At 69.9% G+C, this 54159-nt stretch carries 50 protein-coding genes, 1 tRNA gene and 2 pseudogenes; 25 read left to right on the plus strand and 28 right to left on the minus strand.

Going from position 1 to position 54159, the window contains the following annotated elements:
* Positions 1 to 250: 250 nt before the first annotated feature.
* A complete protein-coding gene (locus ACFWP7_RS16340; RefSeq protein WP_384381922.1) occupies positions 251 to 1006 on the minus strand; it encodes a GPP34 family phosphoprotein in 756 nt (251 codons plus the stop codon).
* Between the two features lie 195 nt (positions 1007 to 1201).
* Positions 1202 to 1441 (minus strand): hypothetical protein, encoded by a 240-nt coding sequence (locus ACFWP7_RS16345; RefSeq protein WP_384381924.1) that lies wholly within the window; start codon positions 1439 to 1441, stop codon positions 1202 to 1204.
* Between the two features lie 310 nt (positions 1442 to 1751).
* Between ACFWP7_RS16345 and ACFWP7_RS16350 the strand changes: the two genes are divergently transcribed.
* Together ACFWP7_RS16350 and ACFWP7_RS16355 are read left to right on the plus strand one after the other, a co-directional pair.
* Positions 1752 to 4397, plus strand: coding sequence for a serine hydrolase (locus tag ACFWP7_RS16350; RefSeq protein ID WP_384381926.1), 2646 nt, complete (start codon positions 1752 to 1754; stop codon positions 4395 to 4397).
* 242 nt (positions 4398 to 4639) lie between these two features.
* Positions 4640 to 6676: an MFS transporter gene (locus ACFWP7_RS16355; RefSeq protein ID WP_384381928.1), complete on the plus strand. Its 2037-nt coding sequence runs from the start codon at positions 4640 to 4642 to the stop codon at positions 6674 to 6676.
* A 64-nt stretch (positions 6677 to 6740) separates the two neighbouring features.
* Here ACFWP7_RS16355 and ACFWP7_RS16360 read toward each other — a convergent pair whose 3' ends face one another.
* The 9 genes from ACFWP7_RS16360 to ACFWP7_RS16400 form a co-directional block, all read right to left on the minus strand.
* On the minus strand, positions 6741 to 7340 hold the full coding sequence (locus ACFWP7_RS16360; protein WP_384381930.1) for a TetR-like C-terminal domain-containing protein: 600 nt from the start codon (positions 7338 to 7340) through the stop codon (positions 6741 to 6743).
* 122 nt (positions 7341 to 7462) lie between these two features.
* Positions 7463 to 7891 carry an SRPBCC family protein gene (locus ACFWP7_RS16365; RefSeq protein ID WP_384381932.1) on the minus strand — a complete coding sequence of 143 codons (429 nt, stop codon included), beginning with the start codon at positions 7889 to 7891 and terminating at the stop codon, positions 7463 to 7465.
* Positions 7892 to 7983: 92 nt separating this feature from the next.
* The gene (locus tag ACFWP7_RS16370; protein ID WP_384381934.1) at positions 7984 to 9576 is read right to left on the minus strand and encodes a bifunctional 3-(3-hydroxy-phenyl)propionate/3-hydroxycinnamic acid hydroxylase; all 1593 of its coding nucleotides are present in this window, start codon (positions 9574 to 9576) and stop codon (positions 7984 to 7986) included.
* A 3-nt stretch (positions 9577 to 9579) separates the two neighbouring features.
* Positions 9580 to 10830 carry a VOC family protein gene (locus ACFWP7_RS16375; RefSeq protein ID WP_384381936.1) on the minus strand — a complete coding sequence of 417 codons (1251 nt, stop codon included), beginning with the start codon at positions 10828 to 10830 and terminating at the stop codon, positions 9580 to 9582.
* Entirely contained in the window at positions 10827 to 11744 is a 918-nt protein-coding gene (locus ACFWP7_RS16380; protein ID WP_384381938.1) for a fumarylacetoacetate hydrolase family protein, read from the minus strand. Before ACFWP7_RS16380 ends, ACFWP7_RS16375 begins: the two co-directional genes overlap by 4 nt.
* A 26-nt stretch (positions 11745 to 11770) precedes the next feature.
* Positions 11771 to 12376 carry a carboxymuconolactone decarboxylase family protein gene (locus tag ACFWP7_RS16385; protein WP_384381940.1) on the minus strand — a complete coding sequence of 202 codons (606 nt, stop codon included), beginning with the start codon at positions 12374 to 12376 and terminating at the stop codon, positions 11771 to 11773.
* Positions 12377 to 12407: 31 nt separating this feature from the next.
* Positions 12408 to 13202: a DUF2993 domain-containing protein gene (locus ACFWP7_RS16390; RefSeq protein ID WP_384381942.1), complete on the minus strand. Its 795-nt coding sequence runs from the start codon at positions 13200 to 13202 to the stop codon at positions 12408 to 12410.
* A gap of 92 nt (positions 13203 to 13294) precedes the next feature.
* Positions 13295 to 14794 carry an MFS transporter gene (locus ACFWP7_RS16395; protein WP_384381943.1) on the minus strand — a complete coding sequence of 500 codons (1500 nt, stop codon included), beginning with the start codon at positions 14792 to 14794 and terminating at the stop codon, positions 13295 to 13297.
* 115 nt (positions 14795 to 14909) lie between these two features.
* Positions 14910 to 15521, minus strand: coding sequence for a TetR-like C-terminal domain-containing protein (locus tag ACFWP7_RS16400; RefSeq protein WP_384381945.1), 612 nt, complete (start codon positions 15519 to 15521; stop codon positions 14910 to 14912).
* Between the two features lie 590 nt (positions 15522 to 16111).
* On the opposite strand from ACFWP7_RS16400, the gene ACFWP7_RS16405 reads away from it, so the two are divergent.
* Together ACFWP7_RS16405 and ACFWP7_RS16410 are read left to right on the plus strand one after the other, a co-directional pair.
* Positions 16112 to 16312 (plus strand): hypothetical protein, encoded by a 201-nt coding sequence (locus tag ACFWP7_RS16405; RefSeq protein WP_384381947.1) that lies wholly within the window; start codon positions 16112 to 16114, stop codon positions 16310 to 16312.
* Between the two features lie 116 nt (positions 16313 to 16428).
* Positions 16429 to 16797, plus strand: coding sequence for a hypothetical protein (locus ACFWP7_RS16410; RefSeq protein ID WP_384381949.1), 369 nt, complete (start codon positions 16429 to 16431; stop codon positions 16795 to 16797).
* 124 nt (positions 16798 to 16921) lie between these two features.
* Here ACFWP7_RS16410 and ACFWP7_RS16415 read toward each other — a convergent pair whose 3' ends face one another.
* From ACFWP7_RS16415 to ACFWP7_RS16435, 5 genes are all read right to left on the minus strand, one after another.
* Positions 16922 to 17812, minus strand: a complete 891-nt coding sequence (locus ACFWP7_RS16415) for a MerR family transcriptional regulator (protein WP_384381951.1) — start codon at positions 17810 to 17812, stop codon at positions 16922 to 16924.
* Positions 17813 to 17904: 92 nt separating this feature from the next.
* A complete protein-coding gene (locus ACFWP7_RS16420) occupies positions 17905 to 18192 on the minus strand; it encodes a DUF6355 family natural product biosynthesis protein (protein WP_384381953.1) in 288 nt (95 codons plus the stop codon).
* A 230-nt stretch (positions 18193 to 18422) separates the two neighbouring features.
* Entirely contained in the window at positions 18423 to 18920 is a 498-nt protein-coding gene (locus tag ACFWP7_RS16425) for a glutathione peroxidase (protein ID WP_384381955.1), read from the minus strand.
* Positions 18921 to 18929: 9 nt separating this feature from the next.
* Complete coding sequence (locus ACFWP7_RS16430; protein WP_384381957.1) at positions 18930 to 19868, minus strand: LLM class F420-dependent oxidoreductase; 939 nt, start codon at positions 19866 to 19868, stop codon at positions 18930 to 18932.
* A gap of 7 nt (positions 19869 to 19875) precedes the next feature.
* On the minus strand, positions 19876 to 20646 hold the full coding sequence (locus tag ACFWP7_RS16435) for an ABC transporter ATP-binding protein (RefSeq protein ID WP_384381959.1): 771 nt from the start codon (positions 20644 to 20646) through the stop codon (positions 19876 to 19878).
* Positions 20647 to 20825: 179 nt separating this feature from the next.
* On the opposite strand from ACFWP7_RS16435, the gene ACFWP7_RS16440 reads away from it, so the two are divergent.
* Both ACFWP7_RS16440 and ACFWP7_RS16445 read left to right on the plus strand, forming a co-directional pair.
* Complete coding sequence (locus ACFWP7_RS16440) at positions 20826 to 21878, plus strand: ABC transporter substrate-binding protein (protein ID WP_384381961.1); 1053 nt, start codon at positions 20826 to 20828, stop codon at positions 21876 to 21878.
* Positions 21879 to 21951: 73 nt separating this feature from the next.
* A complete protein-coding gene (locus ACFWP7_RS16445; RefSeq protein WP_384381963.1) occupies positions 21952 to 22755 on the plus strand; it encodes an ABC transporter permease in 804 nt (267 codons plus the stop codon).
* A gap of 2 nt (positions 22756 to 22757) precedes the next feature.
* Here ACFWP7_RS16445 and ACFWP7_RS16450 read toward each other — a convergent pair whose 3' ends face one another.
* Positions 22758 to 23750: an ArsR family transcriptional regulator gene (locus ACFWP7_RS16450; RefSeq protein WP_384382027.1), complete on the minus strand. Its 993-nt coding sequence runs from the start codon at positions 23748 to 23750 to the stop codon at positions 22758 to 22760.
* Between the two features lie 77 nt (positions 23751 to 23827).
* On the opposite strand from ACFWP7_RS16450, the gene ACFWP7_RS16455 reads away from it, so the two are divergent.
* Positions 23828 to 25069, plus strand: coding sequence for an MFS transporter (locus ACFWP7_RS16455; RefSeq protein WP_384381965.1), 1242 nt, complete (start codon positions 23828 to 23830; stop codon positions 25067 to 25069).
* Here the strand turns inward: ACFWP7_RS16455 and ACFWP7_RS16460 are convergent.
* Together ACFWP7_RS16460 and ACFWP7_RS16465 are read right to left on the minus strand one after the other, a co-directional pair.
* Positions 24962 to 25204: a DUF397 domain-containing protein gene (locus ACFWP7_RS16460; protein WP_384381967.1), complete on the minus strand. Its 243-nt coding sequence runs from the start codon at positions 25202 to 25204 to the stop codon at positions 24962 to 24964. The genes ACFWP7_RS16455 and ACFWP7_RS16460 overlap by 108 nt on opposite strands.
* Complete coding sequence (locus ACFWP7_RS16465; RefSeq protein WP_384382029.1) at positions 25201 to 25986, minus strand: Scr1 family TA system antitoxin-like transcriptional regulator; 786 nt, start codon at positions 25984 to 25986, stop codon at positions 25201 to 25203. The genes ACFWP7_RS16460 and ACFWP7_RS16465 overlap by 4 nt, the downstream gene beginning before the upstream one ends.
* A gap of 299 nt (positions 25987 to 26285) precedes the next feature.
* On the opposite strand from ACFWP7_RS16465, the gene ACFWP7_RS16470 reads away from it, so the two are divergent.
* The 4 genes from ACFWP7_RS16470 to ACFWP7_RS16485 all read left to right on the plus strand — a co-directional run bounded on the left by ACFWP7_RS16470 (position 26286) and on the right by ACFWP7_RS16485 (position 30770).
* Positions 26286 to 27281 (plus strand): trypsin-like serine peptidase, encoded by a 996-nt coding sequence (locus ACFWP7_RS16470; protein WP_384381969.1) that lies wholly within the window; start codon positions 26286 to 26288, stop codon positions 27279 to 27281.
* A gap of 219 nt (positions 27282 to 27500) precedes the next feature.
* Entirely contained in the window at positions 27501 to 28049 is a 549-nt protein-coding gene (locus tag ACFWP7_RS16475; RefSeq protein WP_384381971.1) for a cysteine hydrolase family protein, read from the plus strand.
* Between the two features lie 229 nt (positions 28050 to 28278).
* On the plus strand, positions 28279 to 29409 hold the full coding sequence (locus ACFWP7_RS16480; protein WP_384381973.1) for a GNAT family N-acetyltransferase: 1131 nt from the start codon (positions 28279 to 28281) through the stop codon (positions 29407 to 29409).
* Positions 29410 to 29573: 164 nt separating this feature from the next.
* Complete coding sequence (locus ACFWP7_RS16485) at positions 29574 to 30770, plus strand: DegT/DnrJ/EryC1/StrS family aminotransferase (protein WP_384381975.1); 1197 nt, start codon at positions 29574 to 29576, stop codon at positions 30768 to 30770.
* On the opposite strand, the gene ACFWP7_RS16490 is transcribed toward ACFWP7_RS16485, so the two are convergent.
* Together ACFWP7_RS16490 and ACFWP7_RS16495 are read right to left on the minus strand one after the other, a co-directional pair.
* Positions 30757 to 31785 carry a hypothetical protein gene (locus ACFWP7_RS16490; RefSeq protein WP_384381977.1) on the minus strand — a complete coding sequence of 343 codons (1029 nt, stop codon included), beginning with the start codon at positions 31783 to 31785 and terminating at the stop codon, positions 30757 to 30759. The genes ACFWP7_RS16485 and ACFWP7_RS16490 overlap by 14 nt on opposite strands.
* A gap of 235 nt (positions 31786 to 32020) precedes the next feature.
* A pseudogene (locus ACFWP7_RS16495) lies at positions 32021 to 32368 on the minus strand (sensor histidine kinase); the annotation flags it as partial.
* Between ACFWP7_RS16495 and ACFWP7_RS16500 the strand changes: the two are divergent.
* A pseudogene (locus ACFWP7_RS16500) lies at positions 32262 to 32962 on the plus strand (L,D-transpeptidase family protein). The pseudogenes ACFWP7_RS16495 and ACFWP7_RS16500 sit on opposite strands and share 107 nt — an antisense overlap.
* Here the strand turns inward: ACFWP7_RS16500 and ACFWP7_RS16505 are convergent.
* Complete coding sequence (locus ACFWP7_RS16505) at positions 32963 to 33523, minus strand: SRPBCC family protein (RefSeq protein ID WP_384381979.1); 561 nt, start codon at positions 33521 to 33523, stop codon at positions 32963 to 32965.
* Positions 33524 to 33625: 102 nt separating this feature from the next.
* Here ACFWP7_RS16505 and ACFWP7_RS16510 point away from each other — a divergent pair, with 102 nt between their 5' ends.
* The 3 genes from ACFWP7_RS16510 (at position 33626) to ACFWP7_RS16520 (ending at position 36546) form a co-directional block, all read left to right on the plus strand.
* Complete coding sequence (locus ACFWP7_RS16510; protein WP_384381981.1) at positions 33626 to 34528, plus strand: helix-turn-helix domain-containing protein; 903 nt, start codon at positions 33626 to 33628, stop codon at positions 34526 to 34528.
* Between the two features lie 153 nt (positions 34529 to 34681).
* Positions 34682 to 35665, plus strand: coding sequence for a hypothetical protein (locus tag ACFWP7_RS16515; protein ID WP_384381983.1), 984 nt, complete (start codon positions 34682 to 34684; stop codon positions 35663 to 35665).
* Positions 35666 to 35937: 272 nt separating this feature from the next.
* Positions 35938 to 36546 carry a DJ-1/PfpI family protein gene (locus ACFWP7_RS16520; protein WP_384381985.1) on the plus strand — a complete coding sequence of 203 codons (609 nt, stop codon included), beginning with the start codon at positions 35938 to 35940 and terminating at the stop codon, positions 36544 to 36546.
* 110 nt (positions 36547 to 36656) lie between these two features.
* Here ACFWP7_RS16520 and ACFWP7_RS16525 read toward each other — a convergent pair.
* The 3 genes from ACFWP7_RS16525 to ACFWP7_RS16535 form a co-directional block, all read right to left on the minus strand.
* Positions 36657 to 36729: transfer RNA gene (locus tag ACFWP7_RS16525), tRNA-Arg, on the minus strand.
* Between the two features lie 183 nt (positions 36730 to 36912).
* A complete protein-coding gene (locus ACFWP7_RS16530; protein WP_384382031.1) occupies positions 36913 to 38577 on the minus strand; it encodes an IclR family transcriptional regulator C-terminal domain-containing protein in 1665 nt (554 codons plus the stop codon).
* A gap of 229 nt (positions 38578 to 38806) precedes the next feature.
* A complete protein-coding gene (locus ACFWP7_RS16535) occupies positions 38807 to 40081 on the minus strand; it encodes a M6 family metalloprotease domain-containing protein (RefSeq protein ID WP_384381987.1) in 1275 nt (424 codons plus the stop codon).
* A 273-nt stretch (positions 40082 to 40354) separates the two neighbouring features.
* Here ACFWP7_RS16535 and ACFWP7_RS16540 point away from each other — a divergent pair, with 273 nt between their 5' ends.
* Together ACFWP7_RS16540 and ACFWP7_RS16545 are read left to right on the plus strand one after the other, a co-directional pair.
* A complete protein-coding gene (locus tag ACFWP7_RS16540) occupies positions 40355 to 40999 on the plus strand; it encodes a TetR/AcrR family transcriptional regulator (protein ID WP_384381989.1) in 645 nt (214 codons plus the stop codon).
* Positions 41000 to 41301: 302 nt separating this feature from the next.
* Positions 41302 to 42849, plus strand: a complete 1548-nt coding sequence (locus ACFWP7_RS16545) for an MFS transporter (RefSeq protein WP_384381991.1) — start codon at positions 41302 to 41304, stop codon at positions 42847 to 42849.
* 182 nt (positions 42850 to 43031) lie between these two features.
* Here ACFWP7_RS16545 and ACFWP7_RS16550 read toward each other — a convergent pair whose 3' ends face one another.
* Entirely contained in the window at positions 43032 to 43535 is a 504-nt protein-coding gene (locus ACFWP7_RS16550; protein WP_384381993.1) for a MarR family winged helix-turn-helix transcriptional regulator, read from the minus strand.
* 255 nt (positions 43536 to 43790) lie between these two features.
* Here ACFWP7_RS16550 and ACFWP7_RS16555 point away from each other — a divergent pair, with 255 nt between their 5' ends.
* A complete protein-coding gene (locus ACFWP7_RS16555) occupies positions 43791 to 44558 on the plus strand; it encodes a dioxygenase (RefSeq protein WP_384382033.1) in 768 nt (255 codons plus the stop codon).
* A 31-nt stretch (positions 44559 to 44589) separates the two neighbouring features.
* On the opposite strand, the gene ACFWP7_RS16560 is transcribed toward ACFWP7_RS16555, so the two are convergent.
* Positions 44590 to 45108 carry a GNAT family N-acetyltransferase gene (locus ACFWP7_RS16560; RefSeq protein ID WP_384381995.1) on the minus strand — a complete coding sequence of 173 codons (519 nt, stop codon included), beginning with the start codon at positions 45106 to 45108 and terminating at the stop codon, positions 44590 to 44592.
* Positions 45109 to 45280: 172 nt separating this feature from the next.
* Between ACFWP7_RS16560 and ACFWP7_RS16565 the strand changes: the two genes are divergently transcribed.
* The 6 genes from ACFWP7_RS16565 to ACFWP7_RS16590 all read left to right on the plus strand — a co-directional run bounded on the left by ACFWP7_RS16565 (position 45281) and on the right by ACFWP7_RS16590 (position 51221).
* Positions 45281 to 46279 carry an RNA polymerase sigma factor RpoD/SigA gene (locus ACFWP7_RS16565; protein WP_384381997.1) on the plus strand — a complete coding sequence of 333 codons (999 nt, stop codon included), beginning with the start codon at positions 45281 to 45283 and terminating at the stop codon, positions 46277 to 46279.
* A gap of 780 nt (positions 46280 to 47059) precedes the next feature.
* Entirely contained in the window at positions 47060 to 47689 is a 630-nt protein-coding gene (locus tag ACFWP7_RS16570) for a TetR family transcriptional regulator (RefSeq protein WP_384382035.1), read from the plus strand.
* Between the two features lie 211 nt (positions 47690 to 47900).
* The gene (locus ACFWP7_RS16575) at positions 47901 to 48416 is read left to right on the plus strand and encodes a toxin-antitoxin system HicB family antitoxin (protein ID WP_384381999.1); all 516 of its coding nucleotides are present in this window, start codon (positions 47901 to 47903) and stop codon (positions 48414 to 48416) included.
* Between the two features lie 99 nt (positions 48417 to 48515).
* Positions 48516 to 49358 (plus strand): DUF4097 domain-containing protein, encoded by an 843-nt coding sequence (locus tag ACFWP7_RS16580; protein WP_384382001.1) that lies wholly within the window; start codon positions 48516 to 48518, stop codon positions 49356 to 49358.
* Between the two features lie 55 nt (positions 49359 to 49413).
* On the plus strand, positions 49414 to 50433 hold the full coding sequence (locus ACFWP7_RS16585; RefSeq protein ID WP_384382003.1) for an ATP-binding cassette domain-containing protein: 1020 nt from the start codon (positions 49414 to 49416) through the stop codon (positions 50431 to 50433).
* Positions 50430 to 51221, plus strand: a complete 792-nt coding sequence (locus ACFWP7_RS16590) for an ABC transporter permease (RefSeq protein WP_384382005.1) — start codon at positions 50430 to 50432, stop codon at positions 51219 to 51221. Before ACFWP7_RS16585 ends, ACFWP7_RS16590 begins: the two co-directional genes overlap by 4 nt.
* Before the next feature lie 80 nt (positions 51222 to 51301).
* Here ACFWP7_RS16590 and ACFWP7_RS16595 read toward each other — a convergent pair whose 3' ends face one another.
* Positions 51302 to 52297, minus strand: a complete 996-nt coding sequence (locus ACFWP7_RS16595) for a helix-turn-helix transcriptional regulator (protein WP_384382007.1) — start codon at positions 52295 to 52297, stop codon at positions 51302 to 51304.
* Between the two features lie 154 nt (positions 52298 to 52451).
* Between ACFWP7_RS16595 and ACFWP7_RS16600 the strand changes: the two genes are divergently transcribed.
* Positions 52452 to 53987, plus strand: coding sequence for an MFS transporter (locus ACFWP7_RS16600; protein WP_384382009.1), 1536 nt, complete (start codon positions 52452 to 52454; stop codon positions 53985 to 53987).
* Positions 53988 to 54159 lie beyond the last annotated feature (172 nt).

Genomic DNA, 54159 nt, shown 5'->3' on the forward strand with positions numbered 1-54159 from the left:
GCGTCCGTGCGTGAACGAGCGCGTCCGTGCGTGAACGAGCGCGTCCGTGCGTGAACGAGCGCGTCCGTGCGTGAAAACGCGGCCGCGCGGGGCGGTGGGACCGTGTCGTCGTCCGGACGTACGGTCCCATCACCCCGCGCGATCCAGCGGCTCCCGGACCGGTTCCTGGGGACTGCGGTGCGGCGCTGGTAGTGCGGTCGTACGGGTTCTGCGGTCCTGCGGTTCTGCGGTTGTGCCGTGGTACTGCGGCTCAGTGGGCCACGGCGCGCGCCATGGAACTGTGGCGCGGTTGCATCGGAACACCGCGGGCGGGTTCGACTGCGGACCTGACTCCGGCGCTGGCCGGACGGCCTGCCGGTGCCGGGCTCCGGCGTGGCTGTGCGGCCACACCGTTCTGGACGTCCATGACCGCGTGTGCCACGAGGCCGCCCATGGGGTCGTGCCTGATCAGATCCCGTAGCCGGGAGCGGGACGAGCGTCCCTCATTACCCGGATACAGGTGCTTGCCGAGGCCGACCGCGTGGGCCAGTGCGGCGAGCGCCGCGGTCCGTGGGTCCGGCGGAACGCCGGTGCGGATCGCGCTGTCCAGCCGGGCCTTGATCTCCCGGCTGATCGCCGTGTCCGTCGCTTGGTAGCGAGTCGTCGGCAGCACCCCGCACATCTGGCCGGCCACGGCATGAACCATGCCGCACCTCTCCAGATGCGAGAGATAGGTCTGGCGCAGCCCCAGGCGGGGTCCGCCAATCCAGTTCACTGCGCGTACGGGTGCTCCGCGTCGGCGAAGCAGTTCCAACGCACAGTCCAGTGTTGGATCTCCAGTCGGCCGTGGTACTACCACGGCGATACGATCCCCGTCCGGGGCTATCCGTCCGGCCAACGCCAGCTCCACTAGCTGTGCTCCGGCCAGACCGAGGTCGAGCGACTGCGGCTGTGCGGTGGTACCCGTGGTCGGGTCCAGCGCCAGCAGTAGAAGCTCTTCCGGAATTGATCTGCGGCTCTTGCCCATCCATGCCTCCCCGCGTGGATGAATGACAGGGTGACCCCTCTCACATTCATCTGTCGAGAGGGCGTGACCGGTTTGTAGTGGAACCGGTAGGTATGTCGTTCTCGTCTACCGCGGGGGACATCCCCCCACACAGGACACTGGTACATGGTTCGGACAACGGTGTCCGGGCGGCGGGTCAAGGGTTTTCACGAGTTTTCACGGGTTTTCACGGTTCGGATGGGCGCACTGCGGGTGTGCGCCGCAGGAGGAGGCATCGGTGGCGGGCGAGTCCCCCGACAGGTCGAAGCAGCACGAGTCGTCGGCGACGGCGTCGTCGGGAGAACCGACGTCGGGGACGGCAGCCGCGGTTCCGGGGCCGACGCGGGGGGCGGGGCCGGTCTCGGCTTCGGCCCCGGCCGACCCGCGCATGGCGGTGGCCCGCGAGAGGGCGGCCACGGTGCGGGTCGATCAGGCCACGGCGGTGTTCTCGACGCGGGCGCTGACGGACGGGGCGGATGGGGTGGCCCTCGCCGGCGGCGGGTCGGCCGGGCCCGGTGCGGGCTCCGACGGTTCGTCGGGTTCGCGCCGGGCCGGTGAGGTCGGGCCCGGGCCGGAGGGGGCCGAGGGCGGTGTCCCCGGGGACGGGCGTCTTCGGGCGGCCGTTGCCGCCTGGGTGGCAACCGCCGATGAGGACGCGGAGCCGTCTGAGCGGTCTGAGGCGTCTGAGGCTTCTGGGCCGTCTTCGGAGGATGCGGGTGCGGGTGCGGTGAGCGCCGTGTCCGGCAAGGTGTCCCTGCAGGGTGCGGACACTGCCGACGCGGAGCCGGAGGGCGGGGGCGATGGCGCCCCGGCCGGTGGTGGCTCCTCCGCGAGTGACCCCTTCGCGAGTGACGACGCCTCTGCGAGTGACCCCTCCGTGCCTGGCGGTACGACGGACGATGACGGGGAGCGGGAGGGCGGAGCCCTGCCCGCGGCGGGGGCCCAGGCGGAAGGCGCCGACGGGGCCGCAAGTGCGGCGGGTATGGCGAGTGCGCCGGGTGTGGCGACGGACGGTGCTACCGAGCCGGAGTCCGGTTCCGGTTCCGGTTCCGGTTCCGGTTCCGCGAGTGCGGCCGGCGTCGTGACGGAGGCCGCTCCCGCTTCCGGGTCTGCCGATGGCCCGCAGGCTGCCGACGGCGCCGATAGACCGCCCTCCGGCGCGTCTGCGGGCGACGGGGCTGCCGACGTGGGGCTCGCCGCCGACGCCGGCGACAGCACCGGTGCCGGGCCTGAGGAGGCCGCTGAGCGGCCCGCTGCGGCTGCGGCGGTGGCTTCCGCTACCGGGAGCGCGTCCGCGCGCGGGGCGGTCGCCGACGCAGAGCCAGGCGCCGGTGCCGAGCCTGCTGACGCCAAGCCCGAGGCGGACGCCTCGCCGCTCGCTGCGGCTCCCGGGGCGGAGGGCGCCTTTGGGCGTGACGTGAGCGCGGGGTCCGCCGCCGAGGCCGGTGCCGAGCCTGCTGACGCCGAGGCTGCTGACGCCGAGCCCGAGGCGGACGCTTCGCCGCTCGCTGCGGCTCCCGGGGCGGAGGGCGCCTTTGGGCGTGACGTGAGCGCGGGGTCCGCCGCCGAGGCCGGTGCCGAGCCTGCTGACGCCAAGCCCGAGGCGGACGCCGACGCCTCCGACGCAGCCCCGGACGACGACGCGGTACCCAGCCCGAACGGCTCCCCGAAGTCCCCCTCCGGTGAGCCCCGGGTCGACCAGCCCACCGCCGTCTTCAAGGCTCCTCGCCGCCCGGCCGTGGACCAGCCCACCACCATGCTCAAGCTGGGCGACGCCAAGCCGCCCACGGAGAAGGCCAAGCCCGAGCCCACCGACAGGCCCCACCCTGCCGACAAGCCCAGGCCCGAGGCTCCCGCCGAACGCACGAGCAAGTTCGTCGCCCTCAAGCCCCTCGACGAGCCCGCCCCGGTGAGGCCGAAGGCCGTTCCAGGTGCTCCAGGTGCTCCGGGTACTCCGGTCGCTCCGGGCGCTCCCGGTGGCACCGCCGCCCTCCCTCAGGTCGGCCCCGAGCGTCCTCAGGTCGCTCCCGAGCGTCCTCCGCTAGGCCCCGATCGCACCACCCAGCAGCCCCTGCCGCCCAAGCCGCCGCTGGACCTGCTGGCCGAGCTGACGAACACGCCGCCGCCCCCGCAGACCCCGGTGCGGACGATCGTGCGGCGGGTCAAGATCTGGACCCCGCTGGTCGTCCTGCTCGCGGTGATCTTTGCAGTCGTACAGGCTGTGCGACCGCTCCCGGCGGCGGGCCTCACGCTCACCGCCGACGCGACCTACACGTTCGAGGGCGGCACCCTCGACCTGCCCTGGCCGGGTCAGGGCCAGTCGGCGATCGAGGTCGAGGGTGTCGGCAGTCTCGGTACCGACGGCAAGCAGACGTCCGCGCCCATCGCGAGCGTGGCGAAGATCATGACGGCGTACGTGATCCTGCAGGACCACCCGCTGAAGGGGAACGAGGGCGGCGAGAAGATCACCGTCGACCAGCAGGCCGAGGACGAGTCGAAGAACGAGGACGAGTCGACGGCGGCCATGACGAAGGGGCAGCAGTTCACGGAGCGGCAGATGCTCCAGATGCTGATGATCCCTTCGGGGAACAACGCGGCGCGGCTGCTGGCCCGTTGGGACTCCGACAGCAAGACCTTCGTCGGCAAGATGAACGACGCCGCCAAGAAGCTCGGCATGACGAACTCGACGTACACGGACCCGAGCGGTCTGGAGAAGACGACGGTGAGCACTGCCACCGACCAGCTCAAGCTGGCCAAGGAGGTCATGCAGAACCCGGTGTTCGCCGGCATCGTCGGGATGGCCAGCGCGAAGATCCCCGGGCTCGACGGCACCATCTACAACAACAACGACCTGCTGGTGAAGCAGGTCGGCGTGACCGGTCTCAAGACGGGTTCCTCGACGCCGGCGGGCGGCAACCTGGTGTGGGCCGCGACCAAGACCGTGAACGGCAAGACGCAGACGGTCTACGGCGCGGTCCTCGGCCAGAACGCGGGCACGGGCAAGGTCTGGGACAGCCTCCAGCTGGCCCTCACCAACAGCCAGAAGCTGATCGACAAGGTCCAGCAGAGCCTGACGTCGGCGACGGTGGTGAAGAAGGGTGACGTCGTCGGCTACGTGGACGACCAGCTCGGCGGCCAGACCCCCGTGGTCGCCACCAAGGACATGACGGCGGTCGGCTGGCCCGGTCTGAAGACGAAGCTCGCGGTCGGCACCGCCGGTGGCGATACGGTTCCGCACTCCGGCAAGGCGGGCACGGTCGTCGGTGAGCTGACGGTCGGCGACGGTTCCGACCACGCCGTGACGATTCCCGTCGCGCTCCAGTCGGACCTCGCGGAACCGGGCTTCGGCGCCAAGCTGACCCGCGTCGGCTGACCTGCGCAGAGCCCACCCGGTTCAGCTGACCTGCGCAGAGCCGACGCGCGTCAGCTGAACCGGCGTACGCCGGAGGGCGTGGCGAACACCCCGTGAACGCCCTCCGAACGCCCCGCACCTCGCCGATGACGCCCCGTCCGGGGCGCTCACCGGCGAGGTGCGTGCTAGCGTCGCTAAGCGGCCTGGTCGCGGGCCGCGGGTCCCGGCCGAGAACGGAAAACGGGACACGGGAGTGCCTTGCAGTGGCGACAGCGGAGCCGACACACGCCGATGACGCCGATCCGGGCAGCCCAGGATCAGGCCCGCGAATACCGCTGAACGCCGATCCGCGAAACGGCGAATCCCGTCCGCACGACGACGAGTTCCGCCCCCAGAACGGCGTGTCCCGCACGCAGAACGGCGAACGCTGCCCGCAGGGCACCGAGCCTCGTCCGCAGGACGACGAGCCTCGTCCGCAGGACGACGAGCCCCGTCCGCAGGACGACGAGCCCCGTCCGCAGGACGACGAGCCTCGTCCGCAGGACGACGAGCCCCCTGCCCGCGACGAGACGTCTGCGTCCCGAGTCCCCCTGCTGACCCGTCTCCTCCGCCACCCCATCATCGTCGCCACCGTCGTCGCCGGCGTCCTCCACGTCGTCTGGTTCTTCACGTTCGCGAACAGTGGCGGGGACCTGGCGGCGCAGGACGCGTGGGCGGAGTTCGTGGGGCAGCATCCGGACTCGGCGTACAACCTCGCCTGGTACGGCGGGATGCACCCGGTGTCGTACAGCGTGGTGTCGCCGTATCTGATGTCGGTGCTCGGCGTCCGTACGACGATGATGATCGCGGGGACGCTCTCGGCGAGCCTGCTGACGCTGATCCTGATCCGCAGCCGGGCGGTACGGCAGCCGCTGTGGCCGGCCCTCGCGGGCGTGTTCGCGCTGCTCTGCAACGCCGCCTCGGGCCGGGTGACGTACGGCCTGGGCATGCTGTTCGGGCTCGCCGCGGTCGCCGTCGTCTTCTGCTGGCCGTACCGCTGGCGCTACAAACGCTGGGCGAAGGCACTGAGCGCGGCGCCACTCGCCGCGCTGGCCACCGCCTCGTCGCCGGTGGCCGGCCTGTTCGTCGGCCTGGTCGCGGTGGCACTGTTCCTTCAGAAACGCCGCCCGGGCGCGTACGCACTCGGTATCGCGCCGGCCGCCGTGGTGGCCCTCTCGGCCTGGCTGTTCCCCTTCTCCGGCACCCAGCCGATGGCCTTCGGCTCGGCGACACTGCCGTTCCTGTCCGCCGTGGTCGTCTATTTCCTCGTCCCCGAGGAGTGGAAGACGGTACGGATCACGGCGGCGGTGTACGGCCTCTCCGTACTCCTCGTCTGGCTGATCAGCTCCCAGATCGGCTCCAACATCACACGCCTGTCGATGCTGTTCGCGGGCGTCGTGCTGCTGGCGGCCCTGCCGTTCACGATGCCGCGCTCGCGCAAGTGGTACGCCATCATCCTGGCCTTCGTCGGTTTCACCGGGTGGATCGGCTTCAAGTCGGTCGACGACGTCGTGCATACGACACCGGAGGCGTCCTGGGCACGCGAGCTCGCCCCGCTGGTCAACGAGCTCCAGGTCGTCGGCGCCGACAAGGGCCGGGTGGAGGTCGTCCCCTCCCGCTCCCACCGAGAGGCCTCCGCCCTCGCCCCGTACGTCAACCTCGCCCGCGGCTGGAGCCGCCAGGCCGACATGGAGCGCAACCCGCTCTTCTACGACGACACCCTCAACTCCGCGAACTACCACGAGTGGCTGCAGCGCTGGGCCGTCCACTACGTGGTGCTGCCGAAGGGGGAGCTGGACGGCGACGGCGCTGAGCGTGAACGCGAGCTCGTCCAGCGCGGGATGCCGTACCTCAAGCAGGTCTGGGGCGACGCCAACTGGCAGCTCTTCACCGTCACCGACCCCACGCCGCTCGCCGAGCCCAACGCCGTCGTCGACCGCGCCGAACAGGGAGAGATGATCCTGGAGGTGAAGAAGGCGGGCCGCGTCCTCATCCGCATCCCGTACTCCCCGTGGCTGAGCATCGTCGACGCCGACGGCAAGAGCCTCAAGGCTCCGCAGGAGACCGAGGCATCCAAGAACCGCGAGGACGACGACACCCCGAAGACCTACGACAACCTCAACGGCTGCCTCACCCCGGCCACGGAGAACGCAACCGGCGACAAGTGGACGGAACTCCTGGCCCCGAAACCGGGAACCTACCGCCTGGCGGCGCCGTACCAACTCCCACGGGGGACACCGTGCCCGGAGGAGCTGCGGTAGGGCGACGGTGATGGGTTTTCGCCCCCGTCGCCCCGTCGCCCCCGCCGAGAGGTGGGCCGCTCGATCAGCTGTGGAGCAGCGCGGGCAGCAGCGACTGGTCGACACATCTGCTCAGGTAGTCGGTGTCGGCGGGTATGCCTTCGAGCATCGGACGGGTGAGCATCAAGCTGAGCAGGATCTGCGGCAGGAAGTCGGTGGCGGACGGCCGGTGGGACAGCTCGCCACGCTCAACTGCTCGGTCGACAACCTCAATGAGATCCGCGAACCAAGGCCGCACCAGCGTTTCGCGCATCGCCTCGCCGAGAGTCTCGTCGGTCAGTACGGCGTGTCCGAGCGCGGCGAACAGCGGCATGTCGTTCTCCCCGAGGGGACCCAACACCTGTGCCATGGCCAGCAGATCGCCGCGAAGCGTACCGGTGTCGATCTCCTCCGGCTTCATCGGCCGCGTGGCGTACAGCGCAGCCGCCACGATCTGCGGCTTCCCCGGCCACAGACGGTAGAGCGTGGCCTTACTGCAGCGTGCCCGGGCCGCGACCATGTCCATCGACAACTCGTCATAGCTGACCTCGCGCAGCACGTCGATGGTCGCGACCAGCAACTCGGCCTCCCGGTCGGGGGTCATCCGAGGGCGACGGATCGCCTCATCGCCGTTGGCGCGTGACATCAGCACTCCATTTGATACAGAACAGTTTCGTACCAGAATTGTAGGTGGCTCGGGAGGACTCCGCCGACGGTGCGGTCCTTGGAGGCGACGGGCGCTCGCAAGGGCCACACCCGGATCCGGCCCTATCCGACCAGGGCGGCGAGCTTGCCCAGCGACTCGGTGAGCGCGGTGGTGGTGGCCTCCTTCACCCGGGCTGCCATCATGTTCACGGCCGCGCCCTTGAACTCGTTCTCCACCGTGACCAGAGTGCCCTCACCCTCGTCGGCGAGCACGTAGTGCTGGCCCACCGCGACCCCCATCGGTCCCTTGCCCTGCAGTCGGTAGGCCCGTCCGGCCTCGACCTCGGTGACGGTCCAGGCCACCTCGGCGGGCATGCCGATCAGGGTCATCTTCTCGCGGTACTCGGCGCCCACGGCGAGTTCGACCGGGCCGCCGTCGGGGAACTCGGTGTGGATGGTGTTCCACTCACCGAAGCGGTCGAAGTCGGTGATGATCGCCCACACCTTGTCGGCGGGGGCGGCCACGGATGTGCTGACGGATACCTGGGGCATGACTGCTCCTCTTCTGATGGGCCCTGCGGGCCGTGTTTTGACATGTCGCCCACGGTGCGGGCGGAGTTCGTGGAGTGGGGACCACACTTCGGTCAGGCCTTCCCGTGCTGGATCAGGTTGCGGACCAGTGCGTCCGCGGCGTGCGGGGTGCGTACGCCGCCGAACAGCTGGAAGTCCGGCCGGACGAGGACGACCGATGCGTTGAGCCGCTCGAACCACGCCGCGTACTTGCCCTCGGGGTCGGTGAGGCCGCCGGGTCCGAAGTGGGCGCTGCGGCCGCCGAGTTGCTCCCAGGCGGTGCGCTGGACCGGGGAGAGCAGTCCGGCCGGGTCACGATCGCGGCCCAGCATGAGGAAGCCGGGCGCGACTATTTCGTCCAGGAGAGCCGTACGGGTCCCGGTGCCCACCTGGGCCTGGACGCCCAGCGTGCCGCCGATCCCGTCGTCCTGCAGCGTCCCGCCCTGCAAGTTCCAGTTCTTGGACGCCTCCTGGATGTCCAGGGTGCCCATGGACCGGATCATGGCGTCCCGCTCGGCGCACTCCTTCGGGTCGGTCGCGCAGAACATCCGGCCGATGAAGACGGTCTGCTCGATGATCTGCGCGACCTGCCCGGAGCGTTCGGTGCTGTAGTCGTCCAGCAGCGAGTCCTTGCCTCCGCCCCCGACCAGCAGGGCCAGGCGCCAGGCGAGACTGGCCGCGTCGCGGAGGCCGGAGTTGATGCCCTGCCCCATGAACGGCGGCATCAGATGGGCCGCGTCACCGGCCAGCAGCACGCGGCCCTTGCGCCACTGGTTGGCCCAGCGGCCCCGGAAGGCGTACCGGGCGTGCCGGACCAGGTCGGCGTTGCCGGGGTGGATGTCCCAGGCCTTCAACAGCCGCCAGGCGTTCTCGTCGGTGTCGACGCTGTCCTGGTCGTCGTCCGGCATGATCATGAACTCCCAGCGCCGCCGGCCGGGCCCGGACGGCACCAGGGTCGTCGACCGGGCAGGATCCAGGTGCTGGCACGCGTACGGCAGCCAGGCCGGCGGAGTGTGCGGGAGGACGTCGACCACGAGCCAGTCATGGCTGAAGTCGAGGTCGGTCATCTCCGTCCCGAGCAGCGTGCGGACGGTGCTGTTGGCCCCGTCGCAGCCGACGACGTAACCCGCCCGTACGGTCTCCGGTTCGCCACCGGGGGTCGTTTCGAGGCCGTTGTGGGGGCGGACGGTGACCGCGACCCCGGACGGCCCGTCGTCGGACAGCGCCTCCAGTGAGAAGCCCCGGCGCTGGTCGATCAACGGGTGTTCTCGTACCCGCTGTTCGAGCAGACCCTCCAGGTCCGGTTGCGAGAAACCCGTCATGTGGGCGAAGCCGGAATCGGAGTCCAGGCCGAACCGCGATTCGGCCAGGGTCTCCCCCGAGGCGTCCGTGAGCTTGAACGTGTGCCCGTCCTGCCCCCAGGGCTCCAGCAGCGGGGCCAACTCCTCGCGCAGACCGAGCTGGTAGAGGATCCGCAGGGTGTCGTGGCTGAGAGCGACGGCGCGGGGCAGCGGATACGGCTGCTCCCAGCGCTCCACCACGATGACACGCACTCCCTGCTGGGCGAGCAGCAGCGCCAGTACCTGGCCGATCGGTCCCGCGCCCACGATGAGGACATCGCAGTCGTGCCGTTCGGTCTCTGGTCGTATGTTCTCGTTGTCGGTCATGGTTCAGCCCAGGGGTCCCAGGTAGGCCGTGCCCCCGTAGGTGTCGGAGACGGGCTCGAGCGTCTCCGGCCACGGGAGGACCATGTCGCGGCGCTCGCTCCGCGGCCGGGGCTTGCCGTCCCAGCCGATCTGCTCCATGTAGTAGTAGAGACAGACCAGGTGGCCGTCGGGGTCCTTCAGGTGGACGGCGTAGTCGATGCCGGCGTAGATCTCCTGCGGGAGTCCGTGTACGAGGGTGTAGCCGCGGTCCATCAAGTACTTGGCCGCGTCCCGCAGTTGGGTGTAGCTGCCGACCTGGAGGCCGATGCTCAGGCACGAGGTGTGCTCGCTCAGGCCGAGGATGCCACGCAGCGCCTTGTCGGCGAGGGCGAAGGTGTGATGCTCGGTGCCGGTGCGGAAGTACACGATCCGCCGGCCCTGCAGCTCTACCTCTTCGACCACCTCGAAGCCGAGCATGCCGGTGTAGAACGCGATCATCTCGTCCATGCGCTCGGTGAACAGCGAGACCGGGCCGATCCCGGTCACCTTGAAGGGCCGCGGGAGCAGGACGCCGCCGACGACGTACGTCTCGTCCAGGTGCTCCTCGGACGGGTGGTGGCCGGAGTCGATGTCGATGCCCTTGGCCAGCGCCTCGCGGACCTCGGCGGCCTCCGACATCTGCGGCAGCGACGGCATCACGTCCATGAGTCCGCGGTAGTGCATGCCGTACGGCTTCGACTTGCGCTGCCAGCCGATCTGCTCGATGCCGTAGTACAGCTCGATCATGTTGTCGTCGGGGTCGTAGGCGTAGATCTCCCAGTTGCTGCCGGGCATGTCACGGCCGTAGTGGCCGATCTCGACGCCCCGCTCCTTGAGGTACGCCTCGGCCTCCACGACCTCTTGCAGGCTGCCGACCTGGAAGGTGAGCTGGCTGAAGGTGATGTCCTTGACCTTGCGGTCATTGCCCCACAGGGTTCCGAAGGTCTTGTGCGCGAGCACCAGTGCGTGGTGGTCGCTGTTGTGGGTGGTGAAGGTCAGCCGCGGGTCGGTCAGGATGTCCTTCACGAACGGGCGCGCCTCTTCGGGCACCTGGCTCAGCACGTCGAGCTGGTCGGTGATGCGGAATCCGAGCGCGTCGCAGTAGAAGGTGATCGCTTCGTCCAGCCGCTCCATGTTCAGCCCGAGATGGCCGAGGCGGCGGATCTTGAACGGACGCGGCAGCATCAGGCGGCCGACGTCGTACTGCTGCGGGCTCCGCTCCGGGGCGGTGGTCATGACTGGGCTCCTGTCCGGCTGTCGTTGTTGTCGTCGGCGGGGTATCCGGAGGCCGCCGTCACGGGGTTGTGGAGTTCGCCGATGCCCTTGACCCAGCTGACGAGCCTGTCGCCCGGCTTGAGGAAGACCGGCGGGGTACGGAAGAGACCGACGCCCGCGCCCGTACCGGTGAAGATCAGGTCGCCGGGCAGCAGGGGGACGATGGAGGAGATGTACGCGATCAACTCGGCCACCGAGAAGATCATTTCGGAGGTGCGGGCCTTCTGCACGATCCGGTCGTTCAGCACGCAGCCCAGCTCCAGGTCGTCCGGGTCCTCGAACTCGTCGGGCGTGACCAGGACCGGACCCAGTGGCGCGAAGCCGGGGAAGGACTTGCCCATCGACAACTGCGGGGCGGGGCCTGCCAGTTGGATGACACGTTCGGAGATGTCCTGTCCGACGGTGAGGGCGGCGACGTGATCCCAGGCGTCCTTCTCCGCGACGCGCTGGCCGTACCGCCCGATCACTACGACGAGTTCGACCTCCCAGTCGACGTTCCCGCTGGGCACCGGGATCGGGTCCTGGGGACCGGACAGGCTGGTCCGGAACTTGGTGAAGATCATCGGGTCCTTGGGCAGCAGCGCCTTGACGTCCCCGGTGTGGCCGCGGGCGGCGGCTGCCTCCTGGACATGGTCGAGGTAGTTGGCGCCGATGCCGAAGACCTGGCGCGGTGCCGGGACCGGGTTCTGCAGGCCGTCCAACGGCAGCCGCTCCCCGTCGGGTTCGGCGGTGGCGGCCCACTCGACCAGCGGCTGCCAGCGGTCGAAGAGCTGTGCGGGATCGGCCGGGAAGCGGCCCTTACTGGCCCGTTCGACGTCGACGGCCGAATGCCCGGCGACAAGGACCAGCCGGTTGGCGATGACTCCGATGCGCATGACGGTGCCTCCTTGGGATGGATCGGTTACTTGACGGCGTCCGGGTACTGGACGCCGTTCGGCGCTGTCCGCGGGCTGTCGAGCGGTACGCCGAGGGAGTTGAGCGTTCCGGCGAGCAGGACGTAGTGGCCCACCAGCACGGGCAGTTCGATGAGCTGTTCGGTGGTCAGCAGCGCGCTCAGCGCACGCCAGGTGACCTCGCCGATCGTGTGGCCGGCGTGCAGTTGGTCGACCGCGGCTACCAGCAGACGTTCACGCGTCGACCAGACTGTTGAGCCTTCGCCGTTGAGCGCGGCGAGTTCGTGGTCGGTCAGCCCGACCTCGGAGCCGAGCCCGACGTGGTGGTGCAGTTCGTACGCGCAGCCGCAGAGCGACGCGGTTCTGATGATCACCAACTCCCGCTCCCGGGGCGGGAACGCGGACTCCGTCAGCAGATGCAGACAGAACGGCAGCCATTTCCGGTAGAGCGCCGGATGGCGCACCAAGGTGCTGAAGAGGTTGGGTGCGTCCTCACCCAGGACGCCGGTCAGCAGCTCGCGCTGCTCGTCCGTGCGCTGTGCTCTCCCGAGAGGGGTCAGGTGCCGCTGCGTCGGTGAATGCGACGGGGGCCCGACCGGCTGTGATTTGGGCATGGTTCTCCCTTCGAACGTGGTCGGAGATCAGCTATGTGGCCGATGTGCCGGAAGCACCGGAATCCGTGGCAGTCCCGGAAGTCCCGGATTTCTCGGACGTCTTGAAGGTGACGTCGTGGCCCGAGAGCGTGACGCCGATACCGGAGGAATCGGTGGAGATCGACCGCAGGGTCATCCCGTGCGGGAGGTTCTGCAGCGGGATCTTCTGCTCGAAGGTCCTGCTGACCGAGTCCAGGACGGACTGCGGCAGTTGGTCCGAGGAGATGCCCAGCACCTTGAAGGCGATGGTGGTGGGCCCGTCCTTGGTCACCTGGGCGTTCACCGCGATGTTCCCGGCTATCGGCACGCTCAGCGAGGCGGTGATCCGCCCCGGCGCCGACCCGGCCCTGACGTCCAGGCCCAGGGTTGTGGACAGGTCCTCGTACGAGACGAACGCGGTGGCTTCGGCGGAGCCCGCCTGGGCGCTGTCCGCGTCCGAGCTCCGCCTGAGGTGGGTCATATGGGCTTCCAGCCGGGAGATCGGGACCGGGCTGTCCGTCCCGGCCGGTATCTGTTCGGCGGAGACATCCACCTGGTCCAGGGTTCCCCGGGCCGCCTGGGTCAGGAACGGGAATCCCCGAATGTGCACCTTCGGTGCTGTCGCGGTCCCGGTGGCCTTCTGGAAGGCGTGCGCGGTCTGCGCTTCCGAGTAGGCGCGTACGCCGTAGTCGGTACCGAGGGCCGCCAAGGGGAGGGCTGCGACGACCCCGATGAGCACGCGGTACCGGCGGCGAATGCGCCCTGTGCCCCGTGGACGGCGGGCGGACTGCGCAGTCCCGTGCGGCATGCCGGCGGGAGGAGCGGACCGATCTGTTTTCTCGGGCATTGGGGGGACCCTTCGGTCTGTCAGGTTCGGTGCGTCCGGTGCGGGCGGCGGTGTCACATGTGGACGACCGGTGCGGCGTCGGCGTCCGGCTGAGGCACGCCACGGCGGTAGAGGAGCCCGCAGACGACCATGCCCGCGGCGAAGAAGCCGGCGGCCCACCAGTAGGCGGCGGCGTAGCTGTGCAGGGCGGCCTCGGCGAGAACCGCCGGGTCCTTGGGGTTTCGGCCCGTGAGGTAGTCGGTGGCGGCGGTGGCCGACAGCGTGGTGAGCAGCGCCGTACTGATGGAACCGCCCACCTGCTGCATGGTGTTGACGGCCGCGGAGGCGACACCGGCGTCCTCGGTCGCCACCCCGGAGGTGGCCACGCTCATCGCCGGAGCCATCACCAGCCCGATCCCGAGTCCGACCACGATCAGCGGCGGCATCACGTTCGCGGCGTAACCGCTGTTCAGGTCCAGGGTGGTGAGCCACGCCAGGCCGACGGCGGACACGCCCATGCCCACCGGCACGACCGGCTTGGGGCCGAAGCGCGGGATGAGGACGTTGGTGGCGAGCGGGGTGGTGACCATGAGTCCGACGACCATCGGCATGAAGGCAAGACCGGTCTTGACCGGGCTGTAACCCAGGCTCTCCTGCATGTAGTAGGTCAGGAAGAGGAAGACGCCGAACATGCCCGCGCCGCAGATCAGAACGGCGATGAAGGAGGCGCCGCGGTTGCGGTCCAGCAGGACCCGCAGGGGCAGCAGGGGGTTGGCGGCCCTGGTCTGCCACCCCGCGAACGCCGCCAGCAGGACGGTGCCGGCCAGCAGCAGACCCCAGGTGGCCGGCGAACTCCAGCCGTGTGTCTCGGCGTTGGAGAATCCGTAGACCACGCAGAACAGGCCGGACGACACGAGGATCGTGCCGGGCACGTCCAGAGTGGCGGTCCTGTCGCGGGCGGTACGGGTCAGCAGCAGGACCCCGCCGACGAAGGCGACGAGGGCGAAGCCCAGGTTGACGTACAGCGTCCAGCGCCAGTCGAGGTACTCGGTGAGGACGCCGCCCAGGAGCAGGCCGATGGCCGCACCGGCACCCGCGATGCCGCCGTAGACGCTGAACGCCTTCGAGCGTTCCCTGGAGTCCGTGAACGTCGTGGTCAGCAGCGACAGTGCGGCCGGTGCCAGGAGCGCACCGAACAGCCCCTGGCCGGCGCGGGCGCCGACCAGCATGCCGAAGCTGTCGGCCGCGCCGCCCAGCGCGGAAGCGCCCGAGAAGCCGACCAGGCCCACCAGGAAGGTGATCTTGCGGCCGAACAGGTCCGCGATACGGCCGCCGAGCAGCAGCAGGCTGCCGAAGGCCAGCGCGTAGGCGGTGATGACCCACTGTCGGTTGCCGTTGCTGAAGCCCAGGTCCTGCTGGGCCGACGGCAGGGCGATGTTCACGATCGATGCGTCGAGCACCACCATCAACTGGGCGATGCAGACGACGGCGAGGATCCACCACCGGCGGCGGACTCGGTCGGACGGAGGGGTTGCCGTGCCGACACCTTTTGTGTCGGCGGAACGGACGGACATGGTGGATCTCCAGAGAGGGATGTCGGAGGCGGCCGGGCACGAGGCCATGGCGAAGCCGGGGGAGGGGGCAGGGAGGACGGATCGGGACAGTAGGGGGAAGGCAGGAAAGGCGTGATCAGGGCTGCAGCGCCGTGGGTTCGAGCAGGGGCAGCAGCAGTTGGTCGACGCATCTGGTGAGGTAGTCGGTGTCGGCGAGGCCGCGCCCGAACAGCGGACGGGTGAGTGCCAGGCTGAGCAGCACTTCGGGCAGGAAGTGCGCGCCCGGCGGCCGGGTGGCCGGCTCGCGCCGCTCGACCGCCCGCTCGACGGACGCGATCGGATCAGCGAACCAGGGCTCCACCACCGATGTCCTTACCGCTCGGGCGAGTTCCTCGTCCCTGAGCACGGCGTGCCCCAGTGCGGCGGCCGGCGCCGTCATCGTCTCCCCGCCTGCCACCAGCAGCCCGACCATGGTCAACAGATCGCCGTGCAGCATGCCCGTGTCGACCTCCTCCGGCCTCATCGGGCGCGTGGCGTGGAGCGCGGCAACAACAAGCTGTGGCTTGGTCGGCCACAGCTCGTCGAGCGCGGCCTTGCTGCACCGCCCCTGCGCTGCGACCAGGTCCATCGACAGTTCCTCGTAGCTGACCTCGCCCAGCACCTCCGCCGCCGCATTGGGCAGCTCCATCTCCCGGGCCTGGGAAATGGGGGAGCGGCGGGTCGACGGCTCGTCTGTGACGTCGAGCATCAGGTCCTCCATTTAGTACAGAACTGTTCTGTACCATCAACGTAGACCGTGCTCGGGAAAAACACAACCGTACTACCCGCCGGCTGTGGGTGCCGGGGTTCGGAAACGCGTGGAACTGGTCGGCAGAGCGCTCCCGCTCACCTCCCGCCGCCCCCACCGTGCCGCGTAATGACTGGCCGGCGCACTGACCGCGGCGGCCCCGGGCCACGAGGTCCCAGCCGAAGTGACCATGCGGCTCCCCGCCCCCGCACTCCTCGCGCCCGACACCCTGCCCACCGCTGCCACGGGCAGAGCGGTACATGGACGCGGCCATGTCCTCCTGGCCGTGGAGATCACTGGCGCCGAAAGCACCGTGCGTGCCCGATCGGTTCACCAAGCCGCCTGCCCTGTATGCCGAGGCACACATACGGTCCCTGTGGCGCCTGGACCTGGAGCCCTGGTGATGTACGGCTCAGACCGGCGGCGGTGCTCAGAACCCTGGGCTGAGCCGGCGAAAGCCGCGTCGGCCGTCGAAGCGCCAGGCGAACGACTTCGCCGACGCCTTCCTGGCACCCGCCGCAAGCCTCGGCCTCGACCCGGACCGGCCCGCGGTGCGGGTGGTCCTGCGCTCCTGGATCGGCTCCGTCCTGGAGGCCGCGGCAGGCTGGCTCCAGGAAGGTCGTCCGATCCCCGCGGCCGACCTTGTCGAGGTGCTCGTCGCCACCCTCGCCGAACTGCTCCGTCAGGCCGCCCGCCTCGACCCCGAAATCGACGTTGCCGCGGCCCTTTCCCAGTGGGACCGGCCAACCTGACGGCTGAGGCCCAGTCAGGCGAGTCCAACTCGCTGGGCTGGGCCTGAGCTGCACTTCAAAGATAAAACGAGGGTCTGCCTCAGACCCGCGTCAGGAAGTCCCTTCAGTCCTTCGCGATGCCGCTGTACGCCGCGCTTCCGGTCTTCGACTCGGCGCAGGGCCGGATGTTCCTGGCGTTCTCCGAGGACGCACGGCGAACCCACGCCGCGAATCCGCGCCTTGGCGAACTCGAACCCGAGCTGCAACGCGCACGCGAGGAGAGGTTCGTCTCCCACGACGTGCCAACCGACGGCGGCACCACCACCATGGCCGTTCCCGTCCTCGTCGACGACACACGGGTCGGAGTGATCGCGACGCTCGCCTTCCAGACCACCCTGCGGGAACCGGATCTGATCCCGGTCAGGAAGGAACTGGACCGGGCCGCGGCCGAGTTGTCCGCACGCGTCCGGGCGGACATCGCCGTACGGGATGGGCAGTCGCGGTAGTTCCCGGTGGCACTGCAGCCAGCCCCTCCGGCGTTTGAGGAGCGGGGTCTGGGGCGGAGCCCCAGGAACAAGGGACGGGCAGGGGCGTGGGGGGCGAAAACCACGCCCCACGCCCCCCGCCCCGTCACCTCACCGGAAACGCCACATCACACACCGCGTCCTCCGGGCCCGCCGCATCCCAGTCCGCGAAGTACACCTCCCGACAGGGACCGTCGTACGACAGCCCCCGCGCGGCCATCCACCCCTCGACCGCCTCGAACGCGGCAAGGATCTGCGGATGGGCGACCTGCGCCTTGGTGATCCGGGTGTACGCGAGCCGCCGCGCGGGCTCGACCCGCACGCGGGTGTCGAAGGCGCGCCCCCGCGAAGACGCCCACGCCCGCGCCGCGTCCGCGTCGGCGACGGGCACACACGACTCGGCGGGCCCGTCGCTCTCCTGGGACACCTCCGAGTGGTAGACGACGAAGGGCGCCGCGGTCGCCCCACCGCAGACCCGCGCGCCCTCCTCAAGCCGCCCCAGCGACGCCGGGATCCACGTCGGCAACTCGTCGGCGAGCGTGTGCCGCGACTCCGTCAGCACCACCTGCTCGGGCACGTCCACCGTCTCGATCACGAACTTCTCGTACATCTCGGAACTCCTTCCCGAAAGCCGTCCACGGAGGTATTCGGCAAGGGTCCGCTGCGCAGCGAACCGCGCCTCCGCGTCCGCCCAGTACGCGTCGAGCAGCGCGGCAGCGGCCAAGGAGCCCTCCGCATCGCCGGCCTCGACAACCCCGGCGATCCGCGCGAGCGGCATGTCGAGCTGGCGCAGCAGCGCCACCAGGCGGGCGCGTTCGATCTGGTCGGCGCGGTAGTACCGGTAGCCGCTGACCTCGTCGACGTGCGCCGGGGCCAGCAGCCCGAGCCGGTCGTACAGCCGAAGTGCCTTGGGCGAGAGCCGCGACCGAGCGGCGAACGCGCCGATCGTGAGCAGTTCGCCCACATCGTGAGCGTGTTCGGAACGTTCCTGGTTCACGGGCCCATCCTCCGTCACCGGGCGCCTTCCGCCCGGTGACACAGGACGGTGGTCCCTGCCCCAGGGGCAAGGTCAACCCATACGAGGCTGGATCAGCAGGTGCGCCCCACGTAGTGCGCGCCGTCGATCTTGCTGGAGCGGCCGAGCCAGGAGTTGCCGGGGCCCACGCACTTCTCGTAGTTGGGCCCGAACACCTCCACCTCGATGATGACGCGCGAACCGTCGCTCGTGCAGTGGTTGTAGAACGCGTCGCTGCCGGTGGCGTAGAACCCGCAGGGGTTGGCGGCCGCTGTGGCCGGTACGCCGACGACGAGCGCCAGGGCACTGGCGGCGGGAACCACGGCGGCGATGACAGTGGGCAGGAAGCGGCGGACGCTCATGGACGATCTCCTTGGGAGGCGAAGTGCCAGGTCGAGAGCCGGAAGGCTCGGACACAGGCAGCTTCGATGATCACCAATCCATGGGCCCAGCGTTTTCCTCGGACGGAGTACGGGGTTCACGCTTCCGGGCGCCCCCGCTGCCGGATCATCGGATCAGAAGTCCGGCCGACGGACCAGCCGATGACCTCAGCCGATGACGTCAGCCGATGACCGCGGCGGATCCGCTCAACTCAGCCGATCGCCTTCTCCACCGCCGCCACGACCTCCGCCGACTCCGGCTCGACCTGCGGTGAGAAGCGTGCCACCACCGCACCGTCCCGCCCGATCAGGAACTTCTCGAAGTTCCAGCGGATGTCACCGCTGTGCCCCTCGGCGTCCGCGCTCTCCACCAGCCGCTCGTACAGCCCGTGCCGCCCGTCCCCGTTCACGTCGACCTTCTCGGTCAGCGGGAAGGTCACGCCGTACGTCGCCGAGCAGAACTCGGCGATCTCCTCGGAGGTCCCGGGCTCCTGCCCCATGAACTGGTTGCAGGGCACGCCGAGCACGGTGAACCCCTGCGCGGCGTACCGTTCCTGCAGCCGCTCGAGGCCCGCGTACTGCGGGGTCAGTCCGCACTTGGAGGCCACGTTCACGATGAGCACGGCCTTGTCCCGGTACTGGCCGAGGTCCGCGGAACCGCCTTGCAGGGAGTCGATCTCGACATCGAGGACAGAGTTGTCAGTAGTCATAAACGGATGCTAACTCCGTTTATCCCGCAGGTGTGGCGCGATCTCGGTGGCCAGCAGTTCCAGGTGGTCGAGGTCGGAGAGGTCGCGCAGGCGGACGTACACGCGGGATGCGCCGAGGTCGGCGTACTCGCCGAGCAGGTCGACGATCCTCGCGGGGGAGCCGTGCAGGGGCTCCTCCGGGGGAAGGCGGGACGGCTCGCGCAGCAGGGCGAGGCGGGCGGCGATCTCCGCCTCGGTGCGGCCGGAGGCGATGCCCAGGCATACCGAGAGGATCAGGGGAGGTCCGCCGACGGCGGTTCTGGCGGCGCGCGCCCCGGCGTACAGCTCGGCGCTCTGCGCGGGCGAGGTGAACGGCAGGTTGAACTCGTCGGCGTAGCGGGCGGCGAGGGCCGGTGTGCGGCGGGGGCCACGGCCGCCCACGATCAGCGGGATACGGGGCTGCTGTACCGGCTTCGGCAGGGCGGGCGAGTCGGTAAGACGGTAGTGGCGGCCCTCGTACGAGAACTGCTTGCCGGGCGGCGTGGCCCACAGGCCGGTGATCACCTGGAACTGTTCCTCCATCCGCTCGAAGCGCTCGGCGGCCGGCGGGAACGGAATGCCGTACGCGCTGTGGTCCGGCGTGAACCAGCCTGCTCCCAGGCCGAGTTCGACTCTGCCGTCGCTCATCGCGTCTACCTGGGCGGCGATGACCGCGAGCGCGCCGGGCTGTCGGAAGGTGGCCGAGGTCATCAGCGTGCCGAGGCGGATCGTCGAGGTCTCGCGGGCCAGTCCGGCCAGGGTGGTCCAGGCGTCGGTGGGGCCGGGCAGGGCGTCGGTGAAGTGCATGGGGTGGTAGTGGTCGGCGACGAAGAAGCCGTCGAAGCCGCAGTCCTCCGCGTGCCGGGCGGCGCGCAGCAGTTCGTCGTACGTGGCTCCGTGGTACGGCTCGGTGAAGACGCGCAGCTCCATCGCCCGCTCACACCCCTGTCCGGTGACTGGCCAGCAGCAGGTCGTGGAGTTCGGCGCGGCAGCGGGCGAGTTCGGTGGCGTGGGCGTCGTGGCCCAGGGACCGGGGCCGGGGGACCGGCACGTCCATGACGGTACGGACCTGGCCCGGGCGCGGGCTGAGCACCACGACCCGGTCGGCGAGCAGGACCGCTTCCTCGATGGAGTGGGTGACGAGGACGACCGTGGAGCCGTGCTCCATGTGCACGCCTTGCAGTACCTCGCACAACTCCTCGCGGGTCAGGGCGTCCAGGGCCGAGAAGGGCTCGTCCATCAGCATGACGCGGGGGTGCTGGATGAGGGACCGGCACAGTGCCACCCGCTGCTGCATACCGCCGGAGAGTTCGTGCGGCAGACGTTTGTGGAAGGGGGTGTCGAGGCCGACCGTTGCCAGCAACTGGGCTGCGGATTCCCGGTGTTCGGAGCGGGGACGGCCGTGCACCTCGATGGGCAGCAGCACGTTGTCGAGCACCGACCGCCAGGGCAGCAGGGCCGGACGCTGGAAGAGGATGGCGACGTCCCGGCGGGGCTCGCGCACCGGCTCACCGGCGATCCGTACCTCGCCGGAGGTGGCCGGGAGCAGCCCCGCGATCACCCTCAGCAGGGTGGACTTGCCGCAGCCGGAGCGTCCCAGAATAGCGACGAACTCCCCGTCATCGACGTCTAGTTGGATGTCGTGCAGGGCGTCCACGGTTCCCCTGCGGCCGTCGAAGCTCTTCGACACACCGCGTACTCGGATCACGGGAGCCCCCTCAACACCGGTTCACCTGTAGCGGTACGAGCAGCGGAAACAGCCGTAGGGCCGTACGGCCGAGAATAGGTCGGCGTACCCCGTGATCAACCGGTCGCTCAATGTTTGTTACATGTCAACCGGCTCGGTGGTCTCGACAACTTCCCCTCCAGCGACTCCACTTGATTTCCATGAGCCTTTGCATTTCGAAAAGGACATCACGACTGCTCGCCGCACTCCTGGCCGTCCTGATGACGGCGGCGCTCTCCACGGCCTGCGGTTCCGACGACGACAGTGAGAACGGCGGCGGCGCTTCCGGAGGCTCCGCTCCCGACAAGGTCACCTACATCACCGGGTTCGGCACCTTCGGCCGCGAGGCGTACGCCTATGTGGCCCAGGACAAGGGCTACTTCAGCGACGCGGGCGTGACCGTCACCATCCAGCCCGGCCAGGGCAGCGGCAACAGCCTGGCCGCGCTCGCCGGCGGCAGCGCGCAGTTCGCCCCCATCGACCTCAGCAGCACCATCATGCAGCTCGGCGACGGCAAGGTCTCCGGGGTCACGGCGGTCGCGGCCGTCCATCAGACCACGGACGCAGCCGTCATGGTGCTGGCCGACAGCGGCATCAGCGAGCCGGCCGACCTGGAGGGCAAGAAGATCGCGGACCCGGCCGGGTCGGTCATCGGCGCCCTCTTCCCGGCGTACGCCAAGCTCGCGGGTATCGACGCCGACAAGGTCGAATTCGTCGCCCTGGAAGCCCAGCAGCTCGGGGTCAACCTGGCGACCGGCTCGGTCGACGCCGTCGGTCAGTACCGGGTGGGCCGCCCCAACATCGAGAACGCGGTCAAGGGCAAGGAGGTCGTCGTACTGCCCTTCGGCGAGTACCTCACCGAGAGCTACGGCGCCGCGATCACGACCACCACGAAGATCGCCGAGGAGGATCCCGACCTGGTGAGGCGATTCACCACGGCGTTGTTCAAGGGCATGCGGTACGCGATCGACCATCCCGACGAAGCTGCGGCGCTGATGGCCGAGAAGTTCCCGACGCTGAACAAGGGGACCGCCGCCGCCGAGATCGAGCTCGTGGGGGCCGCCGTACAGCCGAAGGAGGACGGCGCACCGATCGGCACCATGGATCCCGAGCGGGTGGCCGGGGCGATCAAGGCGCTGGAGGATGCAGGAGCCGTGAAACCCGGGCTGACGCCCGAGGAGTTGGTGTCCTTCGACCTGGTGCCGAAGTCCTGACGTGCGCCGAGGTTCTGACGTGAGCCGCGGTCCTGGCGTGGCTCGAAGCCCTGACGTGCCCCAAGATCCCGACGTGCCTCGAAGTCCTGACGTGCGCCGAAGCCCACAAGTGCTCAGGCGGGCCGGGGAGTTCGGCTGGCCGGTGCTCGGGCTGGTGACGGTGGTCGGGGCCTGGGCGCTGGCGGCGGCCGTCCTCGACGTACCGGAGATCATCCTGCCGTCCCCCGCGGCCGTGCTCGACGCCTTCCTCCGCGTCCCCGGCTATCTGCTGGACGAGGCGATGGGCACGCTCCTGGTCATCATGCTGGGGTTCGCGCTGGCCGTGGGCGCGGGGCTGGTGATCGGAGTGGCGATCGCGGCGTCACGGATCGTGGAGCTGATGTTCGCGCCGCTCCTGGTGGCGTTCAACGCGGTGCCCAAGGTGGCGCTGGCCCCGCTCCTCGTGGTGTGGATGGGTTTCGGGTCGCAGCCGAAGGTGGTCATGGCGCTGCTCGTCTGCTTCTTCCCCGTAGTCCTGTCGGTCGCGAGCGGACTCACCTCGACACCGGTCGAACTCGTCGAGCTGGCACGCTCGTTGCGTGCCTCCCGCGTCCAGACTTTTCGGCGCTTCCGCTTTCCCAGTGCGCTGCCGCAGATCTTCGTCGGGCTGAAGGTGGCCATGCCGCTCGCGGCCGTCGGCGCGGTCATCGGAGAGTTCAGCGCCGGCGACGAGGGCCTCGGCTTCGTCATCCTGCAGTCCGGCGCGAACTCGGACACGGCACTGGCGTTCGCCGCGATCGCGCTGCTGGGCGTGATGAGCGTGGCACTGTTCTACGCCCTCGTACTGGCGGAACGGACGCTGCTGCCGTGGGTGAAGGAGACGACGTCGCAGCGGTAGGCCTACGAAGTGGGCGAGTCCCGATCCTCCCGCTGGGCCTTGACCAGTACCTCCCCGGCAGGGGCCCGGAAGTAGAGCACGGAACGCCCCGCGCGCCGCCGCTCCACGAGCCGCGCGTCCAGCAACACCTTCAGATGCCGCCCGACCGAACCCAGCCCCTGTCCGGTCACGGCGACCAACTGGCTGGTGGACATGGGCGATTCGAGGAGTACGAGGATGCCGGCGCGGGCGGTTCCGAGGAGTGCGCCCAGACTCGCGGGCACGGCCGCCGCGTCCGGACCGCCGGCCAGCGCGCCCGCGCACGGGTAGATGACCGCGTACCGATGGGGCTCCTCCCAGGAGACCCACCCGATGCGCTGCGGAGTGACCGGTACGAAGAAGAGCTGGGCGCCGGAGATCTCGCGGGGCGGGTACTCGTGCAGGTTGACCTGGAGCCGGTTGTCGCCGAGCCACCGCGTCCCCGGCCGCAGTGCGTCGAGCGCCGCCGCCCAGCCTCCCTGGCTCAACTGGGCGGTACGCGCGACCACATCGGCCTCCAGGACGCGCCGCCGCCGGGCCCAGTACGGACGTACGGCCTCCTCCCACACGTAGGTGAGGAGGTCGGCGGCGCGCCGCGGAAGGTCGTCGCGGTCGAGGCGGGCGGGGAGCGGGCCGCGCAGGGAGAGGGCGAGGTGCTCGCGCGCCGCCCGGGGGGAGACCGCGCGCACCCGCTCCACCTCCTCCTCGAAGGCCGCCCGGTCGTCGCGCGGGGTGGGCGTGAGGAAGTCGGCGATCCAGTCCCGGCCGAGCCCGGAGCGGATGAGCAGCGCGGTGACGGGATCGGCGGCCAAGTGCTGCTTGTAGGGAGGGAGATGGGCGCGCAGCCAGGCACGCTCACCGGGGTGCGAGGCAGCTTCCGCGTGCAGCATCTTCAGGCTCGCGAAGGTCTCGGCGAGCGGCGACAGCACGAAGCGGCTCCCGGCGAGGGTGTCGGCGTTGACCTGCCACCAGCCCACGTACTCCACACCCCCTGACGTTTCGCTCCTGCGCGAAACAATAACGGCCGCCGCATACCGCAGCCCAGAATCCGCGCATGCACAGCTACTCCGATCTCTTCCGCACCCGGGAGTTCACCCCGCTCTTCCTCTCCTCCGCGCTCCACTCGACGGCCTCGACGATCGGCGGCCTGGCCATCGGAACGCTGGTGTACAAGGCGACCGAATCACCGCTGCTGTCGGCGGTGAGCATGTTCGGGCCGCAGCTCGCCCAGGTCGTCGGCGCGACCACCCTGCTCTCGGCGGCGGACCGCCTGCCGCCCCGCTCCACGATGACGGGCATCGCCCTGTCCTTCGCCCTCGGCACGGCGGCGATGGCGATACCCGGCCTCCCGCTCTGGACGCTCTTCGCCCTCATCGCGGTCCTCGGCCTGGTCTCCTCGCTCGGCGGCGGTGTCCGCTGGGGCCTGCTGAACGAGATCCTGTCCAAGGACGGCTATCTGCTGGGCCGTTCGGTCTTCAACATGGTCAACGGCTTCACACAGATCGCGGGCTTCGCGACCGGCGGCGTGCTCGTGGCGGTGCTGTCACCGAGGGCCACGCTGGGGATCGCGGCGGCCCTGTACCTGGCGGCGGCCCTGGTCACCCGCCTCGGCCTGACCCGCCGCGCCCCGCGGGCCGCCGGCCGCCCGTCCGTCGCCCAGACCTGGCGCACCAACGCCATCCTGTGGTCCTCGCCCCCGCGCCGCAGGACGTACCTGCTCCTCTGGATCCCCAACGGTCTCGTCGTCGGCTGCGAGTCCCTGTTCGTGTCCTACGCCCCCGACCGCGCCGGTCTGCTCTTCGCCTGCGGCGCCTTCGGCATGTTCGTCGGCGACGTGATGACAGGCCGCTTCATCCCGCCGCCGGTCCGCCGCCGACTGGGCATCCCGTTCCTGCTGCTCCTGGCCACGCCGTACCTGCTCTTCGCCCTCCGCCCGGGTACGGCGATCGCGGCTGCCTGCATCGCCCTCGCCTCCGTCGGCTTCGGCGCGAGCCTCATCCAGCAGGAGCGCCTGATGGCCCTGACCCCGGACGAGTTGAGCGGCCACGCCCTCGGACTGCACTCCTCAGGCATGCTCACCATGCAGGGCGTGAGCGCTGCGCTGGCGGGGGCGGTGGCTCAACTGACGTCAGCCGGTACGGCGATGACCGCCATGGCGGCCGCGTCGATCGCCGTGACGGTGACGCTCTCAGCCGCGGGCAAGCGTGAGGAACGCCGTCCAGGTGGCGGGGGCGACGGCGAGGGCGGGGCTGTCGTCGGCGGTCTTGGAGTCGCGGACGTGGATGGTGTGCGGTGAGGTGGCGACTTCGAGGCAATCACCGCCCTGCTCGGTGCTGTAGCTGGACTTGCGCCAGGCGTACGCGACTTCGAGGCAGTCTCCGCCCTGGCTGCCGCTGTAGCTCGACTTGAACCACTGAAGTCCGGTGCTCATTGCTCTCCTAGCAGACGGTCCAGCAGGCCCTTGGTCTCCTGGGGGTTGAGAGCCTGAGTCCGCAGCATCGCATATTTGCGCTCCAGAATGGACACCTCGTCCGGGCTCGCGATCATTCTGCCGTTGAGCTGCCCCTCGACGTAGGCCACGCGCTGGTGGTCCTGCGTTTCGATGAGGACGAACGGTCCGTCGAGCGCGGCGTGGAAGTCCCTGCCCAACGGCATGACTTGGAGTGTGACGCCGGGCAGATCGGCCCACTCGCGAAGGCGACGAAGCTGCTCGGCGTAGACCTCGTCGCCGCCGAGCCGGTCCTTCAGCGTCGCCTCGGAGATGATGAAGCTGGCGGTCGGCGGGTCCTTCCGGTGCAGAACCTCCTGTCGCTCCACACGAGCCGCAACACGCTGCTCGATTTCGTCCTCCGACAGGGCGGGCACGTCGTTCCGGAAGACCGCGCGGGCGTACCCCTTGGTCTGGAGCAGCCCCGGTAAGGCCTGATTCTGGTACGAGGACAGAGCCAGCGCCTCCCGTTCCAAGTCGATGAACTCCTCGGCCCACCGAGGAAACAGATCCACCTCCGGCATGTTCTCCACCGCGACCGACAACGCCCCCTTGGTGTCGAGGAGTTCATCCAGGAACACCGCGTACTCCGCTCTCAGCGACCGTCTGCCCTGTTCGATCGAGGCGAGGGTCTGCTCGTCCAGCCTCAACTGCTCGGCCAGCTCCCGCTGGGTGTACCCGGCCGTCCTCCGGAAGACGCCGATCAGCGCCCCCACCATCTTCATGGCGGACGCGTTCTTCCTGCGGCTCTTGCCGCTCCCGCTGTTCACCCTGATGAACTCCCCACTCGGGGGCGTACGTTCACCACAGAACACCCGTACAACGGATTCCGTACGGGTTCACGCATGCCATGGACACGCCACGAACGGGGGAGCTAGTCTGGCGGCGCATTGGATCGACAACGTTGTCAGTGGGAGTCGCTATCGACAACGTTGTCGAAAGCAGTCCTCGCCCGAGTCCAACGGGTCCGAACCGGTGCCTCGCACGAACTCCCCCTTCCCCACGAGGACTTGGATCTGCCGCCATGAAACGTACTGCTGCGTATCTCGGTGCCCTGACACTCGCTGCCACGGCATGGACGGCAGGCACCGCCAACGCCGCGCCGCACGCCCCCACCCGCGTCGACAGCACGTCCTTCTCGGCCGCGCAGCAGAACGCGGCGCTGCACTTCTGGACCACCGAACGGCTGCGCGCGGCAAAGGACTTGTCCGCCCCGGCCCAGCCGACAGGAGTGACGGCTGAGACGGTCGCGCCGCAGACGGCGGGCACCGAGGTGACCGTCCCGCCGGTCACAGCGACGGGAGCCGCCGCCACGGGCGAGTTCGCGGCCGCGTCCTCGCCCACCGCCTGGACCGGGGGCGGCCTGATCAGCACGACCGCCGGCAAGGTGTTCTTCCAGAACGCGACGGGCGGGACGTACACCTGCTCGGCCACCGTCGCCAACAGCGACAACAAGTCCGTGGTCCTCACCGCGGGACACTGTGTCGTCAACGCCTCGACCGGTGAGGTCTACAAGAACTGGGTGTTCATCCCCGGATACGCCAACGGCACGCGCCCGTTCGGCACCTTCACCGCCCGAAGCCTCCTCTTCGACACCGACTACGTCTCCTCGGCCGGGAACGCCAACTGGGACTTCGCGTTCGCGGTCCTGGGCACGGTGAACAGCCGCACGCTGGTCGACACGGTGGGGGCACAGGGCGTCGCCTTCAGCTCGGCGAACGGCCAGCACGTGCACTCCTTCGGCTACGGCGGCTCCAGCGCCGAGGGCAGCGGGGAGCGCCTCAACCACTGCGAGGGCAACGAGTTCATCGACGCCGGGCGGGTCGGTTCCACGATGTGGGGCATCGACTGCGTGCAGACCGGCGGTTCCAGCGGCGGAGGGTTCCTGTCCAGCTTCGACACCTCGACCGGCTCCGGCTTCCTGATCGGAAACATCAGCGTCAGCTCGGGCAGCAACGAGTACCACCCGGTGCTCGGTGACGAAGCCCTCGGCGTCTACCGCCAGGCGGGCGCGGCCTGACCGGACAGCAGCCGCCGCCGGGCCACCCCCGTCAGGGGCGTGTCCCGGCGGCGTGCGCCGTCCCGGTCGTTTCACCCGCTGCTCTTCAGAAGTAGCTGTCCGCCGCACGAGGCGAGGTCTGCGGTTGCCGGAACCCCGACCACCGGAACCTGCTCACCAGTCTCGATGTCAGTGCCCCGGCCTAGTGTGGGATCGACCGGAAACAGAGGAGGATTTCCCATGACGACCCTGCCCGACAGGCCGAACACCGCGCTTCTCGTCATTGACGTTCAGAACGGGGTGGTGGCGGACGCCCACGACCGTGACGGCGTGATCGCGAACATCAACATCCTGGTCGACAAGGCCCGCGCGCAGGACGTACCCGTGGTGTGGGTGCAGCACTCGGACGACCAGCTCAAGAGGGACAGTGAGAGCTGGCAGTACGTGCCGGAGCTGGTCCGCGGTGCCGCGGAGCCGCTCGTCCACAAGCTCTACGGCGACTCCTTCGAGGACACCGAGCTGGAAGCGCTGCTCGCCGAGCGCGGCGTGGGCCGCCTCGTCGTTACCGGCGCCCAGACCGACGCCTGTATCCGGTCAACCCTGCACGGCGCCTTCGTCCGTGGCTACGACGTGACGCTGGTCGCCGACGCCCACACGACGGAAGACCTCACGGCGTACGGCGCACCGCCCCCGGCCCAGGTCATCGCGCACACCAACCTGTACTGGCAGGAGCAGAGCGCGCCCGGACGGCTCGGCGGGACCACGGAGACCACCTCGGTGACTTTCTGAGCGGAGTCGGAGGGTGCAGGGTGGCCGCGCCCTCCGATCCGCACCCTTCCCCTCCGCACCCTCCCGATCCGCACCCTCCCGATCCGCACCCTCCCGATCCGCACCCTTCCATTACGACAGGCACCCTTGACAGGGTGCGTACCTTTCGCGACGTTTGAGCCCCTGGGCATGGAAGTGACGGGGCGGACGCGGAGGGCGCGTCATGGGGGATTTGGGGGAGCGGTCGTCTATGCGATCTTCTGAGACGGACATCACGATCCACAGACCCGAGGAGCTGAGTTCCTCGCTGTGCGAGGCCTGGCATCGGGCGATGGACGAGTCACCGGACTACGCGAACCCTTTCCTGGCACCGGAGTTCGCCGCCGGGATCGGCAGACACCGCAGCGGGGCACGGGTGGCGGTCCTGCACGAGAACGGAGAACCGGTCGGCTTCCTCCCGTACGAGCGCAACGCTTTCGGCGTCGGCCGGGCCATCGGGCTCGGCCTCTCCGACTGCCAGGCCCTCGTGCACCGCCCCGGGGTCACCTGGGACCCCCAGCGACTGCTGAAGGCCTGTGGGCTGTCCGTCTTCGAGTTCGACCACCTCGTCGAGGAGCAGAGACCTTTCGGCAGATACGTCACGGGGACGTTCGCCTCACCGGTGCTCGACCTGAAGGTCGGCGACGGCAGCTACGCGGAGTGGCTGCGCGGCGCCTATCCCGGTCTGGCCAAGACGACGCTGAAGAAGGAACGCCGCCTGGGACGCGACCTGGGCGAGATGCGGTTCGTCTACGACGAGCGCGATCCGCGCATGTTGCATCAGCTCATGGAGTGGAAGTCCGCCCAGTACCGCAGGACGGGACGGATGGACCGGTTCGCGCGGCCGTGGATCGTGGACCTCGTGGACCAGCTGTTCCACGTCCGCGAGGAGCACTTCACCGGCGTGCTGTCCGTGGTGTACGCCGGCGACCGGCCGGTGGCGGCGCACTTCGGACCGACCTCGCGCACGGTGTTCGCCGCGTGGTTCACGACGTACGACCCCGAACTCCGCTACTACTCACCCGGGTTGATCATGCACCTGCGGATGGCCGAGGCGGCGGGTCGGCAGGGCGTGCGGACCATGGACATGGGGCGCGGCGACAAGGAGTACAAGGACTGGCTCAAGACTCGCGAGCTGCGCGTGGGCGAAGGGTTCGCCACCCGCCCCAACCCGGTGGCGACGGCGCACCGCTTGTGGCGCAGGCCCGTCCGCGGCCTGCGGAACACGGTCCTGGCCCACCCCGGGCTGCGGAAGCCGGCCGACCGGCTCCTGAAGACGGCCGGCACCCTGCGCACCTCGGCCCGCCCGGGCTCGACCAGAGCGGAACCCCGCGCCCGCTGAGCAAGCTCGCCCCCCTTCCCCCCACCCCCGTCCGCACGCGACGCCGGGGCCGGCCCCGCGCGCTCTGTCCCTCCCTGAACCGGCCGAACCACAACGGCAGAACGGCAGAACGGCACATCGGCACATCGGCAGAACGGCACATCGACAGAACGGAAGAGGTGACGATGTCGTACGGATCACGGCTCGCTGCGACGATGTCACGGCGGCTCGGGCGGGAATGCGTCTACACACCCTCGGCCCGGCTCGCCCTGTATTTGGCGCTACGGCGCTGGTGCCGACCGGGCGCACGGGTACTGATGTCGCCGGTCAACGACGACGTGATCCTCTTCGTCGTCCTCGCGGCCGGACTGCGCCCCGTGCAGGCCCCGGTGTCGGCGTGGGACGGCAACATCGACCCGGCCGCCGTACCGGAGTCGACCTGGCGGAACGTGGACGCCGTCCTGACCACGAACCTGTACGGGATCCCGGACCGGGTCGCCGAACTGAGCCTAAGATGCCAGGAGTTGGGGATCCCGCTGTTCGAGGACGCGGCGCACGCCATCGGCACGCGCGTCGACGGGCAGCCGATCGGAACCTTCGGGAGAGCGGCGGCGTTCAGCCTGTCCAAGCATGCCGCGTCGACGGCCGGCGGCTTCCTCGCCGTAGAAGACGCGCGCACCCGGCGGGAGTTGGAGGCCCTGCGCGACGAACTCCTCACGCCGCGCCGACTCCACGACGACCTGACCGCGACCCTGCGACCGCTGGCCCGTTCCACCGTGCGCACCCTCCACCTGGTGCGTCCGGTCTGGCGGACGCTCCAGCGCCTCGGGTTGCTCGAACGCGACGACTACCGCATGGCCCTGCACGCCCCACGGCTCGCCGACCGTGCGCGAGAGGCCCCGAGCCTCACCGCGTACGAGCCCTGGGTCCGTGTCGACCTGCACGGCTTCCGCTCCCGCCACGGAGCCCTGGTACGTGGGCAGTTGGAGCTGCGGATGGCCGGCCTCGACGCCAACCTCAGCCGACGTGGCGTCGGTGTCTCGCTGCTCGCGGGCACCCCCTGGGCGTCCCCGGCGCTCCGTGACAGTGCGGCGCGCCCCGACCCGCTCCCTCTCTTCAGGGCCCCGCTCCTGGTCCACGACCGCGACGCCCTCATCGACCGTCTGGTGAGCCACGGAGTGGTCACGGGTTATGTCTACGACCCTCCACTCGACGACTACGCGGGCGCGGAGTTCGTGGAACCGTCGCCCGACCCGGCGGCAGCCCGCTGGTTCGCCTCCCACGTACTTCCCGCCGACCCGCTCCTGGCGCGCAGGATCGCCCGGGCCCTGACGAGTGAAGGGACCGCACCCGCGTCCCCGCTCCGCACTACTTCGGGCTGAAGGTGATCACCGGGGTGTAGTCGGTTCCGGCGTGGAACTCCACCCGTTGGGTGCCGGTCGGTGAGCCGATCCCGGTCAGCGGCAGCGTCCAGGTCCGGGTGGCGCCGCTGACCGTCATCGTGGGGCCGGCCGCGGCCTGGGTCCAGTTCCAGCCGGTCGACAGGCTCTTGTAGAGGACGCCGTTCTCGATCATGTAGTCGGCACCGAGGGCCGACAGCGACGGAAAGGGGAGCCGGTAACCGGTCGCGGTGTTGCCGTCGGTGTTGATGAAGGCGTGGTAATACCTCTGCGCGGTGTTGAAGGTCGCCTGGAGTGTGACGATTCCGGGCCCGGCGCAGGCCGAGTAGTCGGTGAGGGGGCCGGAGCCTGCGGTGGGGGTGCAGGCGGCGGCGCCTTGATCGCTGTTGCCCGACTCGGTGGGACCGCTGTTGCCGTCGGCGGCCGGGGTGGTGGACGGCTGCGCGGGCGCGGGCGTGCGGGTGGCACCGTCGGTGCCGGATCCCGTGACCGACGGCTGCGGCGACGCGCTCGTGCCGCTCGCCGACGGTGCGACGGACGGCGGGGCCGAGCCGAGCCCGCTCGGCGTGCTCTCGTACGCCCCGCCACCCCGGGTGGTGTCCGGTACGGCGCCCCGCACCGACTCCGACGATCGCGCGCCACCGGCGCGGACCACGAGGACGGCACCGCCGATCAGCGCGGCCCCGGCCACGACGGCGCCGACCAGTAACGCCGTCCGGGGTAACCGGCGTCCGGCCGGGGGGCGGGTCCTCGTCGGGGTGGCGGCCGTGCCCGTGACCGGGTATTTCGGCGGCGTGGCGGTGAGCGCCTGGTCCGTTGTCGTGGCGGCGAGCTCCGCCGCGAACGCGGCCGCCGCCGCGGACATCGGTGGCGCGGCGGGCTCGGGCTCCGCCCAGGGCGCGGAACCGTCGTGGCCCCCGGAACCGGAACCTGGCCCGACGAAGGCGGCGGCGATCGCCGACGGGCCCCTGGACCGGCGTGGCAGCGGAGCCTGCACTATTTGGCGTCCCTTCAGAAGGGCGAGCTGTGCCGAACGCGTCCGGCCTTCAGAAGGGCGAGCTGTGCCGAACGCGTCCGGCCTTCAGAAGAGCAAGTTACGCCGAACGCGTCCGGCAGCGCTGAGTCGCCGATCGTACCGGGGTTCGATAGGACTCCGAGCCACCTTGAGATGGCTCGTTGTCGTCAACTCACCTGAAAGAGAAGGCTGTTGGTGCCGGTCGCTGCACTCCCTGTCAGGGGGCCGGGCTGTCCGGTTGCCGGGCGCGGGGGAGCCGGATGGTGAACACGGCGCCGTTGCCGGGCTCGCTGTCGGCGGTGATGGTCCCCCCGTGCGCCTCGACGAACTGGCGGACGATGGACAGCCCCAGTCCGCTGCCGCCGGTGTGTCTGCTGCGGGACTCGTCGGCTCGCCAGAAACGCTCGAAGACATGGGGCAGTTCCTCGGGCGCGATGCCGTTGCCCGTGTCCCGCACGGTGAGGACGGCCAGGTCGCCGCTCTGCCGGGCGGCGAGCGTGACCGTGCCGCTCGCGGGGGTGTGCCGGAGCGCGTTGGAGAGGAGGTTGCCCAGAGCCTGCCGCATGCCTGGCCTCGGTACGCACACACTGTCCGAAATCCCCGCGAACGCGCGCCAGGTCGTGCTGGTCACCGGACAGGGCAGGAACTCCTCGGCCTCGCAGGTGGTGCTTTACCAGCGCACCGGCACCGGCACCGGCACCGGCACCGGCACGGGCCGGGAGCCGCCTGGCCCGCCCACAACGCCCTCCAGGGCTGGACGGACGACCGCCACGCCGGTGATCTCTGGTCGCCCATCGGCGTGTTCGCCCTCACCGACGCCGACGGAGTGCTCGCCGACCCCGGCACCAAACTGCCGTACGACCAGTCGCAGGGCTTCACCATCGGCGGCACGGGCCTCGAGGGCGAACCGCTCGCGGGCTCCTTCGACTACGTCATAGCCATCAACTACAACCGCGAACCCGGGACTTCACCTCTCGACCGGACCCGCCCCCTCGGCACGGGCAAGGGCGGCGGCATATGGCTGCACGTCGACTACGGCGGCCCCACGCACGGCTGCGTGAGCCTGGAGGAGGATCACCTTGAGCAACTCCTGCGCACGCTCGACCCCGACCGGCACCCGGTGATCGTCATGGGGGACGCCGAGTCCCTCGCACGGTGATCAGCTGGTAGGGCGTCCGGCGATCCACTCCGCCAGGGCGAGCAGAGTGGACTCCGCGCTGTCGGCCATGTGGTCGCGCAAGGCCTGAACGTCTTCGAGGGTTCTGCCCAGGACCGGATCGCTACGCAGCAACTGCCACGACTGCTGGACGATGCTGCCGCTGCCCTGCTCGCGGAAGTGCCAGTCCCAACGCACGATGCGATGGTCGGTTCCGCCGACGACGAAGGCGAACGCGGCGCCCGGATCAGCTTGCACCACCTCGGAGTCGGTGACCCATTCCCGCCCGTCCCGGCGATTGCGGCCACTGAACCGGGCACCGACCCATGGACCGTCGCCCGGCGCGTAGTTCACCTCGCTGGCACTCGGGCTCCACGTCTCGATCAGTGACACGTCGCTGACGAGGCGGTAGACGAAATCAGGCGTCGCGTCGACCCAGCACCGCCGGGTGAAGGCGAAGGGGGTCAGGTCGATCCCTGCGAGGGGGTGTGAGTCGGTGTCGGTGGTGCTCATGGATTCCATGGATTCCTGTCGGCTGCGGTGCGTACGAATACGTAGGGGCATGCGGCTCATCGTGGGGTCCGGGGCAGGGGCGAGCCAGACCCTGCGGATCCCTACCCCGGCGGGGTCAGGCGCGGATCGTCGGCGGTGCGCATACTCGGCACCATGAACAAGCACGGGCAGCTCGCCGACTTCCTCCAGGCACGCCGGGGCCAACTGCGCCCCGAGGACGTCGGGTTGCGGACGTACGGCGAACGGCGTCGGGTGCCGGGGCTGCGGCGGGAGGAGCTCGCGATGCTCGCAGGCATCAGCGCGCCCTACTACACCCGCCTGGAGCAGGGCCAGTCACGCAACGCCTCGCGCGAGGTGCTCGACGCCATCGCCGGCGCCCTGCGCCTGGACGACTCCGAGCGGGCCCATCTGCACGCCCTGGCCCGTGCGCCCAGACGGCCAAGTCCCCTCGTACGGCCGCGCGTTGAACGCATCAACCCGGCAACCAGCGCGCTGCTGGCAGCCATTGACGGCACACCCGCCATAGCCATCGGCCGCCGCACCGACGTCCTGGCCTGGAACCGGCCAGGGCATGGGCTGTTCGCCGGCCACCTCGATCCGGGCAGCCCCGACGACCCGGGCCGACGGCCGAACATGGCCAGGCTGGTCTTCCTCGACGCGCACACCCGCGACCTGTACGCCGACTGGCCCGCCAAGGCCCGTGCGGTGGTGGGCAATCTGCGGCTGACGGCCGGCAAGCACCCGACCGATCCGCTGCTGGCCTCGCTGATCGGCGAACTGACCATGCGCAGCGAGCAGTTCGCCGAGATGTGGGCCGATCACCGGGTCCTGGCCTGCGATGTCGCCGACTACGAGATGCGACATCCCCTCGTCGGGACGGTGACAGTCACCCAACAGACACTGCAGAACCCGCAAGGCGACGGCCCGACCCTGGTGGTGGCCACCGCCGCCCCCGGTTCCCCCTCCGCGACCGCCCTGACCCTGCTCGCCCACGCGACCGCGCCACGAGAGGCGACGCTGCCGCGCCGGGGCTCTGACATCCGCACGACCACCTGACCGGGCCGATCCGAGCCCGTTCCGTCGCCTGAGGGCGGTGCGCCCGGCGCGTGAGTTCTGTATCCGCGCCGGCATCCCTTCGAAGGCGTCCTCTCGACCACGGCGCCGCACCACGGCTGCCGCCTGCCCGAAACCAGTGAAGGAACCCTGCCCATGCGCACGCCCAGGTCCATGCGAAGCATCAAGATCACCATGTCAGCCATAGCGGTGCTCGCATCCGTCGTTACAGCGGCAACTCCGGCCAACGCACAGTTGGCAGGCGAGCCCCTGACAGATGTGCGGATCGCCACCCACTTCGACCTGTCCGCGGGCCAGATGCCGGAGAACATCACTCTGCTCCCCGACGGCACGGCGGACGTCACCTTCGCCGCCAGCCGCCAGGTCGCTCAGATCACCCCCCAGGGCGCGACCCGCATCCTGGCAACGCTGCCCGCACCCACCGACGGCGGCGTCAACACCCCAGCCCTCGGCTTCCCCCTGGCCACCGGCATCGTCCACACCTCGGACGGCACGGTGTACGTGCTCTACGCAACCGGCACGGCCGACCTGACGGGCCTGTGGCGGCTGCGCCCCGGACAGTCCCCGCAGCGCATCGCCGCACTCCCCGCGGGCGGCCTGCCCAACGGCCTGGCCCTGGACGAGCACGGCGAACAGCTCTACATCACCGACTCGGTGCTCGGCACCGTATGGAGCGTCCCCGTCACCGGCGGCACAGTCACCGCATGGTCCACCGCCCCCGAACTCGCCTCGACCGGCTTCCTCGGAGCCAACGGCGCGAAGGTACACCGCGGCGCGCTCTGGGTGACCAACCTCGACAAGGGCACCCTCCTGCGCATCCCGATCCGCCCCGGAAACCGAGCGGGAACCCCGCAAGTCAGGGCCTCGGGCCTGACCGGCATCGACGACTTCGCCTTCACCGGCCACGGAGACGAAGTCCTCGCCGCACTCAACGCCCCCAACACAGTCGTACGCATCCACCCCAACGGCACCACCACCACCGTCCTGGACGCCAGCAACGGCCTCCAGAACCCCACCTCCATAGCCCTGCACGGCAACAACGTCTACATCCTCAACGCCGCCTACTTCACAGCCACCGACCCCAACCTCGTACGCGCCCGCCTGCACAGTCACCAATAGATGCCGGCGACTCTGTGTTGTCGATCGGCTCGGTGCTGTCGGTGCTGTCGGTGGGGTCCGTCGGTTCGGCCTTGTCGGTGGGCTCGATCGGAGGCGCCCCGTTGTTGGCCCGGCTGCTGCACAAGTCCGAAACCGATACCGAACAACTCTGTACCGAACAACTCTGTTGAGAGGATGAGGTGAGCCACTCCCCGCCAATTGGCCTGTGACCTGGGCGCAGCGCCCTGAGAAGCTGCACTCCATCGCCGATTGCCGTGCTGTGAGGAGTTGCCATGCAGGTAGCCGTGGTCACCTTTGACGGATTCAACGAGCTCGACAGTTTCATCGCCTCCGCGCTGATCAACCGGTGCCGTAAGGACGGCTTGGAGGCCTTCATCACGACACCGGCGCCGGTGGTCACCTCGATGAACGGCGTCGAGGTGACCGGGCAGCGCCCGATGGAGTACGTGACCGAAGCGGACGTCGTGCTGATCGGCAGCGGCGTGAAGGCGCGCGAGGTGGTCGCCGACGACCGGCTGATCTCCCGGCTGGCACTGGACCCCTCGCGACAGCTGATCGGCGCGCAGTGCTCCGGCGCTCTGGTGCTCGCCCGGCTCGGGTTGCTGGACGGCATGCCGGCCTGCACGGACATGAAGACCCGGCCCTTTGTGGAGGCCCGCAACGTCACGGTGCTGGACGCGCCCTTCCACGCCGAGGGGAACATCGCCACGGCGGGCGGCTGCATGGCGTCCCAGTACCTCGCCACATGGGTGATCACCCGAACCCTCGGAGAGGCCGCCGCACGCGACGTCATCGACTATGTGGCTCCGGTCGGCGAGAACCAGGAAACCGTCGACCGCGCCATGCGAGCCGTCCACGCAGGCGAGGCGGTACTGCACTGAGGGCCCACGACATCGTTCGCGCTCGGCTGCAGCCTCGTACATCAGCTGGCGAGGGCCGGAAGCCCTCCCGCCCAACCGGGCAGAAGGGCTTCTGACCTGCTGCTTTGCTGTGCCCCCGGCAGGATTCGAACCTGCGACACCCGCTTTAGGAGAGCGGTGCTCTATCCCCTGAGCTACGAAGGCGGGGCCCTGCCTGAGACACGGTGGGTAACTCTGGGTGAGTGTTCAGCCAGGTCTCTGCAAGGTCTGTGCTGCCGCTAGGAGCAGCTTCGGACAGGGTAGCGGATGTGGGCTGGGTGGTGGGGCGGCCGGGGGCGGGGCAGGTGACCGGCTTGCCGGCGGGGTTTGCGGGGGCGCCTCCAGAACTCACCCCACCGGTACCCGCCTGAAGCGCCCCGCGACCCGCAGGTCCGCCTCGATTCGCCCGGCCGTGGTGTGGAGTTCGGGCAGGATGTCGTGGACGCACTCCTCGGCGGTACGGCGACTGCTGTGCAGGGCGACGTTCACGGCGGCGACGGCCCGCCCGCCGCGCTCGCGCACCGGAACGGCGACGGATCGCAGCCCCTCCTCCAACTCCTCGTCGGTCAGGGAGTATCCGGCTTCCCGTACGCGGTCCAGTTCGGCCCGCAGCTGCTGGGGATCGGTGAGGGTACGAGGGGTCAGCGGGAGCAGTTCCGGAAGGTGCGGGTCGGGGAGGTCGGCGAGCAGGACGCGGCCCAGTGAGGTGGCGTACGCGGGCAGCCGGGTGCCGACGGTGACGTTGACGCTCATCACGCGGCTGGTGGCGACACGTGCCGCGTACTGGATCTCGTCGCCGGTCAGCACCGCGAGCGACACCGACTCGTGCAACCGGTGGGAGAGTTCGGCGAGGTGGGGGAGGGCGATGTCGGGGAGCGAGGTCCTGGACAGCGGGGGGAAGCCGAGGCCCAGGACGCGCGGGGTGAGCCGGAAGACGCGGCCGTGTGTGGTGACGTAACCGAGGTGCTCCAGGGTGATCAGGGCGCGCCGGGCGGTGGCGCGGGCCAGCCCGGTCGCCTGGGCGACCTCCGTGAGGGTCAGCTCGGCGCGGCCCTCGCCGAAGGAGGTGATCACGGTCAGTCCGCGGGCCAGCGATTCGATGAACTCCCGGCCCAGTTCCTGCTTGGAGGCGCCGGTCCAGGTGGCGAGGCCGGAGGGGGCGGTCGGTTCGGCGGCGGGCGGGGTCACGCGCAGTTCCCGTTCCATCGCGGCCACGGCCGTCCGCAGCCGGGGCAGCAGGGTGTCCCGCAGGTCGGCCGCGGTGTGCCGGCTGGTGTGACTGACCACGCTCACCACGCAGGCGATGCGCCCCGCCTCCCGTACCGGCATGGAAAGGGCGACGAGCCCGGGCTCGATGAGCTGGTCGTCGAGCGCCCAGCCGTCCTTGCGGGCTTCGTCCGTACGCGTCTCGAAGTCGTCGCCGACGGTGACGAGCCGGACGGGCGGGGCGGGCCGGGCCGCGTGGTCACGGTTGGCGGACTCGCGGGACCCGGACGGTGCGTCGGCGAACGGCCGGCTCCGTGCCGGTACGGCGGGGAAACCGCGGTCCTCCGGATCGGCGGCCCGGCGTTCGTGCCACCGCGCCCACTCCGTCTCGCCCCACTCGGTGGCGAACAGGGGGCCGGGGGCGGTGCGTTCGGCGGGGAGCAGGTCGCCGATGCGGAAGCTCAGGGACATGGCGCGGCGCCGGGTCGCCTGGTGGATGAAGCGGATGCCGTCCCGGTCGCCGACGGCGAGGGACACCGACTCGTCGAGTTCGTCGGCGAGGGCGTCGGCGTGCGCGTCCAGGAGGCGGGGGAGGCGGAGGGCGCCGAGGTAGGCGTTGCCGAGTTCCATCAGGCGCGGGGCGAGTACGGCGTCCCGGCCGTCGAGTCGTACGTACCCCATGCGCGCGAGCGTCGCGGTGATGCGGTCGACGGTGGAACGCGCGAGCCCGGTGGCCCGCTCGAGGCCGCTGAGGCTGGACACTCCGTCGGCCTCGGTCAGCCGCCGCAGTACGGCGATCCCGCGCATGAGGGGGGCCACGGCCTCGGTGGGCACGGCGGTCCCGGTCAACACGGTTCCGCTTCCGCTCCCCTCTTCGGTCTCGGTCTCGTCCTCGGGGGCCGGCACGACGTTCAATGGCATGGGCTCTCCGTTTGCGGCACTCAGAAGAGACACGGTAGTCCTTGCCCGGCCGCCTCAGCAGGTTCTGATCAGGTCCTCAGCAGGTCACCGGCGTGCCGGGAGGGCCGGCCCCGGCTCAGCGTCGGGTCACGTACACCCGGTAGTTCCCCGCGAGATCCACTCCCGACACGGTGATCACGACGCCGGTCCTGGGGTCCTTGAAGGACTCGCCGGGGGCGAAGGGCGCGTCCGAGAGTTCCGCGTGCACGTTGGGGGAGCGGGTGCAGCCGCCGCTGTCGCGGTGGGAGTCGTACACGGTGATGGGGCCGTTGCCGGTGTCGACGTTCGCGTCGACCTTGTAGATCAGGATGCCGGGGCGGCAGACGGCCAGGTCGTTGCCGTCCCGGGTGCGCAGTTCGAAGGCGTACCCGGTCTTGATGCCGGTCGGTACGAAGACGAGTTTGGCGCCGCCCGTCTTGGCCAGCGGAGTGAGTGTGTACTCCGTGGTGCCGGCCGCGGCGGCGCAGCTGACCTGCGTCTCGTCGAGCCAGCCGAGCTTCCACTTGTGCCAGCCGAGCAGGTCGTTGCCGGCCCCCCAGTCCTCGCTCATGATGTCCCAGTGCCCGACCGCGCCCCCGCCGTCCTGCGTGTACAGGTCGGGCAGGCCGAAGGTGTGGCCGTTCTCGTGGGGGAGTACCCGGTAGCCCGTCTCGCCGTAGGAGCCGGAGCCGTCGTCCTGGCGGCTGTAGACGAAGGACGCGTTGGAGACCACGACGCCGTCGGCGATCGGTGCCTCGGTGTTGCCGGCGAAGGTCACGGACAGGACGGTGTCCAGGGCGGAGGGCCCGGCGTTCGGCGTGACCAGCACGTTCAGGAGGTCGTACGAGCGGAAGTCCACGGTCGGGTCGGCGGTGGCCACGATGTCCTGGACCAGCGTGCGGTACCCGGGGTCGAAGGGCGCGCCGCGCTCTATGCCGTACGCCTTGAACGGCTTGGGCATCCGCAGCCAGTGCCGTACGGGCGTCTCGGGGCGGTAGTCGAGGCGGCCGTAGGAGCCTGTCCTGAACCATTCCTGGGTCTGCGGGAAGAACTCCGCTAGGCGGTCGAGCGCGCTGCCCTGGCCGGGCGCGTCGGAGAAGTCGACCATCAAGGTGAGGGCGCGGACGGTGCCGGTGGAGCGGGCGTACCCCGGTGGCGTCGGGATGCCTTCGCCCATCTGTACGCCCAGCGAGCCGTTGATCATGCAGGGACCGAGCGCCGTGGAGCGGGCCAGCGCGATGGAGCCCGCCGTCGTGGAGCCCGCCGTCAGATGACCGGTGCCGGCGGAGGTGCTGACCGCCAGTGTCAGAACGGCCACCGAGGCGAGCGCGACCACGCGGCGCGGGCGTATCCGACGGCTGGTCGGCTGCATACGGGAGCCCTTCGCTCGACGGCAGCCGCCGGTCACCGACTGCACCCTTTCGATCACCCTGTGGCGAGGGGTGCCGGGGCGCGCGCTGGATGAGCCCGATCGTGGGTTTCTCGCCACAGTGGATGTGACTCAGGTCACACTGAAGGCGGGAAATAACCGGGGACCGTTTCCCCGTTTAGTCAGGTGTCCGAGCGAAGCGGGGAGCTAATCCCCGGATCGCAACCCGGCCGTCAGCTACGCGAACGGCCGTCAACTACCTACGAGGAGTACGCCGTGGAGACCGCAACCCGAGCGCAGCGTCGAGTGCCCCGGCCGCGCGCCGATGCCCTGCGCAATCGGGAGCGGATCGTCGGCGCCGCCGTGGAGATGTTCATCGAGTTCGGCTCCGATGTGCCGTTCGACGAGATCGCCCGCCGGGCCGGCGTGGGCAACGCCACGGTGTACCGCAACTTCCCCGACCGCGACGCAATGGTGCGGGAGGTCGTCTGCACGGTCATGGACCGTACGGCCGAGCAGGCGGAGCTGGCGCTCGCCGAGAGCGGTGACCCGTTCGAGGTGCTGAGCCGCTTCGTGCACGCCTGCGTCGACGAGCGGTTCGGTGCGCTGTGCGCGATGCTCTCCGGCAACTTCGACAAGAACCACCCGGATCTGCTCGCCTCACGTGAGCGGATCGAGGCGCTGGTCGAGGGAATGATGGAGCGCGCCCGGGAGTCCGGGCAGCTCCGCTCCGACGTCGCCGTCGGAGACCTGATGGTCGCCGTCACCCAGCTCACCCGACCGCTGCCCGGCACGGCATGCCAGGGCTTCGACCGCTTCGTACACCGTCATCTGCAGCTGTTCCTGGACGGACTGCGGGCACCGGCCCGCTCCGAACTGCCGGGTACGGCCGCGACCATGGAGGGGCTGCGAGGTGCGTGACCGATGGCGGGGCTGATACCGGACCCATGGCCGGCCTCATGACTGCCTCATGACTATGACTGCCTCAGGACTGGCCTCATGGCGGGGCTGATGACAGGGCCGGTGATCTGACCGGCTGGTCCCGCGCGAAGGCCAGTCCCCTGACCAGCACAACGAAGGCCACCTAAGGCCACCGAGAGCTCGCACAACTCCACTCAGAACTCGCCCAACCCTTTCAGGCCGTCACCGTCGACGAGCCGTCCCCTTCCCTCTGTCCTCTCTCATCGTCTTTTTCGCTACGAAGTCCCGGAGTGGGTACTCCCATGTCTGAAACAGGAAGTTCGACAGCAATGTCCGACGCCAAGTCCGCACATTCCAACCGCTGGAAAGCGCTCACCTTCATCGCGCTCGCCCAGCTGATGGTCGTCCTCGACGCGACCATCGTGAACATTGCGCTGCCCTCCGCCCAGCAGGACCTGGGGATATCGGACGGCAACCGGCAGTGGGTCATCACGGCCTACGCCCTCGCCTTCGGCGGTCTGCTGCTCTTCGGCGGTCGTATCGCCGACCTGTGGGGCCGCAAGCGCACCTTTGTCGCCGGTCTGATCGGCTTCGCCGGCGCGTCCGCCATCGGAGGCGCCGCCACCAACGAGGCGATGATGCTCGGCGCCCGCGCCCTGCAGGGTGCGTTCGGCGCGCTGCTCGCGCCCGCCGCGCTCTCGCTGCTCGCCGTGATGTTCACGGAGCCCAAGGAGCGCGCCAAGGCGTTCGGCATCTACGGCGCGATCGCCGGTGGTGGCGGCGCCGTGGGCTTCATTCTCGGCGGCGTCCTCACCGAGTACCTCGACTGGCGCTGGACGTTCTTCGTGAACATCCCGTTCGCGATCATCGCCGCCGCGGGCGCGTACTTCGTCATCCGTGAGCCGGCTGGTGGCCGCAACCGCTCGCCGCTCGACATCCCCGGCGTCGTCCTCTCCGTCCTCGGTCTGGTCACGCTCGTCTACGCCTTCACCCGCGCCGAGTCCGACGGCTGGGGCGACTCCGTGACGCTCAGCCTGTTCGTCGCCTCGGCGGTACTGCTCGCCGGGTTCGTCCTCACCGAGTCCAGGGTCAAGGCCCCGCTGCTGCCGCTCCGTGTCATCACCGAGCGCAACCGCGGCGGCGTCTACCTCTCGCTCGGCCTCGCGATCATCGCGATGTTCGGCCTGTTCCTCTTCCTGACCTACTACCTGCAGATCGTGAAGGGTTACTCGCCGGTCAAGACCGGCTTCGCCTTCCTGCCGATGATCGCGGGCATGATGGTGGGCTCCACGCAGATCGGCACGCGCCTGATGACCCGGGTCGCCCCGCGCCTGCTGATGGCCCCGGGCTTCCTGGTCGCCGCGCTCGGCATGCTGTTCCTGACCCAGCTGGAGATCGGTTCCTCGTACGCGAGCGTGATCCTGCCGGGCATGGTGCTGCTGGGTCTTGGTATGGGTACGGCGTTCATGCCCGCCATGTCGCTGGCCACGTTCGGCATCGAGCCGCGTGACGCCGGTGTCGCCTCCGCGATGGTGAACACCTCGCAGCAGGTGGGCGGCGCGATCGGTACGGCGCTGCTGAACACGATCGCCGCCTCGGCGACGACCGCGTACATCAAGGACCACATCGGCGGCGCCGGTTCCCAGGCCCAGCAGCAGCTGGTCCAGCTGGAGGGCCAGGTGCACGGCTACACCAACGCGATCTGGTTCGCCGTCGGCATCCTCGTGCTCGCCGCGACGGTCGCCGCGACCCTCATCAACACCGGCCGTCCGGACATCTCTTCGGCCTCCGGCGCGGGTGCGGGCGAGGGTGCCGAGGACGAGCTGAAGGTGCCGGTGGTCGCCCACTGACGCCGGCTGTTCGTACCCCGTCGTACCCCCGGTGCTTCGTACTTCGTACTTCGCGTACGGACGAGGGGTGGGGACGCCTCGTCCGTACGAATCCCAGGGTCCGCCCCGGCTCCGAGCACAGTGGAGCCGGGGCGGACCCGCGCCGGTCCCCTGGCTGCGTTACGGCTCCCCACGAGAGAGCCCTAACGCAGCCAGGGCAGGTCGGCGCCCGCGTCCTTCGGCTGGAGCCCCTCGGCGATGATCCGCATGGCCTCGCCGAGGGCCTTCTGCTGCTCGGGGGAGAGCCGGTCGAAGAGGGCCTGGCGTACGGCGGCGACGTGGCCGGGCGCGGTCCGGCTCAGGACCTCGTAGCCGTCGTCCGTCAGGACCGCGAACTGCCCCCGCTTGTCGGAGGGACAGTCCTCGCGCCGCACCCAGCCGTTCTTCTCCAGGCGGGCGATCGCGTGGGAGAGACGGGACCGGGTGATCTTCGCGTTCATGGCCAGCTCGGTCATCCGCAGCCGCCTGTGCGGCGCCTCGGCGAGCTGCACGAGCAGGCCGTAGTAGACGTGCGGCATGCCCGCGTCCCGCTGGAGCTGTCGGTCGAGATGGTCCTCCAGAAGGGTGGATGCGTGCATGTAGGCACGCCAGGTGCGCTGTTCCTCGTCAGTGAGCCAGCGCGTCTCTTGAGCGGATGCCGTGTTCATGTACTCCACTGTACGAGCCCCTTCTTGAAGATTAAACAAACGGGGACTATGGTGAGTATCAATATTGAGAGTTCAAGTATCGGTCGCTTAGGGGACCGATTCTTCGGGCTGTGTGTTCGAACCCCGCCGGAGGGAGCCGCCGCGATGTCTGCTGTCACGCCCGTTGTCACGCCCGTTGTCACGTCCGCTGTCACTTCTGTCGCCACTTCTGTCGCCACGTCTGTCGCGACCGAGGGGCGCGACTCGCAGGAGCGCATGCCCGCCCTCTATCTCAGTCATGGCGCCCCGCCCCTCGCCGAGGACCCGGTCTGGCCCGGCCAGCTCGCCGCCTGGTCCGCCGACCTGCCGCGCCCCAAGGCGATCCTCATGGTCTCCGCCCACTGGGAGGAGGCCCCCCTCGCCCTCGGCGCGGTCGGGACGGTCCCCCTCGTATACGACTTCTGGGGCTTCCCCGAGCACTTCTACCAGGTGCGGTACGAGGCTCCGGGCGCCCCTCAACTCGCCGAGTCCGTACGGAAGTTGCTGCGCGCGCCCGGCATCCCGGTGCAGGACATCCCGGACCGCGGACTCGACCACGGCGCGTACGTCCCGCTGGTGGAGATGTTCCCCGAGGCCGACATCCCGGTCCTGCAGATCTCCATGCCGACCCTCGACCCGGTCCGGCTGATGGAGATCGGCAGGAAGCTGGCGCCGCTGCGCGACGAGGGCGTCCTGATCGTGGGCTCCGGCTTCTTCACGCACAACCTCGCGGCCCTGCGGCACACCGGCGGCGGCGTGCCGTCCTGGTCGAGCGAGTTCGACGACTGGGGCCACCGTGCGCTGGACGCCGGTGACGTGGACGCGCTGCTCGACTTCGAGCGCAAGTCTCCGGCGGGCCGTCTCGCCCACCCGCGCACCGAGCACTTCGCGCCCCTCTTCGTGACCATGGGCGCGGCGGACGCGGCCGGTGAGCTCGACGGGCAGAAGTCCGTGATCGACGGGTTCTGGCTGGGGATGGCGAAGCGGTCGGTGCAGTTCGGCTGAGCGGTGGCCGCGCCTGGCCGTGCCTACCGGGTCACAGCTCCTTCTCGTACCAGGCCACGTCCCAGTACCGGCCGAACTTGCGGCCGACCTCCCGGTAGGTGCCGATGTGCCGGAACCCGAAGCGTTCGTGCAGCCGTGTGGACGCCTCGTTGGGCAGGGCGATGCCCGCGTAGGCGCGGTGCAGGTCCTCGCCCTCCAGGGCCTCGAAGAGGGCTTTGTAGAGGAGGGTGCCGATGCCGCGGCCGGCCGCTTCGGGGGCGAGGTAGATGGTGACTTCGACCGAGGTGGCGTACGCGGGCTTGGGACGGTGTGGGCTGCTGGTGGCGTACCCAAGAGTTGCCTGTGAGTCCACGTCCGTGGCAACCATCAGGCGGTGCGGTCCGTCTTCAGGGTGGGAGAGCAGCCACGGACGACGCTCTTCCACAGTGAAGACAGCGGTATCGAATGTGATGGGCGTCTCACGCACATAGTGGTTGTAGATGGCGGTGAGAGCATCGAGATCACCCTCGGATCCCGGCCTGACCTGCACTTCTGTACGTTCTGTCGTCATCTGGCACCCCTCTGTGGCGGGACAGGGTACTGCATGATCAGAAAAATCGAGGGGCGGGTTGGGAATTCTGTCCGGATTCCAGTCGTTGTTTCCTTCGGATGCAGGGCACCCGGGAGGGTGAGCCCAAAGTGTCCGGACCGACCCGCAAGCCCACCATCGCAAGGGAGCACGCATGGCAACCCGTGCCGTCGCCCGTCGTAAGTCCGCCTCCGGCGAGACCAGCGACGGTGCACGCAGTGTTCGCGTCGTAGGCGGCGAGATCGCCGACCGCGACCTGGTCGGCATGTACCTCGACGAGATCGCGCGTACGCCGCTGCTCGACGCCGCCAAGGAAGTAGAACTGTCTCAGATCATCGAGGCGGGTGTGTTCGCGCGGCAGATCCTCGAAGGTGAGGCCCAGGCCGAGGCGGACGCGTCCCGCGAGGAGCTGGAGGCACTGGTCGCCGAGGGCGAGCGGGCCAAGGACGTCTTCATCCGCTCGAACCTGCGCCTTGTCGTCGCCGTGGCCCGCCGCTATCCGCGCAGCGGCCTGCCCCTGCTCGACCTGATCCAGGAGGGCAACGCCGGCCTGGTGCGCGCGGTCGAGAAGTTCGACTACCGCAAGGGCTTCAAGTTCTCCACGTACGCGACGTGGTGGATCCGCCAGGCCATCACCCGCTCCATAGCGGACCAGTCGCGCACGATCCGCCTCCCCGTCCACCTGGTCGAGGAGCTGGGCCGGATCCGGCGCGTGCAGCGCGAGTTCAACCGCGAGCACGGGCGGGAGCCGGAGCACGCCGAGATCGCCGCCGAGCTCGCTTCCACACCGGAGCGCGTGGCGGACGTCCTGGACTGGGCCCGCGACCCGGTCTCGCTGAACATGGCGGTGGATGACAACGGCGACACCCAGTTCGGCGACCTGCTGGAGGACACCTCCGCGGTCTCACCCGAGCAGTCGGTGATGACACTCCTGCGCAGCGAGGAGCTGGACGACCTGATCGGCCGCCTCGACCAGCGCACGGCCTCCATCATCAAGATGCGGTACGGCATCGAGGACGGCCGGGAGCGCACGCTCACGGAGGTCGGCAAGGAGCACGGCCTCACGCGAGAGCGCATCCGCCAGATCGAGAAGCACGCGCTGCTCGAGCTGAAGAAGCTGGCACGCGACACAGGTTTCGACGCGGCTGCGTAAGCCCGCCCCTTCGTTACCGACAGATGTCGGCCACAGGCCGACCGGACATGGCCGTGTTAGGCCGCTTCAACTTGCTGGGCTCTGGGAACAAGACTTCAGGGCCCAGGGTTAGGCCCCAGGGTCCCGGGCATACGTCCGTGACCCCCGAAGCCGAGTCCCGACGCACACCCCCCCCGCGCCGGGACTCTTCCAGAGCCGAGCTCCGGCGCCTCCCCCCCTGGCGCCGGGGCTCGGCTCCTTTTTGTCTGCGGGGCGGACGGCGAGTTTGCCCGCGGGACGGCGAGGCTCGTGTGGTTGCTGTTCGGGCGATGCGCGTGGTTGCTGTCCGGGCGACTCGTGAGGTTCATGCCCGGGCGCTTCGGGTGATCCTTGCCGGCGACTCGTGCGACTACTGCCCCCGGGGAGAGGGGCGCGGGGCCCTGTGCCTCGTGTGGTTGCTGCCCGGCGAGAGGGGTGCGGAAGGCCCTGTGCCTCGCGCGTGGGAGGCTGCTTCCGGGCAGGTCGTTTGACGGGCCACCCCGAACCTGAACCCCGGGGTGACCCGAATGGCAGATTGTGCCACAGAGGCATAACCTGCCGTTCGTGACCGGTACCGAACCTGTGGCCCGGGCCTCCGCGGACGCGGCGGCCCCGGTGGCCTCGGCCTCCGACGGTCCGGCATCCGAGGAACGTCCCGCCCGAGCTCCTGCTCGCCGGACCCCCGGCAATCGCGCGGCCCGGGGTTCCTCGCCCGACGGCCAGGCTCCCTCGCTGATCGAGCGGCGCAAGGCCGCCACCCGCATGGACATCGCCCGCGCCGCAGCCGGGCTCATCATGCGCAACGGCCTGCGCGCCACCCGCGCCGAGGACATCGCCCGCGACGCCGGCATCGCCCCGCGCACCTTCTACCGCTACTTCGCGAGCAAGGAGGAGTCCCTCGGCCCCCTCTTCGCCGCGGGTGCCCAGAAATGGGCCGAGACGGTCCGCGACGCCCCGGCCCACCTGACCGTCCCCGAAGCCCTCCATCACGCGGTCATCCAGACGATGACACCCGGGGTCGGGGTGCGCGCGGAGTCCCTGCAGTGGGTCCGCTCCCTGCTCCGGCTGGCCGAGGGGAGCCCGGCCCTGCTGAGGGTGTGGGGCGAGGCGTGCCATACCGCGGAGCGGACGCTGGCGGCGGTGCTGGGGGCGCGGGTCGCCACCGCGCGGGGTGGGGATGGAGGCGCACCCGGTTCCCGGCCGCCCGGCGGCCCCCTGCCGCCGCTCTCTCCCGAGATCCGACTCGGCGCCGCCCTGGCCGGCGCGGCGGTGCGCGTCGCGGTGGAGGCGTGGGCCGCCGGCGACGACCCGGCAGACGGACCGGCCGGGCCCGTCGCGCTCGCGGTGCGCAACCTCGGTTCCCTTCGCGACTTTCCGTGGCACACCGGGTGACCGACGGAGGCGTGGCTCACCCGGTGTGCCACGGTGGCGCCACCCGGCGCCATCCTGAGCTCTGAGAAGCGTATGAGCGCGCATGGCGCCATCTTCACTCACCTAGGTGCCAGTGAGTTTCCGCAGGTCGGAGAGGTCACGCCAGCGTGCTGTCCCCGAGGTGTCGCCTTGCCGCTTGCGCATGGCGCCACTGTGGTGCCATCATGGCGTCATGGATCTCACTCCGTATGTCGACACCCTCCGCCGCGAACTCGCGGTGGCCGCCGAAGCCGGCGGCGACGAAGCCCGTGAGCTGGCAGAGAGGCTCACCGCTCCCCTGGAGTCGGCGACCCGGCTGATCATGCTCAATGTGCTCTCCGCCGCGACGGACGAGATCACCCGCGAACTCGCCCCCGGCTCGGTCGACGTACGGCTGCGGGGGCTCGACCCCGACTTCGTGGTGACACTGCCGCCCACCGACCACGGCTTTCCCCCGGAGCCGGCTGAGGTCGAAGCACTCAGGGCCCCGGCTCCGGTCGACGGCGACGAGGGCGGCACCGCCCGCGTCAACCTGCGCCTGCCGGCCCATCTCAAGGCCCGCGCCGAAGAGGCCGCGACCCGCGAGGGCCTGTCGGTCAACGCGTGGCTGGTGCGTGCGGTGTCGGCCGCGGTCGACGGCGGCACCCGACCGCCTACGACGGAGAAGACCCGGACCGTCGGACAGAGCATCACGGGCTGGGTGCGCTAGCCGCTCCCCTGTCCGCACCGCGTCATCACCCACACCACTTCACCTGCACCACGTCCCACCAGCGGGGACGCCCTGAAGACCCAGGAGGACGGGACAGCCATGCCTTCTTTCGACACTCCCGAACCGATTTCGGTCACCGCCCACGTGGGCGCCGGTTCCCTCCGGTTCACCGCGAGCGACCGCACCGACACCGTGGTCGAGGTACGGCCCGGCAGCCCCAAGCGGGACAAGGACGTGCGGGCCGCCGAGCAGACCGAGGTCACCTACGTGAACGGCGTGCTGACCATCAGGACGAAGGAGCGCCGCTTCATCGGTCCCTCCGGCGTCGTCGACGTGACGGTCGACCTGCCTACGGGCTCGGCCATCGACGTCACAGGCTCCTGGGCCCAGGTGGTCGGCGAGGGTCGGCTCGGCGAGGCCCGGGTCAAGACCTCGGGCGGCGACGTCCGCCTGGACGCGACCGGGCCGCTCCACCTGACCGTCTCCCACGGCTCGGTCTTCGTCGACCGGATCGAGGGCGCGGCCGAGATCACCACCAGCTCCGGCAGCCTGCGCATCGGCATCGTCGACGGCCCCGCCACCCTGAAGAACTCACACGGCGCCACGTCCGTCGCCGCCGTGACAGGCGACCTGCGGGCGAGCGGCGCCTACGGCGACATCGACATCCAGCGCGCCGAAGCCTCGGTCACCGCCACCACCGCCCACGGCGCCCTGCGTATCGCGGAAGTGGCCTCCGGCACCGTCCAGTTGGAGACGTCCTACGGCGCCATCGACATCGGCATTCGCCAGGGCACCGCCGCCTGGCTCGACGCCAGCGCCGAGCGTGGGCAGGTGCACAACACGCTCGCCGAGTCCGCGCCTCCGGCGGAGACCGAGAACACCGTCGAGGTCCGCGCCAGGACCCGCTGGGGCAACATCGACATCCGCCGCGCCAAGGCCTGACTCCCCCAACTCCCGCCGTTCCCCCTTCACTTCACTCACCGAGCCGGAGGGCCCCATGCCTTCATCTGTCATGCCCACGTCCATGCAGAGTGACGGTCAGCCGCCACCGGCCGCCGTCTCCACCATCGGTCTGCGCAAGTCGTACGGCGACAAGACCGTCCTCGACGGCATCGATCTGTGCATCCCGGCCGGGTCGGTGTTCGCGCTGCTCGGCCCGAACGGTGCCGGCAAGACCACCGTCGTGAAGATCCTCTCCACCCTCATCACCGCCGACGGCGGGCAGGCCCAGGTCGCGGGCCATGACATCGCCACGTCACCGGACGGGGTGCGGGCCGCGATCGGTGTCACCGGCCAGTTCTCCGCCGTCGACGGTCTGATCACCGGCGAGGAGAACATGCTCCTCATGGCGGACCTGCACCACCTGCCCAAGAGCGAGGGGCGCCGGGTCACCGCCGAGTTGCTGGAGCGCTTCGACCTCACCGAGGCCGCGACGAAGCCCGCCTCCACCTACTCCGGCGGCATGAAACGCCGCCTCGACATCGCCATGACCCTGGTCGGCAACCCACGGATCATCTTCCTCGACGAACCGACCACCGGCCTCGACCCCCGCTCCCGCCACAACATGTGGCAGATCATCCGCGAACTCGTCTCCGACGGCGTCACCGTCTTCCTCACCACCCAGTACCTGGAAGAAGCCGACGAACTCGCCGACCGCATCGCCGTGTTGAACGACGGAAAGATCGCCGCCGAGGGCACCGCCGAAGAGCTCAAGCGGCTCATCCCCGGCGGACACGTCCGGCTCCGCTTCACCGACCCCACCGCCTACCAGACCGCCGCCACCGCCCTGCGCGAGACCTCGCGCGACGACGAGGCGCTCTCCCTGACCGTCCCCAGCGACGGCAGCCAGCGCGAACTGCGTTCCATCCTCGACCGGCTGGACGCCGCCGACATCGAGGCGGACGAGCTGACCGTCCACACCCCCGACCTCGACGACGTGTTCTTCGCCCTCACCAGCCCCACCAGCCCCACCACCCTCCCCAGCCAGCCCAACCAGCCCAAGGAGAACGTCCGATGAGCACCCTCTCCCTCGCCGCACGCGACTCCACCACCATGCTCCGCCGCAACCTCCTGCACGCCCGCCGCTACCCCTCCCTCACCCTCAACCTCCTCCTCACCCCGATCATGCTGCTCCTGCTCTTCGTCTACATCTTCGGCGACGTGATGAGCGCGGGTATCGGGGACGGCGGGGCGGACCGGTCCGAGTACATCGCGTATCTCGTCCCCGGCATCCTGATGATGACCATCGGCGGCACCACGATCGGCACGGCGGTGTCCGTCTCGATGGACATGTCCGAGGGGATCATCGCCCGCTTCCGTACGCTGGCGATCCACCGGGGGTCCGTGCTCATCGGGCACGTTGTCGGCAGCGTGCTGCAGTGCATCGCCAGCGTGGTGCTCGTCGGCGCCGTCGGTGTGGCCATCGGCTTCCGGTCCACGGACGCCACGGTCCTGGAGTGGATCGCGGCCTTCGGACTGCTCACGCTGTTCGCCGTGGCACTGACCTGGATCGCGGTCGGGATGGGCCTGATCAGCCCGAACGCCGAAGCGGCCAGCAACAACGCGCTGCCGCTGATCTTCCTGCCGCTCATCTCCAGCGCCTTCGTCCCGGTCGACGCGATGCCGGGCTGGTTCCAGCCGATCGCCGAGTACCAGCCCTTCACCCCGGCCATCGAAACCCTGCGCGGCCTGCTCCTCGGCACCGAGATCGGCCACAACGGCTGGCTGGCCATCGCCTGGTGCCTCGCACTGACCGTGCTCGGCTACTTCTGGTCGAAGGCGTCGTTCAACCGCGACCCGAAGTAGGAGGTATGAGCGCGAGAGCTGCGCCCCGCGGTTCGTCCCGTCCCGTTGATCCCCGGTCTCCGCTCAGCCCGATGCCCCACTCACTCCCCGCCCGGGCGGCCGCCCTCCGCCACCCCGTCCGCCGCTCGCGTCAACCGCGTCCCCAACTCCCGTAGACACCGCACGAGTTCCGCCGGCTCCCGCACCGTGAACTCGCAGTCGACCATCGCGAGCCGCACCGCGAGCCACTCCACGGAGTCCCCGGCGGAGGAACGCAGCCGACAGCTGTGGTCGTCGATCGGTTCGGGCGCCCCGAGCCAGGCGGGCAGCCGTGCGGCGACGAACATGGCCGGCGCGGCGAAGGTGACGTCGAAGTCGTACGTCTCCTGACGCCGGTACATCGACTGCCGCAGATACTCCGCCGCATTCCCCGTCGGCAACTCGCGCGGTGCGAACCGCGCCCCGGTCGCGAAGGGTTCGGCCACCCGGTCGACGCGGAACGTACGCCAGTCCTCGCGGTCGAGGTCGTACGCGACGAGGTACCAGCGACGGCCGGTGGAGACGAGGCGGTACGGCTCGGTCAGGCGGCGCGAGGGTGTTCCGTCCCCGGAGCGGTACGCGAACCGCAGCCGCTCCCGGCCTGCCACGGTCGAGGCCATCACGGTCAGCGTCTCGGGCGCGATGCTCGCTCCGTCGCCGCTGGTGAGCGGGGTGGTCGCCGCCTGCAAGGTGGACACCCGATGCCGCAGCCGGGACGGCAGCACCTGCTCCAGTTTCGCGAGGGCCCGTACGGAGGCCTCTTCAATGCCCTCGACCGCGTGCCCGGCGCCGGCCCGCAGCCCCACCGCGATCGCCACCGCCTCCTCGTCGTCGAGCACGAGGGGCGGCATCGCCTTCCCCGCCACCAGCCGGTACCCGCCGTCGGCGCCCTTGGTCGCCTGCACCGGGTAGCCCAGTTCGCGGAGCCGGTCGACGTCCCGCCGGACGGTACGACGGGACACTCGGAGTCGCTCGGACAGCTCACCGCCGGGCCACTCGCGGGGCGTCTGGAGGAGGGAGAGGAGCTGGAGAAGCCTGGCCGGTGTGTCGGTGGTCATGTCCTCGCCCCTGTCGTCCTGTCCGGGCCTGCGCAGGCCTTCGCCCCGGTCTTCGTATCCGCGCCCGCGTAGGTCGGTGCTGCCGTCGTCATGTTTCTCAGAGTGCCGTACAACTAGGACACGATCTGACCTAATCGAGTCCTACCTTCAATGCATGACCTCCACCGAGACCATTCTCAACAGCCCGGCCCCAGCGGCCGACCGACGCCGTTGGTTCGCACTCGCGATCGTGATGACCGCAGCCTTCATGGACCTCGTCGACGTCACGATCGTCAACATCGCGATTCCGTCCATCCAGCGGGAGGCGGGCGCCTCGGTCAGCCAGATCCAGTGGATCACGGCGGGTTACGCACTGGCCTTCGCCGCCGGGCTCATCACCGGCGGGCGGCTCGGCGACATCCACGGACGTAAGCGGCTCTTCCTGGTCGGCATCGGCGGATTCACGATCGCGTCGGCCCTGTGCGGCTTCGCCGTGAACCCCGAGATGCTGGTCGCCTCCCGCATTCTCCAGGGCGGGATGGCCGCGATGATGGTGCCGCAGGTGCTGTCGATCGTGCACGCGACCTTCCCGGCGCACGAGAGGGGGAAGGTGTTCGGGCTGTTCGGCGCGGTCGTGGGACTGGGTGCCGTGTCCGGGCCGCTGCTCGGCGCGCTGCTCACCGAGTGGAACCTGTTCGGTCTCGAATGGCGGCCGATCTTCCTCATCAACCTTCCGGTCGGTATCGCGGGCCTGATCCTGGGCCGTCGCTTCATCACCGAGTCCAAGGCCCCGCGGGCCCTCAAGCTCGACCTCGTCGGTGTCGCCCTCGTCGCGCTCGGCATGCTGATGCTGATCTACCCGTTGACGCGCGGCGAGGAGCTGGACTGGCCGCTGTGGGGGTACGTGTCGATGGTCGGCGCCCTGGTCGTCTTCGCGGCGCTGGTGGCGTACGAGAAGCGGAAGGCGCGGATCGACGGTTCGCCGCTCGTCGAGCTCTCCCTCTTCAAGGTGAAGAGCTTCGCGGCGGGCATCGCCGTACAGACCGTCTTCGGGGTCGCGCTCGGCATCTTCTTCCTGGTCTGGACGCTCTACATGCAGACCGGTCTCGGGTGGAGCCCGCTGCGGGCCGGCCTGACCGGGGTTCCGTTCTCGATCGCGGTGTCGGTGGCGGCGGGGATGTCGGTGCAGCTGCTGGTCCCGCGCTTCGGGCGCAAGGTTCTCCAGGCGGGCGCGCTGCTCATGGCGGCCGGCGTACTCCTCTACATCTGGGAGTCCGAGCGGTACGGCATGTCCATCGCCTCCTGGCAGATGGCGCTGCCCCTGGTCGTCATGGGTGCGGGGATGGGCTTCATCGTGGCGCCGCTGACGGACGCCGTGCTGTCGGAGGTGCCGCGCGAGCACGCCGGTTCGGCGTCCGGGCTCATCAACACCGTGCAGCAGATGGGCAACGCGCTGGGTCTCGGCCTGGTGTCCGTCGTCTTCTTCGGCACGATGGGGGACCGGCTGACCTCGGCCGAGGTGGGCCCGGCCTTCGTGAACGCCTTCGAGCACGCGCTGGGCTGGGTCGTGGCGGTGATGACGGCGATCTTCCTGCTGATGTTCGCGCTGCCGAAGCGGCCGGGGCAGCATGTGGAGGGCGCGGAGGGCGCGGAGGGCGCGGGGGGCCCGTCGTCCGAAGAGGTCACGAAGGAGCCCGAGCTCGTTTCGTAAACCAAGACCGAAGGGGCCCGGCACTTCACGGACGCTGTTGGTTAATCCCGGGCCCTGATACTTCGCCCCGTCGTCATGCGGCGGGGCGAAGTGCTGCCAGGGGGCTGGTCCGGGTGGGGGCGCGGGGTGTGTCGGTAAGCCAGGCGTTGATGCGGATGAGGTTGATCGCCGC

Source organism: Streptomyces sp. NPDC058470 (assembly GCF_042721055.1).
GTDB lineage: Bacteria > Actinomycetota > Actinomycetes > Streptomycetales > Streptomycetaceae > Streptomyces.

Bases quoted from the DNA above. Each gene is read 5' to 3' on its own strand.
- ACFWP7_RS16340 (WP_384381922.1), bottom strand. From the start codon at position 1,006: ATGGGCAAGAGCCGCAGATCAATTCCGGAAGAGCTTCTACTGCTGGCG.
- ACFWP7_RS16360 (WP_384381930.1), bottom strand. From the start codon at position 7,340: ATGTCACGCGCCAACGGCGATGAGGCGATCCGTCGCCCTCGGATGACC.
- ACFWP7_RS16365 (WP_384381932.1), bottom strand. From the start codon at position 7,891: ATGCCCCAGGTATCCGTCAGCACATCCGTGGCCGCCCCCGCCGACAAG.
- ACFWP7_RS16370 (WP_384381934.1), bottom strand. From the start codon at position 9,576: ATGACCGACAACGAGAACATACGACCAGAGACCGAACGGCACGACTGC.
- ACFWP7_RS16375 (WP_384381936.1), bottom strand. From the start codon at position 10,830: ATGACCACCGCCCCGGAGCGGAGCCCGCAGCAGTACGACGTCGGCCGC.
- ACFWP7_RS16380 (WP_384381938.1), bottom strand. From the start codon at position 11,744: ATGCGCATCGGAGTCATCGCCAACCGGCTGGTCCTTGTCGCCGGGCAT.
- ACFWP7_RS16385 (WP_384381940.1), bottom strand. From the start codon at position 12,376: ATGCCCAAATCACAGCCGGTCGGGCCCCCGTCGCATTCACCGACGCAG.
- ACFWP7_RS16390 (WP_384381942.1), bottom strand. From the start codon at position 13,202: ATGCCGCACGGGACTGCGCAGTCCGCCCGCCGTCCACGGGGCACAGGG.
- ACFWP7_RS16395 (WP_384381943.1), bottom strand. From the start codon at position 14,794: ATGTCCGTCCGTTCCGCCGACACAAAAGGTGTCGGCACGGCAACCCCT.
- ACFWP7_RS16400 (WP_384381945.1), bottom strand. From the start codon at position 15,521: ATGCTCGACGTCACAGACGAGCCGTCGACCCGCCGCTCCCCCATTTCC.
- ACFWP7_RS16410 (WP_384381949.1), top strand. From the start codon at position 16,429: ATGCCGCTGTACGCCGCGCTTCCGGTCTTCGACTCGGCGCAGGGCCGG.
- ACFWP7_RS16420 (WP_384381953.1), bottom strand. From the start codon at position 18,192: ATGAGCGTCCGCCGCTTCCTGCCCACTGTCATCGCCGCCGTGGTTCCC.
- ACFWP7_RS16425 (WP_384381955.1), bottom strand. From the start codon at position 18,920: ATGACTACTGACAACTCTGTCCTCGATGTCGAGATCGACTCCCTGCAA.
- ACFWP7_RS16430 (WP_384381957.1), bottom strand. From the start codon at position 19,868: ATGGAGCTGCGCGTCTTCACCGAGCCGTACCACGGAGCCACGTACGAC.
- ACFWP7_RS16440 (WP_384381961.1), top strand. From the start codon at position 20,826: ATGAGCCTTTGCATTTCGAAAAGGACATCACGACTGCTCGCCGCACTC.
- ACFWP7_RS16455 (WP_384381965.1), top strand. From the start codon at position 23,828: ATGCACAGCTACTCCGATCTCTTCCGCACCCGGGAGTTCACCCCGCTC.
- ACFWP7_RS16460 (WP_384381967.1), bottom strand. From the start codon at position 25,204: ATGAGCACCGGACTTCAGTGGTTCAAGTCGAGCTACAGCGGCAGCCAG.
- ACFWP7_RS16465 (WP_384382029.1), bottom strand. From the start codon at position 25,986: ATGAAGATGGTGGGGGCGCTGATCGGCGTCTTCCGGAGGACGGCCGGG.
- ACFWP7_RS16470 (WP_384381969.1), top strand. From the start codon at position 26,286: ATGAAACGTACTGCTGCGTATCTCGGTGCCCTGACACTCGCTGCCACG.
- ACFWP7_RS16475 (WP_384381971.1), top strand. From the start codon at position 27,501: ATGACGACCCTGCCCGACAGGCCGAACACCGCGCTTCTCGTCATTGAC.
- ACFWP7_RS16480 (WP_384381973.1), top strand. From the start codon at position 28,279: ATGCGATCTTCTGAGACGGACATCACGATCCACAGACCCGAGGAGCTG.
- ACFWP7_RS16485 (WP_384381975.1), top strand. From the start codon at position 29,574: ATGTCGTACGGATCACGGCTCGCTGCGACGATGTCACGGCGGCTCGGG.
- ACFWP7_RS16505 (WP_384381979.1), bottom strand. From the start codon at position 33,523: ATGCCCCTACGTATTCGTACGCACCGCAGCCGACAGGAATCCATGGAA.
- ACFWP7_RS16510 (WP_384381981.1), top strand. From the start codon at position 33,626: ATGAACAAGCACGGGCAGCTCGCCGACTTCCTCCAGGCACGCCGGGGC.
- ACFWP7_RS16515 (WP_384381983.1), top strand. From the start codon at position 34,682: ATGCGCACGCCCAGGTCCATGCGAAGCATCAAGATCACCATGTCAGCC.
- ACFWP7_RS16520 (WP_384381985.1), top strand. From the start codon at position 35,938: ATGCAGGTAGCCGTGGTCACCTTTGACGGATTCAACGAGCTCGACAGT.
- ACFWP7_RS16530 (WP_384382031.1), bottom strand. From the start codon at position 38,577: ATGCGCGGGATCGCCGTACTGCGGCGGCTGACCGAGGCCGACGGAGTG.
- ACFWP7_RS16535 (WP_384381987.1), bottom strand. From the start codon at position 40,081: ATGCAGCCGACCAGCCGTCGGATACGCCCGCGCCGCGTGGTCGCGCTC.
- ACFWP7_RS16545 (WP_384381991.1), top strand. From the start codon at position 41,302: ATGTCTGAAACAGGAAGTTCGACAGCAATGTCCGACGCCAAGTCCGCA.
- ACFWP7_RS16550 (WP_384381993.1), bottom strand. From the start codon at position 43,535: ATGAACACGGCATCCGCTCAAGAGACGCGCTGGCTCACTGACGAGGAA.
- ACFWP7_RS16555 (WP_384382033.1), top strand. From the start codon at position 43,791: ATGCCCGCCCTCTATCTCAGTCATGGCGCCCCGCCCCTCGCCGAGGAC.
- ACFWP7_RS16560 (WP_384381995.1), bottom strand. From the start codon at position 45,108: ATGACGACAGAACGTACAGAAGTGCAGGTCAGGCCGGGATCCGAGGGT.
- ACFWP7_RS16565 (WP_384381997.1), top strand. From the start codon at position 45,281: ATGGCAACCCGTGCCGTCGCCCGTCGTAAGTCCGCCTCCGGCGAGACC.
- ACFWP7_RS16570 (WP_384382035.1), top strand. From the start codon at position 47,060: ATGGACATCGCCCGCGCCGCAGCCGGGCTCATCATGCGCAACGGCCTG.
- ACFWP7_RS16575 (WP_384381999.1), top strand. From the start codon at position 47,901: ATGGATCTCACTCCGTATGTCGACACCCTCCGCCGCGAACTCGCGGTG.
- ACFWP7_RS16580 (WP_384382001.1), top strand. From the start codon at position 48,516: ATGCCTTCTTTCGACACTCCCGAACCGATTTCGGTCACCGCCCACGTG.
- ACFWP7_RS16585 (WP_384382003.1), top strand. From the start codon at position 49,414: ATGCCTTCATCTGTCATGCCCACGTCCATGCAGAGTGACGGTCAGCCG.
- ACFWP7_RS16590 (WP_384382005.1), top strand. From the start codon at position 50,430: ATGAGCACCCTCTCCCTCGCCGCACGCGACTCCACCACCATGCTCCGC.
- ACFWP7_RS16595 (WP_384382007.1), bottom strand. From the start codon at position 52,297: ATGACCACCGACACACCGGCCAGGCTTCTCCAGCTCCTCTCCCTCCTC.
- ACFWP7_RS16600 (WP_384382009.1), top strand. From the start codon at position 52,452: ATGACCTCCACCGAGACCATTCTCAACAGCCCGGCCCCAGCGGCCGAC.